Origin of the sequence: Modestobacter sp. Leaf380 (assembly GCF_001424485.1) — a bacterium.
In the GTDB taxonomy this organism is placed as follows: Bacteria; Actinomycetota; Actinomycetes; order Mycobacteriales; family Geodermatophilaceae; genus Klenkia.
In genome coordinates this window covers 114,983-172,080 of record NZ_LMQC01000023.1, presented here as the reverse complement: position 1 = coordinate 172,080, position 57,098 = coordinate 114,983, and the positions used below count along the sequence as shown (strand labels likewise).

At 72.2% G+C, this 57,098-nt stretch carries 55 protein-coding genes, 1 tRNA gene, 1 rRNA gene and 1 pseudogene (1 of these 58 cut by a window edge); 44 read left to right on the top strand and 14 right to left on the bottom strand.

The window, feature by feature from the left end; translation table 11 throughout:
- From rrf to ASG41_RS21195, 3 genes are all read left to right on the top strand, one after another.
- Positions 1-95, top strand: a 5S ribosomal RNA gene (gene rrf, locus ASG41_RS21215); the annotation flags it as partial.
- A gap of 1,631 nt (positions 96-1,726) precedes the next feature.
- Positions 1,727-2,887 carry a hypothetical protein gene (locus ASG41_RS21200; protein WP_056300211.1) on the top strand — a complete coding sequence of 387 codons (1,161 nt, stop codon included), beginning with the start codon at positions 1,727-1,729 and terminating at the stop codon, positions 2,885-2,887.
- 84 nt (positions 2,888-2,971) lie between these two features.
- Positions 2,972-3,337, top strand: coding sequence for a single-stranded DNA-binding protein (locus ASG41_RS21195; RefSeq protein WP_056300208.1), 366 nt, complete (start codon positions 2,972-2,974; stop codon positions 3,335-3,337).
- A gap of 28 nt (positions 3,338-3,365) precedes the next feature.
- Here the strand turns inward: ASG41_RS21195 and ASG41_RS21190 are convergent, their stop codons facing one another.
- Entirely contained in the window at positions 3,366-4,661 is a 1,296-nt protein-coding gene (locus ASG41_RS21190; protein WP_056300204.1) for a DUF1015 family protein, read from the bottom strand.
- 161 nt (positions 4,662-4,822) lie between these two features.
- Between ASG41_RS21190 and ASG41_RS21185 the strand changes: the two genes are divergently transcribed.
- Entirely contained in the window at positions 4,823-5,920 is a 1,098-nt protein-coding gene (locus tag ASG41_RS21185) for an HAD-IIA family hydrolase (RefSeq protein WP_235564982.1), read from the top strand.
- Between the two features lie 30 nt (positions 5,921-5,950).
- On the opposite strand, the gene ASG41_RS21180 is transcribed toward ASG41_RS21185, so the two are convergent.
- Complete coding sequence (locus tag ASG41_RS21180) at positions 5,951-6,268, bottom strand: alkyl sulfatase C-terminal domain-containing protein (protein ID WP_235564981.1); 318 nt, start codon at positions 6,266-6,268, stop codon at positions 5,951-5,953.
- A gap of 287 nt (positions 6,269-6,555) precedes the next feature.
- Here ASG41_RS21180 and ASG41_RS21175 point away from each other — a divergent pair, with 287 nt between their 5' ends.
- The 4 genes from ASG41_RS21175 to recN are packed head-to-tail and all read left to right on the top strand — an operon-like array spanning position 6,556 to position 10,534.
- The gene (locus ASG41_RS21175) at positions 6,556-6,822 is read left to right on the top strand and encodes a hypothetical protein (RefSeq protein WP_056300198.1); all 267 of its coding nucleotides are present in this window, start codon (positions 6,556-6,558) and stop codon (positions 6,820-6,822) included.
- A 43-nt stretch (positions 6,823-6,865) separates the two neighbouring features.
- Positions 6,866-7,663: a TlyA family RNA methyltransferase gene (locus ASG41_RS21170; RefSeq protein ID WP_056300325.1), complete on the top strand. Its 798-nt coding sequence runs from the start codon at positions 6,866-6,868 to the stop codon at positions 7,661-7,663.
- Entirely contained in the window at positions 7,660-8,739 is a 1,080-nt protein-coding gene (locus ASG41_RS21165; protein ID WP_082557195.1) for an NAD kinase, read from the top strand. Before ASG41_RS21170 ends, ASG41_RS21165 begins: the two co-directional genes overlap by 4 nt.
- Positions 8,726-10,534: a DNA repair protein RecN gene (recN, locus tag ASG41_RS21160; protein WP_082557205.1), complete on the top strand. Its 1,809-nt coding sequence runs from the start codon at positions 8,726-8,728 to the stop codon at positions 10,532-10,534. The genes ASG41_RS21165 and recN overlap by 14 nt, the downstream gene beginning before the upstream one ends.
- Before the next feature lie 59 nt (positions 10,535-10,593).
- Here the strand turns inward: recN and ASG41_RS23320 are convergent, their stop codons facing one another.
- Positions 10,594-11,802, bottom strand: a complete 1,209-nt coding sequence (locus tag ASG41_RS23320) for a TetR/AcrR family transcriptional regulator (RefSeq protein ID WP_235564980.1) — start codon at positions 11,800-11,802, stop codon at positions 10,594-10,596.
- Between the two features lie 294 nt (positions 11,803-12,096).
- On the opposite strand from ASG41_RS23320, the gene steA reads away from it, so the two are divergent.
- The 8 genes from steA to ASG41_RS21115 are packed head-to-tail and all read left to right on the top strand — an operon-like array spanning position 12,097 to position 22,494.
- Positions 12,097-13,230: a putative cytokinetic ring protein SteA gene (steA, locus tag ASG41_RS21150; protein ID WP_235564979.1), complete on the top strand. Its 1,134-nt coding sequence runs from the start codon at positions 12,097-12,099 to the stop codon at positions 13,228-13,230.
- Complete coding sequence (locus ASG41_RS21145) at positions 13,227-14,204, top strand: copper transporter (protein WP_056300193.1); 978 nt, start codon at positions 13,227-13,229, stop codon at positions 14,202-14,204. The genes steA and ASG41_RS21145 overlap by 4 nt, the downstream gene beginning before the upstream one ends.
- Positions 14,204-15,034 (top strand): hypothetical protein, encoded by an 831-nt coding sequence (locus ASG41_RS21140; protein WP_056300190.1) that lies wholly within the window; start codon positions 14,204-14,206, stop codon positions 15,032-15,034. Before ASG41_RS21145 ends, ASG41_RS21140 begins: the two co-directional genes overlap by 1 nt.
- 1 nt (position 15,035) lies before the next feature.
- On the top strand, positions 15,036-16,718 hold the full coding sequence (murJ, locus tag ASG41_RS21135; protein WP_056300186.1) for a murein biosynthesis integral membrane protein MurJ: 1,683 nt from the start codon (positions 15,036-15,038) through the stop codon (positions 16,716-16,718).
- Positions 16,715-17,836: a glycosyltransferase family 4 protein gene (locus tag ASG41_RS21130; protein ID WP_056300183.1), complete on the top strand. Its 1,122-nt coding sequence runs from the start codon at positions 16,715-16,717 to the stop codon at positions 17,834-17,836. The genes murJ and ASG41_RS21130 overlap by 4 nt, the downstream gene beginning before the upstream one ends.
- Positions 17,833-20,220 carry a hypothetical protein gene (locus ASG41_RS21125; RefSeq protein ID WP_056300179.1) on the top strand — a complete coding sequence of 796 codons (2,388 nt, stop codon included), beginning with the start codon at positions 17,833-17,835 and terminating at the stop codon, positions 20,218-20,220. The genes ASG41_RS21130 and ASG41_RS21125 overlap by 4 nt, the downstream gene beginning before the upstream one ends.
- 10 nt (positions 20,221-20,230) lie before the next feature.
- The gene (locus tag ASG41_RS21120; protein WP_056300317.1) at positions 20,231-21,916 is read left to right on the top strand and encodes a CTP synthase; all 1,686 of its coding nucleotides are present in this window, start codon (positions 20,231-20,233) and stop codon (positions 21,914-21,916) included.
- On the top strand, positions 21,916-22,494 hold the full coding sequence (locus ASG41_RS21115) for an NUDIX hydrolase (RefSeq protein WP_056300176.1): 579 nt from the start codon (positions 21,916-21,918) through the stop codon (positions 22,492-22,494). Before ASG41_RS21120 ends, ASG41_RS21115 begins: the two co-directional genes overlap by 1 nt.
- On the opposite strand, the gene ASG41_RS21110 is transcribed toward ASG41_RS21115, so the two are convergent.
- A complete protein-coding gene (locus ASG41_RS21110; protein ID WP_056300313.1) occupies positions 22,459-23,079 on the bottom strand; it encodes a hypothetical protein in 621 nt (206 codons plus the stop codon). The genes ASG41_RS21115 and ASG41_RS21110 overlap by 36 nt on opposite strands.
- A 117-nt stretch (positions 23,080-23,196) precedes the next feature.
- On the opposite strand from ASG41_RS21110, the gene xerD reads away from it, so the two are divergent.
- From xerD to ASG41_RS21060, 10 genes are all read left to right on the top strand, one after another.
- The gene (gene xerD, locus ASG41_RS21105; protein ID WP_235564978.1) at positions 23,197-24,132 is read left to right on the top strand and encodes a site-specific tyrosine recombinase XerD; all 936 of its coding nucleotides are present in this window, start codon (positions 23,197-23,199) and stop codon (positions 24,130-24,132) included.
- A 253-nt stretch (positions 24,133-24,385) separates the two neighbouring features.
- Entirely contained in the window at positions 24,386-25,237 is an 852-nt protein-coding gene (locus ASG41_RS21100) for a ParA family protein (protein WP_200939171.1), read from the top strand.
- Positions 25,234-25,752, top strand: a complete 519-nt coding sequence (locus ASG41_RS21095; RefSeq protein WP_056300167.1) for a hypothetical protein — start codon at positions 25,234-25,236, stop codon at positions 25,750-25,752. Before ASG41_RS21100 ends, ASG41_RS21095 begins: the two co-directional genes overlap by 4 nt.
- Positions 25,753-25,837: 85 nt before the next feature.
- Complete coding sequence (locus ASG41_RS21090) at positions 25,838-26,644, top strand: ScpA family protein (RefSeq protein ID WP_056300164.1); 807 nt, start codon at positions 25,838-25,840, stop codon at positions 26,642-26,644.
- Entirely contained in the window at positions 26,641-27,504 is an 864-nt protein-coding gene (gene scpB / locus ASG41_RS21085) for an SMC-Scp complex subunit ScpB (RefSeq protein ID WP_082557194.1), read from the top strand. Before ASG41_RS21090 ends, scpB begins: the two co-directional genes overlap by 4 nt.
- Positions 27,505-27,512: 8 nt before the next feature.
- Complete coding sequence (locus tag ASG41_RS21080; RefSeq protein WP_082557193.1) at positions 27,513-28,370, top strand: pseudouridine synthase; 858 nt, start codon at positions 27,513-27,515, stop codon at positions 28,368-28,370.
- Between the two features lie 100 nt (positions 28,371-28,470).
- Complete coding sequence (gene aroH / locus ASG41_RS21075; RefSeq protein WP_056300160.1) at positions 28,471-28,833, top strand: chorismate mutase; 363 nt, start codon at positions 28,471-28,473, stop codon at positions 28,831-28,833.
- Complete coding sequence (gene cmk / locus ASG41_RS21070) at positions 28,830-29,525, top strand: (d)CMP kinase (RefSeq protein ID WP_056300157.1); 696 nt, start codon at positions 28,830-28,832, stop codon at positions 29,523-29,525. Before aroH ends, cmk begins: the two co-directional genes overlap by 4 nt.
- A complete protein-coding gene (gene der, locus ASG41_RS21065) occupies positions 29,522-30,859 on the top strand; it encodes a ribosome biogenesis GTPase Der (RefSeq protein WP_056300154.1) in 1,338 nt (445 codons plus the stop codon). Before cmk ends, der begins: the two co-directional genes overlap by 4 nt.
- Positions 30,860-30,933: 74 nt before the next feature.
- Positions 30,934-31,007 (top strand) — tRNA-Pro (locus ASG41_RS21060).
- Between the two features lie 295 nt (positions 31,008-31,302).
- Here the strand turns inward: ASG41_RS21060 and ASG41_RS21055 are convergent.
- From ASG41_RS21055 to ASG41_RS21045, 3 genes are all read right to left on the bottom strand, one after another.
- Positions 31,303-32,436: a tyrosine-type recombinase/integrase gene (locus tag ASG41_RS21055; RefSeq protein WP_056300152.1), complete on the bottom strand. Its 1,134-nt coding sequence runs from the start codon at positions 32,434-32,436 to the stop codon at positions 31,303-31,305.
- Between the two features lie 30 nt (positions 32,437-32,466).
- The gene (locus ASG41_RS21050; RefSeq protein ID WP_056300149.1) at positions 32,467-32,679 is read right to left on the bottom strand and encodes a helix-turn-helix domain-containing protein; all 213 of its coding nucleotides are present in this window, start codon (positions 32,677-32,679) and stop codon (positions 32,467-32,469) included.
- A gap of 134 nt (positions 32,680-32,813) precedes the next feature.
- Positions 32,814-33,452 (bottom strand): hypothetical protein, encoded by a 639-nt coding sequence (locus ASG41_RS21045; protein ID WP_056300145.1) that lies wholly within the window; start codon positions 33,450-33,452, stop codon positions 32,814-32,816.
- Between the two features lie 359 nt (positions 33,453-33,811).
- Between ASG41_RS21045 and ASG41_RS21040 the strand changes: the two genes are divergently transcribed.
- From ASG41_RS21040 to ASG41_RS20985, 12 genes are all read left to right on the top strand, one after another.
- Entirely contained in the window at positions 33,812-34,318 is a 507-nt protein-coding gene (locus ASG41_RS21040) for a hypothetical protein (protein ID WP_235564977.1), read from the top strand.
- A 284-nt stretch (positions 34,319-34,602) separates the two neighbouring features.
- The gene (locus ASG41_RS21035; RefSeq protein WP_235564976.1) at positions 34,603-35,262 is read left to right on the top strand and encodes a hypothetical protein; all 660 of its coding nucleotides are present in this window, start codon (positions 34,603-34,605) and stop codon (positions 35,260-35,262) included.
- On the top strand, positions 35,259-35,960 hold the full coding sequence (locus ASG41_RS21030; RefSeq protein WP_235564975.1) for an SAF domain-containing protein: 702 nt from the start codon (positions 35,259-35,261) through the stop codon (positions 35,958-35,960). Before ASG41_RS21035 ends, ASG41_RS21030 begins: the two co-directional genes overlap by 4 nt.
- A 4-nt stretch (positions 35,961-35,964) precedes the next feature.
- On the top strand, positions 35,965-36,747 hold the full coding sequence (locus tag ASG41_RS21025; protein WP_056300141.1) for a hypothetical protein: 783 nt from the start codon (positions 35,965-35,967) through the stop codon (positions 36,745-36,747).
- Positions 36,744-38,207: a CpaF family protein gene (locus tag ASG41_RS21020; RefSeq protein ID WP_235564974.1), complete on the top strand. Its 1,464-nt coding sequence runs from the start codon at positions 36,744-36,746 to the stop codon at positions 38,205-38,207. The genes ASG41_RS21025 and ASG41_RS21020 overlap by 4 nt, the downstream gene beginning before the upstream one ends.
- A 146-nt stretch (positions 38,208-38,353) precedes the next feature.
- The gene (locus ASG41_RS21015; protein ID WP_235564973.1) at positions 38,354-39,067 is read left to right on the top strand and encodes a type II secretion system F family protein; all 714 of its coding nucleotides are present in this window, start codon (positions 38,354-38,356) and stop codon (positions 39,065-39,067) included.
- Positions 39,064-39,969, top strand: coding sequence for a type II secretion system F family protein (locus ASG41_RS21010; protein WP_056300133.1), 906 nt, complete (start codon positions 39,064-39,066; stop codon positions 39,967-39,969). Before ASG41_RS21015 ends, ASG41_RS21010 begins: the two co-directional genes overlap by 4 nt.
- Positions 39,970-40,049: 80 nt before the next feature.
- Positions 40,050-40,220 (top strand): hypothetical protein, encoded by a 171-nt coding sequence (locus tag ASG41_RS21005; protein ID WP_235564972.1) that lies wholly within the window; start codon positions 40,050-40,052, stop codon positions 40,218-40,220.
- A 110-nt stretch (positions 40,221-40,330) separates the two neighbouring features.
- Complete coding sequence (locus tag ASG41_RS21000; protein WP_056300130.1) at positions 40,331-40,690, top strand: TadE/TadG family type IV pilus assembly protein; 360 nt, start codon at positions 40,331-40,333, stop codon at positions 40,688-40,690.
- A gap of 98 nt (positions 40,691-40,788) precedes the next feature.
- Positions 40,789-41,151 carry a pilus assembly protein TadE gene (locus ASG41_RS20995; RefSeq protein WP_235564987.1) on the top strand — a complete coding sequence of 121 codons (363 nt, stop codon included), beginning with the start codon at positions 40,789-40,791 and terminating at the stop codon, positions 41,149-41,151.
- 50 nt (positions 41,152-41,201) lie between these two features.
- A complete protein-coding gene (locus ASG41_RS20990; protein WP_157519609.1) occupies positions 41,202-41,576 on the top strand; it encodes a hypothetical protein in 375 nt (124 codons plus the stop codon).
- Positions 41,573-44,863: a LysM peptidoglycan-binding domain-containing protein gene (locus ASG41_RS20985; protein WP_056300119.1), complete on the top strand. Its 3,291-nt coding sequence runs from the start codon at positions 41,573-41,575 to the stop codon at positions 44,861-44,863. The genes ASG41_RS20990 and ASG41_RS20985 overlap by 4 nt, the downstream gene beginning before the upstream one ends.
- A gap of 568 nt (positions 44,864-45,431) precedes the next feature.
- Here ASG41_RS20985 and ASG41_RS23835 read toward each other — a convergent pair.
- From ASG41_RS23835 to ASG41_RS20965, 7 genes and pseudogenes are all read right to left on the bottom strand, one after another.
- Positions 45,432-46,199 (bottom strand): hypothetical protein, encoded by a 768-nt coding sequence (locus ASG41_RS23835; protein WP_157519607.1) that lies wholly within the window; start codon positions 46,197-46,199, stop codon positions 45,432-45,434.
- On the bottom strand, positions 46,196-47,473 hold the full coding sequence (locus ASG41_RS23830; RefSeq protein ID WP_157519605.1) for a hypothetical protein: 1,278 nt from the start codon (positions 47,471-47,473) through the stop codon (positions 46,196-46,198). Before ASG41_RS23830 ends, ASG41_RS23835 begins: the two co-directional genes overlap by 4 nt.
- The gene (locus ASG41_RS24375) at positions 47,473-48,759 is read right to left on the bottom strand and encodes a hypothetical protein (protein ID WP_200939166.1); all 1,287 of its coding nucleotides are present in this window, start codon (positions 48,757-48,759) and stop codon (positions 47,473-47,475) included. The genes ASG41_RS23830 and ASG41_RS24375 overlap by 1 nt, the downstream gene beginning before the upstream one ends.
- 837 nt (positions 48,760-49,596) lie before the next feature.
- A complete protein-coding gene (locus ASG41_RS20975; RefSeq protein WP_082557201.1) occupies positions 49,597-50,688 on the bottom strand; it encodes an XRE family transcriptional regulator in 1,092 nt (363 codons plus the stop codon).
- On the bottom strand, positions 50,685-51,326 hold the full coding sequence (locus ASG41_RS20970) for a hypothetical protein (protein ID WP_157519603.1): 642 nt from the start codon (positions 51,324-51,326) through the stop codon (positions 50,685-50,687). The genes ASG41_RS20975 and ASG41_RS20970 overlap by 4 nt, the downstream gene beginning before the upstream one ends.
- Positions 51,327-51,384: 58 nt before the next feature.
- Positions 51,385-51,840: pseudogene (locus ASG41_RS25560) on the bottom strand (DUF6308 family protein); the annotation flags it as partial.
- A 327-nt stretch (positions 51,841-52,167) separates the two neighbouring features.
- Positions 52,168-52,425 (bottom strand): hypothetical protein, encoded by a 258-nt coding sequence (locus ASG41_RS20965; protein ID WP_056300113.1) that lies wholly within the window; start codon positions 52,423-52,425, stop codon positions 52,168-52,170.
- Between the two features lie 383 nt (positions 52,426-52,808).
- On the opposite strand from ASG41_RS20965, the gene ASG41_RS20960 reads away from it, so the two are divergent.
- The 6 genes from ASG41_RS20960 to ASG41_RS20935 form a co-directional block, all read left to right on the top strand.
- A complete protein-coding gene (locus tag ASG41_RS20960) occupies positions 52,809-53,375 on the top strand; it encodes a hypothetical protein (protein ID WP_235564971.1) in 567 nt (188 codons plus the stop codon).
- Positions 53,376-53,662: 287 nt separating this feature from the next.
- The gene (locus tag ASG41_RS20955) at positions 53,663-54,292 is read left to right on the top strand and encodes a hypothetical protein (protein WP_157519601.1); all 630 of its coding nucleotides are present in this window, start codon (positions 53,663-53,665) and stop codon (positions 54,290-54,292) included.
- Positions 54,289-54,579 carry a hypothetical protein gene (locus ASG41_RS20950; RefSeq protein ID WP_056300100.1) on the top strand — a complete coding sequence of 97 codons (291 nt, stop codon included), beginning with the start codon at positions 54,289-54,291 and terminating at the stop codon, positions 54,577-54,579. The genes ASG41_RS20955 and ASG41_RS20950 overlap by 4 nt, the downstream gene beginning before the upstream one ends.
- A 56-nt stretch (positions 54,580-54,635) precedes the next feature.
- Complete coding sequence (locus ASG41_RS20945) at positions 54,636-55,415, top strand: hypothetical protein (RefSeq protein ID WP_235564970.1); 780 nt, start codon at positions 54,636-54,638, stop codon at positions 55,413-55,415.
- The gene (locus ASG41_RS20940) at positions 55,408-56,838 is read left to right on the top strand and encodes a type IV secretion system protein (protein ID WP_056300094.1); all 1,431 of its coding nucleotides are present in this window, start codon (positions 55,408-55,410) and stop codon (positions 56,836-56,838) included. The genes ASG41_RS20945 and ASG41_RS20940 overlap by 8 nt, the downstream gene beginning before the upstream one ends.
- A protein-coding gene (locus tag ASG41_RS20935; RefSeq protein ID WP_056300280.1) for an SCO6880 family protein crosses the window boundary here: on the top strand, positions 56,835-57,098 show its beginning. 1,242 nt of this gene lie beyond the right edge of the window; the window shows 264 of its 1,506 coding nt (coding positions 1-264); its start codon is at positions 56,835-56,837; the stop codon falls past the right edge of the window. Before ASG41_RS20940 ends, ASG41_RS20935 begins: the two co-directional genes overlap by 4 nt.

Below are 57,098 nucleotides of genomic sequence, written 5' to 3'. Positions count from 1 at the left end.
TAACGCCCGGTCTCATTCCGAACCCGGAAGCTAAGCCTCTCAGCGCCGATGGTACTGCCCGGGGGACTGGGTGGGAGAGTAGGACGCCGCCGGACATCATTCCGAAAAGGGGGTCAGAGCACATGCTCTGGCCCCCTTTTCGCTGTTTGTCGTCCGAGTACGACCGCCTGGAGACTCCACGGCGTTGCCCCACGAACGAAGAGGTACCTGGCTCATGACTTCACCCCGACGTGGCGCCGGCGGCGCCGACCGCGGCCGCAGCTCCGGCGGCAACCGTGGGCAGGCCGGTCGTCCGCAGGGCCGTGATGGTGCCCGTCCGGCTCGGCCGGCGGGACACCGCGGCCAGTCCGGCGGTACCGGGGGCGGCGGAAGCGGGTACCGCGGAGCTGCGTCACGTGACGATCGTGGCGGTCAGGGTGCTGGGCGCCCTTCGGGCGACCGCCCGCAGTGGCAGGACCGTCGCCCCGCCGGCGGCGGTGGCGCTGGTGGTGGCGGCGATCGATCCCGGGGGGACTGGCAGGAGCGTCGTCCCTCGGGCGGTGGCGAGCGTCCCCGTGGCGACTGGCAGGACCGGCGCCCCAGCGGTGGGCAGCGCCCCGCCGGCGGCAGTGGGGGTCGACCCCAGGGCGGGCAGCGGCCGGACCGTGGTGGTCGCCCGACGGGTGACCGGCCGGCGTGGCAGGACCGTCGCCCCGCCGGTGGTGACGGCGGCCGCGATGCCCAGGACCGCGGGACGGGATCTTCCCAGCGCCCGCCGGGTGCACGCGAGCGTGAGCGTCTGAGCGGCGACTGGCAGCCCAGGTACGGTGCGGGCCGGCCGCAGCGCGGAGGTGACGAGCGTGGCCGACCGGGTGGTGACCGCCCCGACCGTGGCGCGCGCCCGTCGGGTGACCGCCCGGCCTGGCAGGACCGCCGCCCCTCGGGTGACCGCCCCCAGCGTCCCTCGGGCGACCGCCCCGATCGTGGCGGTCGTCCCTCCGGCGACCGTCCGGCGTGGCAGGACCGTCGCCCCTCGGGCGACCGTCCCGACCGTGGTGGGCGGCCGGCGGGTGACCGTCCGGCGTGGCAGGACCGTCGTCCCTCGGGCGACCGTCCCGACCGTGGTGGGCGGCCGGCGGGTGACCGTCCGGCGTGGCAGGACCGCAACGGTTCCGACGACCGTCCTGACCGGGTGAACCCGGCGTACGGGCGCAGCGAGCGGCCGGGTGGCGATCGTCCCGACCGTGGCGCGCGCCCGTCGGGCGACCGTCCCGCCTGGCAGGACCGTCGTCCCTCCGGCGACCGGCCGCAGCGTCCCTCCGGCGACCGGCCCGCGTGGCAGGACCGTCGTCCCTCCGGAGACCGTCCCGAGCGTGGCGCCCGTCCGTCCGGGGACCGGCCCGCGTGGCAGGACCGGGGCCCTGCGAGCGACCGTCCGCAGCGTCCCTCGGGCGACCGCCCCGACCGTGGCGGCCGGCCGTCGGGCGACCGTCCGGCGTGGCAGGACCGCCGTCCCTCCGGGGAACGGCCGGCCGGCGCGGGGCGTCCCTCCGGCGACCGTCCCGCGTGGCAGGACCGTCGCCCCTCCGGCGACCGTCCCGACCGTGGTGGTCGCCCCTCGGGTGACCGTCCGGCGTGGCAGGACCGCCGCCCCTCCGGGGGTGAGCGGACCGGGGGGTTCGCCGAGCGCAGGCCCGCCGGCCCGCCGATCCCCGAGTGGGCCGACCCCCGCCAGCTGGACTCGTCGGTGCGCCAGGCCCTCCGGGGTCTGGACTCCCGCAACGCCGAGGTCGTCGGCCAGCACCTGGTCGCCGCCGGTGGCCTCGTCGACGAGGACCCCGAGACCGCCCTGGCCCACGCTCGTGCAGCCCGGGACCGCGCGTCCCGGATCGCCGCCGTGCGGGAGGCCGTGGGGGTTGCCGCGTACCACGCCGGTGACTACGCCGAGGCTGCCAGCGAACTGCGGGCGTACCGCCGGATGAGCGGCGACCAGGGCTACCGGGCCGTCCTCGCCGACTGCGAGCGCGCCCTGGGCAAGCCCGAGGTGGCCCTGCGCCTGGTGTCGGAGGCCCTCGCGGCGCGGCCAGAGCCCGAGGAGATCGTCGAGCTCCAGCTCGTCGAGTCCGGGGCACGACAGGACCTCGACGAGCTGCCTGCCGCGGCGCTCGTCCTGGAGAGTGCCCTGGGCGGGCGACCGGATCCGGAGTCGCTGCAGGCCGGCGACCTGGGCCGCCTCCGGTTGGCCACGGCCTACGCCGACCTGCTCGTGGTCCGGGGGGACGCCGAGCTCGCCGACCAGTGGTTCAGCGCCATCATGGCCGCCGACCCCGAGGACGAGACCGGCGTGTCCGAGCGGTTCTCCGGCATCGAGTTCGACGAGGACGACGACGACCTCGAGGACGGCGACGACCTCCAGGACGACCTCGACGACGACCTCGACGACGACCAGGCCGACGACGAGGTGGGTGACGAGCCGACTGCAGTCCCCGAGGCCGTCGACTCCTCGGATGCCGGCGACACGGGTGACTCCGACCTCGACACCTCCGTGGACACCGCCGGTGGTGCGATGGTCGAGCCACAGGCGGCCTCCGGGTCTGAGGCGGTGGCAGAGGCGGCCGCAGACGGTGCCGGGGACAGCTCCGAGGAGACCGACGACGACGAAGACCTCGTCGACGGCGAGGACGTCGGGCCGGGCTACGACCCGGACGAGGACGACGTCGAGGCCGAGGTCGCCGAGCTGCTGGGAGAGATCCCGGCCCCCGGGTTCTCCGACGAGCAGGCACCCAGCACCACGAGCGTCCCCCGGTCGGGTGCCGCCGGGCACACCGGGCTGTTCCAGGCCGCCGAGATCGCCGAGGACACCCACGGTGACGACGACGGCGACGAGCAGGTCCCGACCCGCAGCTGACGGTCGCCGTCCACATGCACCGGGCCCGTCCACAGATCGTGGGCGGGCCCGTCGTGTGTCCACCTGGGGGGTGAGGCTCCTGCCATGAGCCTGGCCCTGATCGACCGCAACGACGTCGTCCTCCGCGGACGCCTGTCAGCACCCGTCGAGCTGCGTCCCCTGCCCAGCGGGGACACGCTGCTCCTGTTCAAGCTCGTCGTCCGCCGCGAGTCACCACGCCCGCGGGGTCCCAAGAGCGACGTCCTCACGTGTGTCAGCACCGCCAAGGGCCTGATCACCAGGGCGCAGGCATGGCACCCCGACGACGTCATCGAGGTCGACGGCGCACTGCAGCGCCGCTTCTGGCGGACGCCGAACGGCACGGCGGTCGCCTACGAGGTCTCGGTCCGTGGGGCTCGCAAGGCCACCCGGTCCCACGCCTGGCGCGAGACCGCGGTGGACGGTGCGTGAAGGTGTGAGCCGCGCGGAGACGCCTGCCTCAGTGGGGCCGCAGCACCAGGCCCGTGCGCGGTTTGGGCACGAAGAGCGTGGACTTGCGGGGCATCCGGGCGCCGGACCGCGCCACCGCAGCCACGTCGTCCGGCGTGGGGGAACGCAGGAGCAGCGCCACCCCGGCGGTCTCCTGGGCGGACCGCAGGGCCTCGTCGGGGTCGTGGGCGACGAGCACGTGCGCCGGGTCGTCGGGGAGCCCCCAGAGCGCGCCGACCAGGCCGTGGTGGGCGAGGACCACGTCGAGTGCCCGCCAGCTCGCGGGCTGGTCGGTCGGCACCCGGTCCCGCACCGCCGTTGTCGGGTCGCTGAGCTCCAGCAGGTCGTGGCCGTCACTGAGCAGCATCCGGCCCCGGTCGCTCCCGCGGGTCCACTCGTGGACGGCTGCGACCACCCCCTCGGCGGGCACGGGCAGCCTCGTCACGGTGAACCCGGTGGCGGCCGCGCCTCCTGCCGCGGTCAGCTCGAGCCCCGGCACGACGCGGTGGATGGCGCGCAGCCGCAGCCCGCCGGGTCCCATGGGCGTCAGCAGGGCGAGGACGGAGCCCGACCCGGGTGCCCCCGAGGCGGCGTGCGCGCGGGCGGCGGCGAAGCGGTGGTGGCCGTCGGCGATCACGGCACCGGTCCGTCCCAGGCCGGAGACGACGCGGTCCAGCAGGTCGGCGTCCTCGACCCGCCAGAGCGTGTGCCGTACGCCGTCCGGGTCGGCCACCGTCATCGTCGGTCGACCGGTGGCCACCCGGTCGGCCACCGCCGCCACGTCGGCGTCGGGGTCGTGGGCGAGCACGATCGGCTCCAGGTCGGTGCGGGTCGCGGCCAGCAGCAGGCGTCGGCCCTCCACCGCGGGCGCGTACGTGTCCTCGTGCGGCAGCACCGCACGCGACCCGTTCTCCGGGACGGCCACCGCAGCCAGCCAGCCGGTGGTCTCGGAGCCGTCGGCCGAGAGCATCCAGTACAGCCACAGCGCTGGGCCGGCGTCCTCGGTGAGCACTCCCGAGGCGCGCCAGGCAGTCAGCGTCCCGGCCGCCGACGCCGCTGTCGCGGCGGGGTCCGCGGCGGTGGGCCGGTCGTCGTCCACACCGGGCAGGATCAGCCGCACCACGTTGTGCGGGTCGGCGGCTGCCAGACCCGCCCGCCCCTGCGCGGTGACCAGGTCGTAGGCCGGCGAGCTGACCCGGGACAGGTGGGCCGGGTCGTGCTGCGCGTAGACCAGGGCCCCGAACGCCGCGACCCGCAGGGTGTCCGACCGTGACGACGGCGGGGGACCGGGGGGTGGCGTGGGCATCCCGTGATCGTAGGAGCGGCTCCCGGACGGACGCCCGCCCCACCGACCGCCGGCCCCGGCAGCCGCGGGACGGACGGGCCACAGCGTGCGACCCGGGGGGTTGTGGTGCGATCAACCGGCAGACCGACCCGGTCACCGCCACCACCACCCCGGAGGACCCCGTGACCGTCGAGCACCCCGAGGTGCCCCTGCTGGCCGCAGGCAGCGCCCAGCCGCCGACCGCCGTCCACGACGTTGCGCTGCTGGACCTGGACGGCGTGGTCTACGTGGGCCCCGACGCGGTCCCGGGTGCCGCCGAGGCCCTGCGGGCAGCCCGTGACACCGGCATGCGCCTGGGCTTCGTCACCAACAACGCCGCGCGTACCCCCGAGGAGGTCGCCCGGCACCTGACCGAGCTCGACGTGCCGGCCGAGGCCGCCGACGTCATCACCAGCTCCCAGGCCGGTGCCACCGTCGTCGCCGAGCGGTTCGGCGACGGCGCCGTGGTGCTCGCCGTGGGTGGTCCCGGCGTCGCCGCTGCGCTGCGGGCCGCGGGTCTCCAGGTGGTCGACAGCGCCGAGGACGGCCCGGTGGCCGTGCTGCAGGGCTACGGCCGGGACGTCGGGTGGGTCCAGCTGTCCGAGGCCGTCGTGGCGGTGCGCGGGGGAGCGGTGCACGTGGCCACCAACACCGATGCCACCATCCCCTCGCCGCGCGGGGTCCTGCCCGGCAACGGCGCGTTGGTGGGTGTGGTCAGCGCCGTCACCGGGCAACGGCCGGTCGTGACCGGCAAGCCCGACCCGGCCATGCACGCCGAGTGCGTGCGACGCACCGGGGCCCGCACCCCGCTGGTGGTCGGCGACCGGCTGGACACCGACGTCGAGGGAGCCCAGCGGGCCGGTGCGCCCAGCCTGCTGGTGTTCTCCGGCGTCACCACCCCCGACGTCCTGCTGGCCGCCGGCCCCGAGCACCGGCCCGACCTGATCGCCGACGACGTCGCCGGCCTGACGCGCAGCCACCCCGAGGTGGTCCGCGAGGGTGCCGACTGGGTGTGCGGCGGGTGGCGGGCCACGTCGGACGGGGAGGGCGGCCTGCTGCTGGCGGGCCCGGACGGCGGCGCAGCGGGCACGGACGACGGCCTGGACGGCCTGCGCGCGCTGTGCGTCGCGCACTGGGCCGACCACCGTGCCGACGCGGCCCCGGCCCGGGTCAGCGCCGCCGACGGGAGCGGCGACGAGGCGGCGGCGGCGTTGCGGCGCTGGCAGCTGACGGAGGGCTGAACCCTGGACCGCCGGCGGGCGCCCGGGACCTCAGAGCAGGGAGCGCAGGCGCAGCATGTCTCGGAGGCCGGCCTCCAGCTTGACCCGACCGCTGGCCCAGGCCGAGCCGAACGACAGCTGCCCGGCGGTGAGCTCGAGCAGGTCGTCGCTGGTCATGGTGAACCGGATGTCGGCCTTGGGCACCGACGGGCTCTCGGGCACGGCGGTCACGTCGTGCGCGGAGCCGCTGGCGAGGCGGCCCTGGACCACCTGCTGGAGGTCGGTCAGGCGGCAGGAGACGGTCCGGTCCAGGCCCTGCGCGGCCGGGTTGGCGGCCAGCTTGCCGACGAACCCCTCCAGGGCGCTCATGCACTGCTCGAGGGTCGCCACGCTCGGGTGCCTCCACGGTCGGCGGGTCGGCAACGCGTCTGCGGCGCCCCGGGCACGCTACCCCGGGGGTCCCGCGGCCCCGGTCCTGTCGGTGCCGGGCAGTAGCCTCGGGGATGAGCGGTGCCGGTCGTCGCGGTTGTCGCGGCACGCCCTGGCCCACCGGTGCAGGCCGGGGGAGAGGACGGTCCGTGGGTCCCCCGTGGACCTGCCGCCGGGACCCAGGCACCTGTACACCGACACGGCCACGACGGCAGGGAGGGGCACACGTGACGCAGACCGGTCGCCCGCTGCCCGGACCCCCGCGGCCGGTGCCCGGGTCCCCGAGCCCGACTGCCCGTCCCGGTCCGGCACCCGCCGCGGTCTCGGAGGGCGACGGTCCCGATCCCGCGGCCGCCCCCTCCGGCTCCCCGGCCGACCCGGTGGACACCCTCGCCGAACGACTGCAGGCGGTGCCGGTCGCAGGCCACGCGGCCGTGCTGGAGGCCGAGCACGAGCGGCTGCAGCGCCGCCTCGCCACCATCGACCAGCTGTGACCGCACCCCGACCCACCCCGTGCGCGACGACGGTGGGCTCCTGATGGCCCGCCGTGCCCGGCTGGACGCCGAACTCGTCCGGCGCAAGCTGGCGCGCTCCCGGGAGCACGCCCAGACCCTCATCACCGAGGGCAGGGTCACCGTCGGCGGGCAGCTGGCCACCAAGGCGGCCACCGGGGTCGAGGCCGGCACGCCGGTCGTGGTCCGCACCGACCCGGACGCGCCCAGCTGGGTGTCCCGGGGGGCGCACAAGCTCATCGGTGCGCTGGACGCGTTCGGTGTCGACGTCACCGGCCGGCGGGTGCTCGACGCCGGCGCCTCCACCGGGGGCTTCACGGAGGTGTCGCTGGACCGTGGCGCCCGGGAGGTCGTGGCCGTCGACGTCGGCTACGGCGAGCTGGCCTGGTCGCTGCGCACCGACGAGCGGGTCGCCGTCCACGAGCGGACCAACGTGCGCACCCTGACACCCGAGGACATCGGCGGCACCGTCGACCTCGTCGTCGCCGACCTGTCCTTCATCTCCCTGCGCCTGGTGCTGCCCGCCCTCACCGGGTGCACCCGGCCCGACGGGGAGCTGCTCCCCATGGTCAAGCCCCAGTTCGAGGTCGGCCGGGAACGGCTGGGCACCGGTGGCGTGGTCCGCGACCCCGCACACCGGGCCGACGCCGTCCTCACCGTGGCCGGGGCAGCCGCCGACCTGGGCTGGGGCACCGCCGGGGTGGTCGCCAGCCCGCTGCCCGGCCCCGCCGGCAACGTCGAGTTCTTCCTCCGGCTGCGGCGGGACGCCGCACCCCCCGACCCCGAAGCCGTCCACCGAGCCGTCCAGGAGGGCCCCCAGTGAACCTCGAGAACAGCGTCACGCCGGACACCGACCAGGCCTGCGCGCCCGCCTCCGACGGGGTCCGCCGGGTCCTGCTGGCCGCGCACACCGGGCGCGCCGACATCATCGCGCTGGCCCGCACCGCAGCGGCCCGGCTGACCGCGGCCGGGATCGTCGTCCGGCTGCTGGACGACGAGGCCGTCGACCTGCAGATCGAGGGCGCCGAGGTCGTCGCGTTCGGGCCCGAGGCCGCGCAGGGCGCCGAGATCGTGCTCGTCATGGGCGGGGACGGCACGTTCCTGCGTGCCGCCGAACTCGCGCGCTCCACCGACGCCGCACTGATCGGGGTCAACCTGGGACGGGTCGGGTTCCTCGCCGAGACCGAGCCCGAGGCCGTCGAGGAGACCCTCGCCGCCATCGAGCGCTGCGAGTACTCCGTGGAGGAGCGGCTCACCCTCGAGGCGCACGTCTTCGACGCCGACGGGGAGCGGGTGGGCGGCACCTGGGCGCTGAACGAGGCCTCCGTGGAGAAGGTCGAGCGGTCCCGGGTGCTGGACGTGGTGCTGGCCATCGACGGACGGCCGCTGACCAGCTTCGGCTGCGACGGCGTGCTGGCCGCGACCCCGACCGGCTCCACCGCCTACGCCTTCTCCGCGGGTGGCCCCGTCGTGTGGCCCGACGTCGACGCGATCCTGCTGGTCCCCACCAACGCGCACGCGTTGTTCTCCCGGCCGCTGGTCACCTCGCCCAACGCGGTGCTGACCATCGCCATCCCGCCGGACGGGACCCGGGCCCGGGTGTCCGCCGACGGGCGCCGGGTGGTCGACATCCCGGCCGGCGGCCGGGTCGACGTGCGCCGCTCGGACCGGTCGGTGCGCATCGCCCGGGTGCACCCCACGACCTTCGGCGACCGGCTGGTGGCCAAGTTCGGGCTGCCCGTCCGGGGGTTCCGGGACGCCCGGTCCGCGCACGCCGGCCCCGGCCGGGAGCTGGCCCCGACGCGGCGCAACGTGCTGCTGCGCGACGACACCGCGGAGCCGGCCTCGACCCCCGGCACCGGTGAGCAGCACGGAGGGGCACCGCATGGCACCGCGTGAGCGGAAGAAGGCCACCCCGGCGACCGCGCCAGCGCCCGCGACCGCGCCCGTGCCGTCGGCGCGGCACGGGGCGCTGAGCGAGGTCCGCATCCACGGCCTGGGTGCCATCGACGACGTGACCCTCGACCTCAACCCGGGGTTGACGGTCGTGACGGGGGAGACCGGTGCCGGCAAGACCATGGTGGTCACCGGGCTCACCCTGCTCTTCGGCGGGCGAGCGGACCCGGGCCGCGTCCGGGCGCAGGGTCGAGCCGGGGTCGAGGGTCGGCTCGTGCTGCCGCCGGACAGCCCGGTGTGGGCGCGGGCCGCCGAGGCCGGCGCCGAGGCCGACGAGGACGGCAGCCTCATCCTCGCGCGCACGGTCAGCGCCGAGGGGCGGTCCCGGGCCTACCTGGGGGGACGCAGCGTCCCCGTCGGCGTCGTCGCCGAGATCGCCGAGGACCTCCTGGCCGTGCACGGCCAGACCGACCAGCTCCGGCTGACCCGTCCGGCCGAGCAGCGCCGGGCCCTGGACAGGTACGCCGGTCCGGCGCACCTCGAGCTGGTCGAGGCCCACCGGGCCGCGCACGCCCGCTGGCGTCAGCTCGCCGAGGACCTCGAGCGCCGACGGACCCAGACCCGCGAGCTCGCGCAGACCGCCGAGGTGCTCCGGCGCGGTCTGGAGGAGATCGCCGCCGTGGCACCCCAGCCCGACGAGGACACGGCACTGGACGCCCAGGCCACCCGGCTGGGCGACGCCGACGCCCTGCGTGGCGCCGCCGACGAGGCCCGGCTCGCGCTGGTCGGTGACACCACCGGCGACCTGGGCGGTGGCGAGGACCTCCCGCAGGACGCGACGACCGCGCTGGCAGCCGCCCAGCGGGCGTTGGCGGCCTCCGGCGACCCGGCCCTCGTCGCCCTGGCCGAGCGGCTGGGTGACGTCGGGGCGGTCGTCGCCGACGTCGGGGTGGAGCTGGCCGGGTACGTCGCCGACCTGGACGCCGACCCCGCCCGCCTGGCCGAGGTGCTGGACCGCCGAGCCGCCATCACCACGCTCGTGCGCACCTACGCCGACCACGGCGCCGGGGTGGGTGGGGTGCTGGCCTGGGCGGAGGACGCCACCGACCGGCTGTCCCAGCTCGACGTCTCCGACGAGGCCCTGGAGGCGCTGACGGCGTCCCGGGACGCGGCCCGTGCCGAGCTGCGGGAGCTGTCCGAGCGGGTCTCGGCCGGCCGGACCGCCGCCGCCGAGGGGTTCGCCGCCGACGTGGGCCGCGAGCTGGCCGGCCTGGCGATGAAGACCGCCCGGGTGTCCTTCGCCGTCACCACCGACCTGGAGTCGCCCGGTCCGGAGGGGGCCGACGAGGTCGCGCTGCTGCTGGCCGCGCACCCCGGCGCCCCCGCCCGCCCGGTGCACAAGGGCGCGTCCGGCGGCGAGCTCTCCCGCGTCATGCTGGCCATCGAGGTGGTCTTCGCCGGTGCCGACCCGGTGCCGGTGATGGTCTTCGACGAGGTCGACGCCGGGGTCGGGGGTCAGGCCGCCGGGGAGATCGGCCGAAGGCTGGCCCGGTTGGCGGGGGAACACCAGGTCGTCGTCGTCACCCACCTGGCGCAGGTCGCGGCGTTCGCCGACACGCACCTGGTGGTCGACAAGGCGCCGGACTCCGGGGCCGGGGTGACCGCCACCGACATCCGCGCGGTCGCCGGCGAGGACCGGGTGCGCGAGCTCGCCCGCATGCTGTCCGGGCTCAGCGACAGCGACACGGGGCAGGCGCACGCCCGCGAACTCCTGGCGGTCGCCGGGCAGCCCCAGTGACCTGAGCGGAGGGCCGGGACCGGCCGGCCGAGCTGCCCAGCGCACGCCGGTCGGTGCGGTCAGGCCCTCCGCTTGACGTAGCCGGCCAGCCCGAACTGCAGCAGCGCGAGGCCGCGTTCCCCGCGGGCCCGCAGCTCCTCCACGAGGTCGTCGGTGCCGTCGGGGCCGAGCACCCGGTCGCGCGCGAGCTCCAGCAGCGCCTGGTAGAGCCCGAGGACGGCGTTCGCGGTCAGCCAGGGCTCCAGTTCGCCGGGCTCGGCGCGGGTCTCCAGGGTGATCTGCTCGGCCAGGGCGTCGGTGAGCTGCCCGAGGATCTCCCGCTCCCGCACCTGCAGGGTCCGGGAGCCGCGGATGACGCGTGCCATCTCCGCCACGGTGCCCGCGGCGCGCGGGTCCCCGAGCCGGCTGCACGCCGCGACGATGAACGTGCCGGCCGCGGCGGCGACGGACTCCCCGGCGCGCCGACGCCGCACGGCGTCCAGCAGGGCGGCCTGCATCGGCGGGTCGGCCTCGAAGACCAGGCCCTCCTTGACCGGGAAGTGGTTGAAGACCGTCTTCTCGACCACCCCGGCCCGCTGGGCGATCTCCAGCACACTGACGTGGTCGAAGCCGCGCTCCACGAACAGCGCGGACGCCGCGTCCACGATGGTCTCCCGGGTCTGCTGCCGCCGGACCTCACGCAGGTTCTGCCCGCCGCGGCGGCGCTTGGGCGCGGGCGCACCGGAGGCGGTGCTGCCGGTCGGCGGCGTGTCCGCCGGGGTCGCGGCGGCCCGGGCAGCGGTCGCCGCAGCGCCCTTCGCGGCAGCGCCTCTCACCGCAGCGCCCTTCGGCACGGCGCGCTTGGTCGCAGCGCTCTTGACCCCAGGGGCCTTCACCACAGCGCCTTTCACCGCAGCGCCCTTCGGCACGGCGGTCTCCGGCACGGCGCGTTCGGCCACCGCACGCTCGGTACGGTCGTCGTCACGCAGTGACGTGTCGTCCACCACGGGGTCGGCGTCCGGCTGTGGACCGGCGTCGGTGGACGACCCGGCGGGGGAGCCGTCAGCGCCGGCAGCGGGGGCGGCGTCCACGTCGGGACCGGGGTCCGGGACGACCGTGGGGCCCGCGTCCAGGACTGCGTCCACGGTCGGCACCGCGGGTTCGGCGACGGCGAGCTCGTCCTCCTCCGGGGAGGCGGCGCGAGCGGCCTCGCGGGCGTCGGCGCGCGCCTGGGCTGCGACGACGTCCTCCGCGCGGACCTCGGCTGCCGTCGCTGTAGCGACCGGCACCTCGATCCCGGTCGCCTCGGACAGGACAGTCGCTGCAGCTCGCCTCGTCCGGGCCCCACCAGTCACCCGAGCCACGCTAGACACCCCGCCGACCGGCCCTCCACGCCGCTCCGGGCGGCGGCCGGGCGAGTCGCCCGGGGGGTGGTGTCGTTCACCCTCCGTGAGCGGACGAGTGCGTCTCAGCCGGCCGCGGGAGCGCGTCGGGCGGGAGCGTGATCAGCCCCGCGTGCGACCATCGCGGCCATGCGCATCGGCACCATCCGGCGGAAGAGCGCCGCTGACACGGCCCCTGGGGTGACCGGGACCGTGCGACTGGACCGCCGCACCAAGAACCTGACCAAGCGGCTGCGCCCGGGCGACATCGCGGTCATCGACCACGTGGACATCGACCGCGTCAGCGCGGACTCCCTCGTCTCCTGCAAGGTCGCCGGCGTCGTCAACGCCGCGGCCAGCACCTCGGGCCGCTACCCGAACCTGGGTCCCGGGATCCTCGCTGCGGCCGGCATCCCGCTGCTGGACAACGTCGGCAAGGAGGTCTTCGCCGACCTCAAGGAGGGCACCACCGTCCGCCTGGACGGCGACACCCTCTACGTGGACGACACCGCCGTCGTCACCGGCACGGAGCAGACCGACGAGACCATCGCCGAGGCGATGACCGAGGCCCGCGCGGGTCTGTCCACGCAGTTGGAGGCCTTCGCCGCCAACACGATGGAGTACATGAAGACCGAGCGGGCCCTCCTGCTCGACGGCGTCGGCGTCCCGGACGTGGCGACCCAGATCGACGGCCGGCACGTGCTGATCGTCGTCCGTGGGTACGACTACAAGGAGGACCTCGGGGCGCTGAGGTCCTACGTCCGGGACTACCGCCCGGTGCTGATCGGGGTCGACGGCGGGGCCGACGCGCTCATCGAGGCCGGCTACCAGCCGGACATGATCATCGGGGACATGGACTCGGTCTCGGACTCCGTGCTGCGCTGCGGGGCCGAGGTGGTCGTGCACGCCTACGCCGACGGCCGCGCCCCCGGTCTGCAGCGCGTCCTGGACCTCGGTGTCGAGGCGATCACCTTCCCGGCCGCGGCGACCAGCGAGGACATCGCGATGCTGCTGGCCGACGAGAAGGGCGCCACGCTCATCGTCGCGGTGGGCACGCACGCCACGCTCGTCGAGTTCCTCGACAAGGGCCGCGGTGGCATGGCCTCCACGTTCCTCACCCGCCTGCGGCTGGGGGGCAAGCTGGTCGACGCCAAGGGCGTCTCCCGGCTCTACCGCAGCCGCATCTCGACCCTCGCCCTCGTCCTGCTGGTGCTGGCCGCCTTCGTGTCGATCGGGGCCGCGCTCGCCGTCTCGACCACCGGTCAGATCTACCTCGACCTGCTGGTCGACCAGTGGGACAGCCTCGTGTTCTGGTTGGAGAACCTCTTCTCGTGATCGACTTCCGCTACCACCTCGTCTCGCTGATCGCGGTCTTCCTGGCGATCGCGCTGGGCATCGTCATCGGGACCACCGCCCTCAACGGCCAGCTGACCGACAACCTGCGCACCCAGGTCACCGGCCTGCAGGAGGACAAGCGGGCCCTGGAGGACGAGACCCAGGGGCTGCAGGCGCAGCTGGACGCCACCGGCGGGTTCGCCGAGGAGGTCGGCCCCGCGCTGGTCGCCGGCACCCTCACCGGTCGCTCGGTCGTGCTGGTCGTGGGCAACGAGGACGTCGACAGCGACGTGGTCGACGAGATCAGCTCGCTGATCACCGACGCCGGCGCGACCGTCACCGGGACCGTGGAGCTGTCGCCGGCCTACAGCGACCCGGCCACCGCGCAGAGCCTGCAGACCTACGTCACCGGCCCCGGCGGCCTGCCCCCGGGCATCACCGCCCCGGAGACCAGCGACACCGCCGAGCTGGTCGCCAGCCTGCTGGCCCAGGTGCTGGTGATCGCCCCCAGCGGTGCGGTCGCCGAGGACGGCAGCGTCGTCCCCGGCACGGCACCGGACAGCACCGCCACCTCCCAGGTGCTCGCCGGCCTGGCCGCCCTGGAGGTGCTCAGCGTGGGCAGCGACTCGGTGAGCGCGGCGGACTACGCGGTGTTCCTCACCGCCGGCGCCGTCACCGGGGACGACGCCGAGGCGCGCAACGCCGCCCTGCTGGACCTGGTCAGCGCGCTGGACGCGCAGGGCTCGGGCGCCGTGGTCAGCGGCAACGCCGCATCCGCCGGCGACGGTGGGCTGGTCGGGGTCATCCGGGCCGACACCGAGGCCTCCACGACCATCTCCACGGTCGACAACGCGAACGCCCCCGAGGGCCGGATCAGCACCGTGCTGGCTCTGTCGAGCGAGGGCCAGGGGACGTCGGGCCGGTACGGCACGGGCGAGGACGCGCAGCCCGTCCCGCCGGTCCCCGCCCGCTGATGGCCTCCCGGCTGGTCCTCGCCGCCCTCGGCGCGGGCGTCGTCCGGGCCGGGCTCGCCGGGGCGCTCGAGGCCGCCGAGCGGCCCGCGGCCGCCCGCTGGCGGCGCACCAACTACGCCCGCCGGCCGCTGACCCTGCTCGGCGGCCCGGTGCTGGCCGCGGCCGCCACCGGGTCGGCGGTGCTGGGCGCCCCGGCGGGGACCCGTGCGGCGGCCGCCCTGGTGGGGACGGTGGGTGCGGTCGTCGGGGGCTACGACGACCTGGCGGGTGCACGTCCTGAGCAGGCCCGGGACAAGGGCCTGGCCGGCCACCTGGCCGCGCTGCGGGCCGGCCGGGTGTCGGCCGGCGCGGTCAAGGTCGCCGGACTCGGTGCGGCGGCGGCCGTCGCGGCCGTGCTGACCCGCCGGGGGACCGGCGCCGGCGCATGGGTGGACGGCGTGCTGACCACCGGCCTGGTGGCGGGCACCGCGAACCTGGTCAACCTGCTGGACCTGCGCCCGGGCCGGGCCGCCAAGGCCGGCGCGTTGCTTGCCGCCGGCACGCTGGCCGGTCCCGTCGGCGGTCTGGTCGCCGGCCCCCTGGGTGCCGCGCTGGCGGTGCTGCCCGAGGACCTGGGCGAGCAGGTCATGCTCGGTGACTGCGGAGCGAACTCCCTGGGTGCGCTGCTGGGTCTCCGGTTGGCGGGTGCGGAGTCCCGGGCGGCCCGCGTGGGCGCACTGGCACTGGTCACCGGGCTCACGCTGGCGAGCGAGAAGGTGAGCTTCACCGCCGTCATCGAGTCCACCCCGGGCCTGCGCGAGCTGGACCGTCTCGGCCGGCGCCCCGCCTGAGGTGACCCGCCAGCAGGCCGTGCGCGGCGTCGCCGGGGCTGCCGCGCTCATCGCGGTGCTCACCGTCGTCGCCCGGCTCGCCGGGTTCGGGCGCAGCGTGGTGTTCACCAACACCGTCGGTGCCGCCAGCACCGGTGACACCTACCTGGCCGCCAACAACGTCCCCAACATCGTCTTCGAGGTCGTCGCCGGCGGGGCGCTGGCCAGCCTGGTGGTCCCGATGCTGGCCGGCGGGATCGCCGCCGGGGACCGGGAGCAGGTGCGCCAGACCGCCTCGGCGCTGCTGGGCTGGGCGCTGCTGGTGCTCACCCCGTTGGCCGTCGCGCTGGCGCTGCTGGCCCGCCCGATCGCCGTCGGTCTCCTCGGGGACGACGCCGCCGACCCGGCCAAGGTGGACCTGGCCGCCCGCTTCCTGGTCGTCTTCGCCCCGCAGGTCGTGCTCTACGGCATCGGGATCGTGCTGACCGGGGTGCTGCAGGCGCACCGTCGTTTCGCCGGACCCGCGCTGGCCCCGCTGCTGTCCTCGGTCGTCGTCGCCGGGGCCTACCTGACCTTTGCCGGCATCGGCGGCGCACGGGCGGCGGAGGACCTGTCCCGGCCCGCCGAGCTCGTCCTGGGCGTCGGGACGACGCTCGGGGTGGTCGCGCTGGCCGGCTGCCTGCTGCTGCCGCTGCGCGGTCTGCGCCTGGGGCTGCGGCCCCGGCTGCGGTTCCCGGTGGGGGCGGCGCCGAGGGTGCGCCGGCTGGCCGTGGCCGGGGTGCTGACCCTGGCCGGGCAGCAGCTGGTCGCCGTCGTCGCGATCCGGCTGGCCAACGCCGGGGGCGTGCCCGACGGCACCCAGGTCGTGTACTTCGCCGGCATGACGCTCTTCCTGCTGCCCTGGGCGGCGCTCGCGGTCCCGCTGGCCACGTCGGCCTACCCCGGGCTGTCCGAGCGCGCTGCCCGCGGTGACGACGAGGGCTTCCGCCGGGTGCTGGCCCCGGTGGTGGTCCTGGTGGTGGCGCTGTCGGCGCTCGCCGCAGCGGGACTGGTCGCGGTGTCCGGGCCGATGGCGCGGGTGTTCCTCGCCTCCGACCGGGACGCCGCATCGGCGGCCGCCCTGGCCCCGACCATCGTGGCGTTCGTGCCCGGCCTGCTCGGTTACGGGCTGGTCGCGGTGCTGACCCGGGCCCTCTACGCCCGCGGGCTCTGGAAGGCGCCCACCGTGTGCGTCGGCGGGGGATGGCTGGTCGCCGTGGCCGCGGACCTGGTGCTGGCCGGTGTGCTGCCGGGCGACCAGCGGGCCGTCGCGCTGGCCACCGGCCACACGATCGGGGTGACCGTCGCCGGGCTGGGCCTGCTGATGGTGGTCCACCGGGTGGTCGGGGTGCAGGGGCTGGCCGGACTGCCGCGCACCGGCTCCGTCGCCGTCCTGGCCGGGGTGCTGGGCGGTGCGGCGGGGCTGGCCGTCTCCCGCGCGCTGGGTTCGGACCCCGTGCCCGGTGGCGGGGTGCTCGCCGCGGTCGGCATCGGCGTCCTGGCCGGGGGCACGGTGCTGGTGGTCGCGGCGGTGGTCATGATGGGACTGGCCCGGCGACCGCTCACGGCCGCCGTGCGCGGGCTCCGGTCCGGCGGGGACGCGGACACCGGGACGGACCGGGCACCGACCGAGGGCACGGACCGAGCAGACAGGGGTGACCGGTGACCGAGCAGGAGCAGCAGGTGCTCGCCGGGCGCCGGGTCGCGCAGGTGCTGGCCACCAGCACCGGCGGGGTCGGCACGCACGTCCGGTCGGTGCTGGCCGCGCTGGGCCGCGCCGGGGCGCAGGTCCGGGTCTGCGGGCCGGCTGCCACGGACGCACTCTTCGGCTTCGCCGCGCTCGCGGCCTTCCGGCCGGTGGGCATCTCGGCCGGGCTGGACCCGGTCGCCGACCTGCGGGCCGTGCGCGCGCTCGCCCGGGCCACCGCCGACGTCGACCTGGTGCACGCCCACGGACTGCGCGCCGGCCTGGTCGCGGCTGCCGCCCGCCGCGCCGGCCGGGCCACCCACCCGCTCGTGGTGACCCTGCACAACGAGCTGCCCCCCGGCGGGGGGCTCAAGCGCGCCGTGCTCTCCCGCGCGGAGGCCGCCACCGTCCGGGCCGCCGACGTGGTGCTGGCCGCGTCGGGGGACCTGGCCGAGAACGCCACCCGGCTCGGCGCCCGCGACGTCCGGGTCGCCCCGGTGTCCGCCCCGCCGCTGCCCGCCCCGCAGCGGGACCGGGCGCAGGTCCGCGCCGACCTCGACCTGGACGGCGACCGGCCGCTGGTGGTCGCCGTGGGCCGGTTGCACCCGCAGAAGGGCTACGACACCCTGCTGGACGCCGCACGCAGCTGGACCGACGCCCTCGTCGTCGTCGCCGGTGACGGACCGCTCGAGCAGCCCCTGCAGTCCCGCATCGACGCCGAGGGCCTGCCGGTGCGGTTGCTGGGGCGGCGCACCGACGTCGCCGACCTGCTCGCCGCCGCCGACGTGTGCGTGCTGCCCTCGGTCTGGGAGGCCCGCTCGCTCACCGCCCAGGAGGCGCTGCGCTCGGGCACCCCGCTGGTCGCGACCCGGGTCGGCGGCATCCCCGAGCTGGTCGGTGACGCCGCGGTGCTGGTGCCCGCCGGTGACGCCGGTGCACTCGCCGACGCGGTCACCGCCGTGCTCACCGACCCGCCGCTGCGCGACCGGCTGACCGCGGCAGGGCCCGCCCAGGCGGCCCGCTGGCCCGACGAGGCGGGCACCGCCCGCCAGCTCGTCGCCCTCTACCGCGAGCTGCTCGGCCCGGCGGACCGGTGACGGCCGCCCGCCGGGCCCTGGCGGTCCTGCTGGCGTCGGTGGCCGTGCTCCTCGGCCTGGGGGCGCCGGCCGGTGCCGCCGAGGAGACCTCCTACGCCGCGGACCGGGTCGTCGTCCTCGGCGTCCCCGGGCTGGTCTGGTCCGACGTGGACCCCGACGTCATGCCGCAGACGTGGACGCTCGCGCAGGAGTCCGCGATCGGCGCGCTCAGCGTCCGGGCCGCGCGCTCCACCACGTGCGTCCTGGACGGCTGGGCCACCCTCGGGGCGGGCAACCGCGCGCGCTGGGCCCAGGCCGTCGAGCCGATCCCGCCCGTGCCGCTGCCGCCCGACCCCGGCGCGGAGGCCCAGGACGACCTGCCGGCCGCCGTCCCGGACATCTTCGGACCCGACACCCCCGAGGACACCTCGCTGTCCTACTGCGGGCTCCAGGAGCAGGTCGCCAACGTCGGGATCGCCGACCCGGCGGTCGCCGTCGCCCGGGTCGCCGAGGACGAGGCCACCGCGCGCTTCGGCGCCGAACCCGGCGCCCTCGGGGACGCCGTCCCCTGCGTCAGCACCGTCGGCCGGGCGGCGTCCGTGGCCGCCGCCGGCCCGCAGGCGACGCTGACCCAGGTGGGGGAGCTGCCCGCCGACGCGGCCGGCATCGCCGGGATGGTCGCCGGGTGCCCGCTGACGCTGGTCTCGCTGGGCGACCTCACCGACGCCGGCGCGCCCAGTGCCGACGAGACCGACACCGGCACCCAGCCGCTGCCCCGCGGTGCCGCCCTGGGCCAGGTCGACCAGGCCGTCGGCGCCGTGCGCGCCGCACTCACCACGCTGCCCGGGGACACCCTGCTGCTCGTCCAGGGTGTGTCCGAGGTCAACGACGGCCGCCCCCAGCTGCACGTCGCGATCGCGAACGGCCCCGGCTACGACGGCGGCTGGCTCACCTCCGCCAGCACCGGGCGGGCGCCGTTCGTGCAGCTGATCGACACCGCGCCCACCGCGCTGCGCGCCCTGGGACTGGACGAGCCGACCTCGATGAACGGCCAGCCGATGAGCGCCACGGGGGAGCGGCCGGCACTCGCCCGGGCCGTGGCCGACCTCGACGAGGCCAACACCCGGGCGATCGTGCACAACCGCACGACCGGGGACTTCTTCTGGATCCTGGTGCTGGTGTCGGCGGTCGTCGTCGGACTGGGGCTGCTCACCCTCGGCGGCTGGCGGGCCCCGCGGTACACCCCGCAGCGGCTGCGCGACTGGTGGGCCCGCCGGCAGCCCAGCATCGCCACCCGCAACCGGCTGCGCCGCTTCGTCCGGCCGGTCTGCCTGGCCGCCGCGTCACTGCCGGTGGCCACCTACCTGGCCAGTGCCGTGCCCTGGCAGGACGGCGGCGCCCCCCGGACGGCGCTGGCCGGCTCCGTCGCCGTCCTCACCGCGCTGGTCACCCTCGTCGCCTCCCTCGGCCCGTGGCGGCGCCGGCGGCTGGGCCCCGCGGTCGCCGTCCTCGTGGTCACCCTGGTCACCCTCCTCGGGGACGTCGTCACCGGCTCGCACCTGGAGCTGGACGGCCTGCTGGGCTACGACGCGATCGTCGCCGGCCGGTTCACCGGCTACGGCAACCTCACCTTCGGCCTGCTCGCGGTCAGCGGGCTGCCGCTGACCGCGGGCCTGGCCGTGGCCCTGGCCCGACGCTCGGCGGGTGGGGGACGGCGGCAGGTGCTGCTGGTGACCCTCGTCGTGGGTGTCGTCGTCACCGGGCTGATCGGCGCGCCCTCGCTGGGCCGGGACTTCGGCGGCGTGCTGGCCGCGGTGCCGGGGTTCCTGCTGCTGGCCATGCTGCTGGCCGGCATCCGGGTCACCGTCGTCCGGCTGGTGGCCGTGCTGGGCGTGGCCGTGCTCGCCGTGGGCACCGTCGCGGTGCTGGACTGGCGTCAGCCCCCCGCGGAGCGCAGCCACCTGGGCCGGTTCGTCGCCCAGCTGGTCGACGGGCAGGCCTGGACGGTGGTCAGCCGCAAGGCCGAGGCCAACCTGGGCATCCTGGTCGGCAGCCCGCTGTCCTGGACCCTGGCCGTCGCCCTCGTCGCGGCGCTGTGGCTGCTGCGCCCGGGTGGACTGCTGCGCAGCCGGCCGGTCGGCAGCCCCGGGGACCTGCCCGCGGCCGACGTCCTGGTGCTGCGGGCCGCCCTGGTCGCCACCGCGCTGAGCCTGACGATCGCCGCCGCGGTCAACGACTCCGGCGTCGCCGTCCCGGCCACCGCGGCGACCCTGCTGGTGCCGCTGCTGGTGTGGTTGGCCGCCGCCCCGCGGCGCCTGCCGGACGGTGACGCAGCAGCCGCGGCGGACGACGGTGGAGCGGCCGGGGACCGTGTTAGCGTGAGCGCCCGTGGGTCGACTGGCTGAAACGCGGAATCTGCTCCCCAACTCGCAACCGACGAAGTTCGTCTTCGTGACCGGTGGCGTCGTCAGCTCCCTGGGCAAGGGACTGACCGCGAGCTCGCTGGGGGCCCTGCTCTCGGCCCGCGGTCTGCGGGTGACGATGCAGAAGCTGGACCCCTACCTCAACGTGGACCCGGGCACGATGAACCCGTTCCAGCACGGCGAGGTCTTCGTCACCGAGGACGGCGCCGAGACCGACCTGGACATCGGGCACTACGAGCGCTTCCTGGACGCCGACCTCACCGGGCGGGCCAACGTGACGACCGGGCAGGTCTACTCCGACGTCATCGCCAAGGAGCGGCGCGGGGAGTACCTGGGCGACACCGTGCAGGTCATCCCGCACATCACCAACGAGATCAAGGCCCGGATGCTGGCCGGCGCGGACTCCGCCGAGCGGGTCGACGTCGTCATCACCGAGATCGGCGGCACCGTCGGCGACATCGAGTCGCTGCCCTTCCTGGAGGCCGCGCGCCAGGTCCGGCACGAGCTGGGCCGGGACAACTGCTTCTTCCTGCACATCTCCCTGGTGCCCTACATCGCGCCGTCCGGTGAGCTGAAGACCAAGCCGACCCAGCACTCGGTCGCCTCGCTGCGCAGCATCGGCATCCAGCCCGACGCGCTGGTCTGCCGTTCCGACCGGGAGATCGGCGAGGGCCTCAAGCGCAAGATCAGCCTGATGTGCGACGTCGAGGCCGAGGGCGTCATCTCCTGCGCCGACGCCCCCTCGATCTACGACATCCCCAAGGTGCTGCACACCGAGGGCCTGGACGCCTACGTCGTCCGCCGGCTGGGGCTGCCCTTCCGGGACGTCGACTGGACCGTCTGGGGCGACCTGCTGGACCGGGTGCACAACCCCCAGCGCACGGTCACCGTCGGCCTGGTCGGCAAGTACATCGACCTGCCCGACGCCTACCTGTCGGTCACCGAGGCGCTGCGTGCCGGCGGGTTCGCCAACCACACCCGGGTGCAGATCCGCTGGGTGCCCAGCGACGAGTGCCAGACGCCGGAGGGCGCGGCCACCGCGCTGCACGGCGTCGACGCGGTCTGCATCCCCGGCGGGTTCGGCGTCCGCGGCATCGAGGGCAAGCTCGGCGCGATCCGGCACACCCGGGTCAACGGCATCCCGACGTTGGGGCTGTGCCTGGGGCTGCAGTGCATGGTCATCGAGACCGCCCGCGACCTGGCCGGCATCCCCGACGCCAACTCCGCGGAGTTCGACCCGGACACCGAGCACGCCGTCATCTCCACGATGGCCGAGCAGCTCGACGTCGTGGCCGGCGACCGGGACATGGGCGGCACGATGCGGCTGGGCTCCTACCCGGCCGCGCTGGTCAAGGGCTCGGTCACCGCCGCCGCCTACGGCTCCACCGAGATCACCGAGCGGCACCGGCACCGCTACGAGGTCGCCAACGCCTACCGAGACCAGCTGTCCTCGGCCGGCCTGGTCTTCTCCGGCACCTCACCCGACGGCACGCTGGTCGAGTTCGTCGAGCTGCCCGCCGACGTGCACCCCTTCTTCGTCGGCACCCAGGCGCACCCCGAGCTCAAGAGCCGTCCGACCCGGCCGCACCCGCTGTTCGCGGCGTTCGTCAAGGCCGCGGTGGGCTTCCAGGAGTCCGCCCGGCTGCCGGTGCCCGAGGCCGCCGAGATGGGCATCTGATGTACGAGGTCCTCGCCTCCGAGGAGGTCTACTCGGGGCGGGTCATCTCGCTGCGGCGGGACACGGTGGCGATGCCCGAGGGCGGCACGTCGGTCCGTGAGGTCGTCGCACACCCGGGTGCGGTCGGTGTCGTCGCGCTGGACGAGGACGGCGCGGTGGTGATGCTCAAGCAGTACCGGCACCCGATCGGTGAGCACCTGTGGGAGCTGCCGGCGGGCCTGCGGGACGCCGAGGGCGAGCCGCCGCTGGAGACGGCGAAGCGCGAGCTGGCCGAGGAGGTCGGGCTCGCCGCGGAGCGCTGGCAGCTGCTCACCACCTCCTACTCGACGCCGGGCTTCTGCGACGAGCAGGTCGGGCTCTACCTGGCCGAGGGCCTGTCGACCGTGGACCGGCCCGAGGGCTTCACGGTGGAGCACGAGGAGCTGGACATGACCGTCGAGCGCGTGCCGCTGGACACCGCGGTGCAGATGGTCTTCGACGGCACGGTGCGCAACGCGCTGGCCGTCATCGGGCTGCTCGCCGCGGCCCGCGCCCGCACGTCCTCACCGCAGCTGCGCCCGGTCGACACCGGCTTCTGAGCCCAGGCGCAGGCCCAGCCGGCGCAGTTCCAGCTCGGCGAGGGCCTGCGTCGCGGCCGGGTCCCGGTCCCGCCAGGCGGCACCGGTCCCGGCCGGCAGCGCGGCCAGCGCGGTGAGCGGGGCGGTCGCGACGGCGCGGGCGGCCAGCAGCTCGAGGTCCAGCCGGGTGGTCGCGGCCGCCTGCCGGGCCCAGCCCAGCCGCCACGGCAGCCAGCGCACCAGCGCCCAGCCGACGGGGACCACCACCAGCGCGACGGCGAGCACCAGCGCCAGCGTGGCGACGGCGTCCTGCAGTCCCTGCCCGGCCCCGGCCACCCCGCTGCCGGAGTCGCCCAGTGCCTGGAAGGGCACCGCCAGGTCGTCGCCGACCAGCGGCACGTCCTCGGCGACCCCGGCGGCGTCGCCCATGGTGTCGCTGATCGAGCGACCCAGGTCCTCGACCGCGACGCCGGGCTCGGCCAGCACCAGCACCGCACGGTGCACCACCCGGGCCAGCCACACCCACAGCGCCGCCCAGGCGAGCAGGCCGACGTCGGCGGCGAGCTGGCGGCTCCGCAGGGCGGGTCGTTCGGCGTAGAGCAGCATCGCGGGGCCCCCGGTCTCCGTCGGGGCCGGCGGACCCCGTGCCCGGCCATTCTCGCGGTGCCGGTGCCCCGGCGTGTCCCGGGGCGGGAGCGGCGGGCGTCCGGTGGAGTGGGGGGCGTGGCCGACGTCGCGGTGGAGCGGGTGGTGACCGGGTACCTGGACCACCTGACCGTCGAACGCGGGCTGTCGGCCAACACGACCAGCTCCTACCGGCGGGACCTGCGCCGGTACTGCGCCTTCCTGGACGCCGCCGGGGTCCGGGGGCTGGGCGAGGTCGCCGAGTCCGACGTGACCGGGTTCCTCACCGCCCTGCGCACCGGGGACGACGAGCACCCGCCGCTGTCGGCCACCTCGGCGGCCCGGGCGGTGGTCGCCGTCCGCGGGCTGCACCGGTTCGCCCTGCTCGACGGTCTGGTGCCCGACGACGTCGCCGCCCAGGTCAGGCCGCCCGCGCCGGCCCGGCGGCTGCCCAAGGCGGTCACCGTCGAGCAGGTCGAGGCGCTGCTGGAGGCCGCCGGCCTGGACGAGGGCCCGCGCGGGCTGCGGGACCGGGCGCTGCTGGAGCTGCTGTACGGCACGGGGGCGCGGATCTCCGAGGCCGTCGGGCTGGCGGTGGACGACCTGGACCTGACCCACGGGTCGGTCCGGCTGGCCGGCAAGGGCGGCAAGCAGCGGGTGGTGCCGGTGGGCAGCTACGCGATCCGGGCGGTGGAGGCCTACCTGGTCCGCGGCCGGCCGGCGCTGGCCACCGGGTCCGGCGTGCGGGGTGCGCTGTTCCTCAACGCCCGGGGCGGTCGGCTGTCCCGCCAGTCGGCCTGGGCGGTGCTGCGCACGGCGGCGGAGCGGGCCGGGCTGGCCGAGGTCGCGGACCTGTCGCCGCACACCCTGCGGCACTCCTTCGCCACGCACCTGCTCGACGGCGGGGCCGACGTCCGGGTGGTCCAGGAGCTGCTCGGGCACGCCTCGGTGACGACGACGCAGGTCTACACGCTGGTGACCGTGGACCGGCTGCGTGAGGTGTACGCCACATCCCACCCGCGCGCCCTGCACTGACCTCGGGAAGCGCGCCTTCCTGCGCTACGGCGTTGCTCTGGGTCGATGTCTGCTCACCACGGGTGGTCACACACCGGTGCAGCACTGCCGATGACGGTGTCGGAGGGCGACAAGTCGACACGGCGACAGCCGGGACGACCCGCCACCGGGGACTGCACCAGCTGCACCGAGGGAAGAGGCACCGAGGATGGCGACACCCGTCGTGACGAGCTCCGCCGTCGCGCACCCGCACGTGGGGGCGCCGGAGGTGGAGATGGGCGTGCCCGCCGGCCGCCAGGACCCCGCGCGTGCGCGGCAGCGTCCGCTGCCCACGCCCAAGCCCATCGACCGGCACGGACCGGCCCGCATCGTGGCGATGTGCAACCAGAAGGGCGGCGTCGGCAAGACCACGTCGACCATCAACCTGGGTGCCGCCCTCGTCGAGCAGGGCCGCCGCGTGCTGCTCGTCGACCTGGACCCGCAGGGCGCGCTCTCGGTGGGCCTGGGCATCCAGTCCCAGCAGCTGGAGCGCACCGTCTACAACGCGCTCATGGAGCGGCACACCACGCTGCGCGACGTCATCGTCCGCGACGTCGGCAACGTCCGGGGCCTGGACCTGGCGCCCTCCAACATCGACCTGTCCGCCGCCGAGGTGCAGCTGGTCTCCGAGGTCGCCCGCGAGCAGTCGCTGCTGCGGATCCTGGCCGAGGTGCGCCAGGAGTACGACTACGTCCTCATCGACTGCCAGCCGTCCCTGGGCCTGCTGACCGTCAACGCGCTGACCGCCGCGCAGGGCGTGATCATCCCGCTGGAGTGCGAGTTCTTCTCCCTCCGCGGCGTCGCCCTGCTGGTGGACACCATCGACAAGGTCAAGGAGCGCCTCAACCCCTCCCTGGAGGTCGACGGCATCCTGGCCACCATGTACGACTCGCGGACCGTGCACGCCCGCGAGGTCTTCAGCCGGGTCGTCGAGGCCTTCGGCGACACCGTCTTCCAGACCGTCATCACCCGCACCGTCCGCTTCCCCGAGACCACCGTGGCCGGTCAGCCGATCACCACCTGGGCCTCCACGTCCATCGGCGCCCAGGCCTACCGCGACCTGGCCAAGGAGGTCCTCGCACTGTGACCCGTCGCCCCGTCCTCCCCGGCGCGAGCGAGCTCTTCTTCCGTCGCACGGACGCCCCCTCCGTCGGCCCGGCCCCCGCGCCGGTGTCCGAGCTGCCCTCCCTCGCCGCCGCCGCGTCCTCCCCGGCGCTGCGCGGCAACGCCTCCCGCCGTCCCGAGGACGACGACGCCCCCGTCGTCACGGACGACGTCGCCCCCGGCGCCACCCCGCTGCAGCTGGTCCGGGACACCCCCGACGAGCTGTCCTCGGTGCGCAGTGCCCTGCCTGCCGCCGGGCCGGCGGTCCGGGCCCGGCGGAGCGCCCGGGAGCGCACCAAGCACGAGGAGAAGATCACCGTCTACTGCTCCGCGGAGGAGCTGCTGGCCATCGAGAGCGCCCGGCTGGTCCTGCGCGGCCAGCACGGCGTGGTGGCCGACCGCGGGCGGATCGTCCGCGAGGCGGTCGCGGTGCTGCTGGCCGACCTGGAGTCCCACGGCGAGGACTCGGTCCTGGTGCGGCGGCTGCGGCAGGGCTGACCGGAGGGGCGGGTGGGGGACCGGGCGGTGCTCGGTCCCCGGTCCTGTCGGTGGGTCGCCCTAGGCTCGGCCCCGTGATCACGCCGTGACCGCGCTCGCCGAGCGCCCCGACGTCGCCCCGGGCGACGCCGGGCGGTTCACCGTGCGGCTGGTCAACTTCGAGGGCCCCTTCGACCTGCTGCTGCAGCTGATCGGCCGGCACCAGCTCGACGTCACCCAGATCGCGCTGTCCCGGGTCACCGACGACTTCATAGCCCACCTGCGGGCCCTGGGCGACGAGCTCGACCTGGACCAGGCCTCGGAGTTCCTGCTGGTCGCGGCCACCCTGCTCGACCTCAAGGCCGCGCGGCTGCTGCCGGCCGCCGACGTCGAGGACGAGGAGGACCTGGCCGCCCTGGAGGCCCGGGACCTGCTCTTCGCCCGGTTGCTGCAGTACCAGGCCTACAAGCGGGTCACCGGGTTCCTGCGCGAGCGGGAGGCCGAGGCCGCCCAGCGCTTCCCCCGCGACGTGGCGCTGGAGCCCCGGTTCGCCGCCCTGCTGCCCGAGGTGCTGCTCGGGGTCACCCCCGAGCAGTTCGCCGCGCTGGCCGCCCAGACGCTGACCCCCAAGCCGCCGCCGACGGTCAGCGTCACCCACCTGCACGCCCCCGCCGTCAGCGTGTCCGAGCAGCTGCTGCTGGTCCGCGGCCGCGTCGCCGACGCCGGGCGCATCGACTTCGCCACCCTCGCGGGCGACTGTGTGCACACCCTGGAGAAGGTGGCCCGGTTCCTGGTGCTGCTGGAGCTGTACCGGCAACGACTGGTCGACTTCGAGCAGGAGACGCCGCTGGGCGAGCTCACCGTGCTCTGGACCGGGCCGGTACCGGGGGAGGACCCGGGGGCGGTGTCGTGACAGGCCCCGACCCGACCGGCCCCGACGACGGGTTCTCCTGGGACCGGGTCGCCGCGGAGCTGGCCGCCGCCGAGGCCGCCGACGAGCAGGCCGAGGCCGACGACTGGGACCAGGCCGCCACCGCGCTGGCCGCCTCGCTGGGCATCCCGGTGCGCGAGGCGCCGGAGCTGCCGCCGGCCGTCCCCGAGCCGGCCGCGGCACCACCACGGCCCCGGGTCGAGCTGGAGGACCTGCCGCTGCGGCCGCTGGACGAGGTGTCGGTGGAGGAGGCGTCGGTCGGGGAGAGGGCGCCCGACGTCCCCGACGACGCCGACCCGCACGCACTGCTCGGCGCCCTGGAGGCGCTGCTGTTCGTCGTCGACACCCCGGTGGACGAGGGCACGCTGGCTGCGACCCTGCGCTGCCCGGTCGGCACGCTGCGCCGGGCGCTGGCCGAGCTGGGGGGGTCCTACGACGCCCGGGACGCCGGGATGGTGCTCCGCCGGGTCGGCGAGGGGTGGCGGCTCTACACCCGGGAGGCGCACGCCGGGGTCGTCGAGCGGTACCTCCTGGAGGGTCAGCGCAGCCGGCTGACCCAGGCCGCGCTGGAGACCCTCGCGGTCATCGCCTACCGGCAACCGGTCACCCGTGCGCGGGTCTCGGCCATCCGTGGCGTGGGCGTGGACGCGGTGGTGCGTACCCTGGTCAGCCGGGGTCTGGTCTACGAGTGCGGTACCGACCCCGACAGCGGTGGGGGGCTCTACGCCACGACCCCGCTGTTCCTCGAACGGCTGGGTCTGACCGGCCTCGACGAGCTCCCCGAGCTCGCCCCGCTGCTGCCCGAGGCCCAGACCGTGCTCGACGAACACCCAGGATCTTGAGGACCACCATGAGCGAGAACACCACCCCCACCGACGAGCCCACCCCTGAGCAGGGTGACGAGCAGGGCGTCTGGTCCGAGGACATGGAGCTCGCCCCGGCCCACCCCGGCGACCGCGAGGACGCCCCGGAGCCGGAGGAGAAGCACGCCGAGCGGCTGCAGAAGGTCCTCGCCCGCGCCGGTGTCGGCTCCCGCCGGGTCTCCGAGGAGATGATCGACGAGGGCCGCATCGCGGTGAACGGCAAGACCGTCCTCGTGCAGGGCATGCGGGTGGACCCCCGCACCGTGCAGATCGCCGTGGACGGCGTGCGCATCGAGGTCCGCAACGACCGGGTCACCTACGCGCTCAACAAGCCCTTCGGCGTCATCACCGCGATGAGCGACGACCGCGGCCGGCCCACCGTCGGGGACATGGTGGGCGACCTGCAGAAGGGCATCGTGCACGTCGGGCGGCTGGACCAGGACACCGAGGGCCTGCTCATCCTCACCACCGACGGCGAGCTCGCCCACCGGCTGGCGCACCCCTCCTACGAGGTCAAGAAGACCTACATGGCGCAGGTCTCCGGCAGCGTGCCGCGCGACCTGGGCCGGCGCCTCAAGGACGGCATCACCCTCGAGGACGGGCCGGTCTCCGTCGACGGCTTCGAGCTGATGGACACCCACGCCGGGCAGTCCGTCGTGGAGATCGTGCTGCACGAGGGCCGCAAGCACATCGTGCGCCGGCTGCTGGCCGAGGTGGGCCTGCCGGTCTCCCGGCTGACCCGCACCGCCGTGGGCCCGGTCCAGCTGGCCCGGATGCGCACCGGCGTCATCCGCAAGCTGTCGCGCGCCGAGGTCGGCTCGCTGCAGGAGCTCGTCGGGCTCTGAGCGCCCCGCGCAGCGCAGGGGGCGGGTGGCAGCCGCTCTCTAGACTCGATCGAGGTGCCCGGCGACCCGGGCACCGGTTCCACGATGTCAGGAGAGTGCAGTGGCCGTCCGAGCCATCCGGGGTGCGACCCAGGTCGACGCCGACGACCGCGACGAGGTCCTCGAAGCGACCCGCGAACTCGTCGCCACCGTGCTCGAGCGCAACGAGCTCACCGGCGAGGACCTGATCAGCATCCTGTTCACCGCCACCCCCGACCTGGTCAGCGAGTTCCCGGCGCTGGCCGCCCGGGAGCTGGGGCTGGGCGACGTGCCGCTGATGTGCGCCACCGAGATCGCCGTCCCGCACGCCCTGCCGCGGGTGCTGCGGCTGATGGCGCACGTGGACACCCCCCGGCCCCGCGCCGAGGTCCAGCACGTGTACCTGCGTGGCGCCGTCGCCCTCCGCCGGGACATCGCCCAGTGACCGCCCCCTTCCAGGGTCAGGTCACCCTCGACGGCCCCTCGGGCACCGGCAAGTCCAGTGTCGCCCGCATGGTCGCCACCCGGCTCGGTGCGGCCTACCTGGACACCGGCGCCATGTACCGGGCGGCCACCGTCGCCGTCCTGGACGCCGGCGTCGAGCTGGAGGACGCCGGCGCCGTCGAGCGGACGGTGGCGGCCGCCGACATCCGGGTCGGCACGTCCGCCGACACCGAGACGGTGACCGTCGACGGCGTCGACGTCGCCACCCGGATCCGCGGGGGAGAGGTGACCCGGGCCGTCTCGCCGGTGTCCGCCGTCCCCGCCGTGCGGCGGTTGCTGGTGGACCGACAGCGGTCCTTGGTCGCCGACGCGCACGCCGTCGTCGTCGAGGGGCGGGACATCGGCACCGTCGTCCTGCCCGACGCGACGGTGAAGGTCTACCTGACCGCCGCCCCGGAGGCCCGGGCGCAGCGGCGGGCCGGACAGCTCGGCGTCACCGACGCCGGCGAGGTGGCGGCCCTGGCCGCCGACCTGCGCCGCCGGGACGAGTACGACAGCAGCCGCGCGGACAGTCCGCTGCGGCCGGCCCAGGACGCGATCGTCGTCGACAGCACCGACCTGGACCGCGATGCGGTCGTCGAGGCCGTCGTCGAGCTCGCGCTGCAGGCCGCACGAGCAGGAGAACGCACATGAGCAAGACCCCGAACCCCGTCGTCGCCGTCGTCGGACGGCCCAACGTGGGCAAGTCGACCCTGGTCAACCGGTTCATCGGCCGCCGCGCCGCCGTCGTGCAGGACATCCCGGGCGTCACCCGCGACCGGATCAGCTACGAGGCGCTGTGGAACGGCAAGACGTTCACCGTCGTGGACACCGGCGGCTGGGAGCCCAAGGCGTCCGGCATGGCCGCCTCGATCGCCCGGCAGGCCGAGTACGCGATGAAGACCGCCGACGTGATCGTGCTGGTCGTCGACGCCTCGGTCGGCGTCACCGAGACCGACCTGTCGGCCGCGCGCGTGCTGCGCCGGTCCACGACCCCGGTGATCCTGGTCGCCAACAAGGTCGACGACGAGCGCGGTGAGGCCAACGCCGCCGAGCTGTGGTCCCTGGGCCTGGGCGAGCCGTTCAGCGTCAGCGCGCTGCACGGCCGCGGCGCCGGTGACCTGCTCGACCTGGTCCTGGACGCGATGCCCGAGGCGCCCCGCGAGTCCCTCGAGGAGGGTGGCCCGCGCCGGGTGGCCCTGGTCGGTCGGCCCAACGTGGGCAAGTCCAGCCTGATCAACCGGCTCTCGAAGTCCGAGCGCTCGGTCGTGGACTCCGTCGCCGGCACCACCGTCGACCCGGTGGACTCCCTGGTCACCCTGGGCGGGGAGCAGTGGCGCTTCGTGGACACCGCGGGCCTGCGCCGCAAGGTGGGGACGGCGAGCGGCACGGAGTACTACGCGAGCCTGCGCACCGAGGCCGCCATCGAGGCCTCGGAGGTGGCGATCGTGCTGCTGGCCGCCGACGAGGTCATCAGCGAGCAGGACCAGCGGGTCATCACCCAGGTCATCGAGTCCGGCCGCGCGCTGGTCATCGCGATCAACAAGTGGGACACCCTGGACGAGGACCGGCACGCCCAGCTGGAGAAGGAGATCGAGCGCGACCTGTCCCGGGTGAAGTGGGCGCACCGGGTCAACATCTCCGCGCTCAAGGGCCGTGGCGTGAACAAGCTCGCCGACCACCTGCGGGACGCCCTCGCCTCGTGGGAGTACCGCATCCCGACGGCAGAGCTGAACAACTTCATCCGCGCGCTGGTCCAGGAGACCCCGCCCCCGCCCCGAGGTGGCAAGGTCCCCAAGATCAAGTACGTGACGCAGGCCGACGTCCGCCCGCCGCGGTTCGTGGTCTTCTCCACGGGGTTCCTGGAGGCCGGCTACCGGCGCTTCCTGGAGCGCAAGCTGCGGGAGAAGTGGGGCTTCGAGGGCACCCCGATCGACGTGTCGATCAAGGTCCGGGAGACCAAGGCGCGGGACGCCCGCAAGCGCTGACCCGCTCCCCGGGGCCTCCAGGGCGTCGGGTAGTCTCTTCCACGCAGCTCACCGGCGCCACGGCGTCGCGAGCTCGGGCTGTAGCGCAGCTTGGTAGCGCACTTGACTGGGGGTCAAGGGGTCGCAGGTTCAAATCCTGTCAGCCCGACAGAGAAGATGCAGGTCAGAGGCGGGTCGTCCCACTGGGGCGGCTCGCCTTTTGCTATTTGACAGCAACCGTGACAGCAACGGGCTTCGAACGACCCGGCGTCGAGCTGCCGGATTGAAGCTTGGCCGGCCCTGCAGGCAACTCGCAGCCCCACTTCAAGGACTGGACGGCTGGCGTCCAGAGGGCCCCGGGCGGATCGCGGTCTTGCAGTCACACGAGAACGGTGGCGGAACCCGACGGGGCTTTGGCGGCCCGCGCCCTCCGTCGCAGAGGACGGGAGGGGGCACCTACCGAGTCACCAGTCGAGGCTGTCCTCGATGCGGTCGGCCGCCTCGCGACGCTGCTCAGGAGCCACATGGCTGTATGTGTCCGCCGTGATCGCGTAACTGGCATGTCCGAGGAGTTCCTGCACGACCTTGATGTGCACCCCAGCGGCGAGCAGAAAGCTGGCGGTGGAGTGTCTCAGCGTGTGGAGGTGGACATCGTCGAGGCCCGCGCGGCGGGAGATGGTCACGAACCGGCGAAGTACGTTCCTCGGCTCGAGGAAGGTCCCGACCTCCGTGGCGAAGACGAGGTCCTCGTTCTGCCAGGCGCTGCCGATCGCCACTGCTTCCGACTTCTGCTGCTCGCTGTGGGCCTCGAGGACGTTCACCAGAGACTGGGGAAGGGGCACCACTCTGCGGGAGAGCTTCGTCTTCGGTTCGCCCAGCTGCAGTCCAGCAGTGGTGCGTGTCAGGGTCCACCTGACTCTCAGCTGGCGGCGGTCGAGGTCAACGTCCTCCCAGTGCAGCCCGAGTGCCTCGCCGCGTCGCAGACCAGTGCTGAGCATCAGCCGGAACAACGGCTCGAGCCGCTCACCAGCCAGGGCCTCGAGGAGGCGTTGAGCGTCGTCGACGGACAAGAATGCGGCGTCTCGTCGCCGCACTGGCGGCCGACGAATGGCTGCCGTGGGGTTCGTCGTCAAAAGCCCATCGCGTACAGCTGTGTCCAAGGCGGCCCGAAGGACCGTGTAAATGGTTCTCACGGTGGACTGGGCCAGTCCCTCTTGTCGCTTCATCACGACGAGCATCTCGACGTCCGTCGGACGGATCTTGTCGATGCGCTTGCTACCCAGCGTCGGTAGCAGGTGTCGCCGCGCGATGTGGCTGTACAGGTCGACAGTGGCTTGGCGCCGGTCGCTGGCGGGGAGACTGCCGGTCATCCAGGTGTCCAGCCACGCGGCGAGCGTGAGGGTCGAGTCCTTGACGGGGACGCCGGCCTCGATTCGAGCGCGGAGCTCCCGCAACTTGATGCGTGCCTCCGCCTGGGTGGCCCCGTAGACCATCCGGCGCCTCATGGCGCCGGATGCGTCTTGGTAGCTCAGGGCCGCACCCCAGCGACCGTCAGCTCGCTTGTAGACCGAGCCCTCGCCGTTCGCCCGTTTGCCCATGGCCTACTTCCACCTCGCCTGCGCTTCGTGTCAGCTGGCAGCCTGGAGCGCTTGGACGAATCGCTGGAGCTCCGCTCGGGACAACCGACAACTCCGTCCGATGTGCACAGGTGTGATGGCGCCGTCGCGGATGAGGGTGTAAACGGTCGATCGGCTGATGCCGAGGACCCGTGCGGCCTCTACAGCCGTCAGCAGCAGCGGATCCTCGGTCAGCACGTCGCGCAGCAGCTGCGGGTCACTCATGGACGACACCTCGAGTTCTGCATTCGGCCCCGCCCCGGTGGCGCGCCCTCCGACCTTGAGGAGGCGTCCGCAACCCAGCCCGGCTGCCAATGGGCCGAGAACACCGCTGCCGCTCGCCAGCAGGACTTGGGTCGTCAGGCTGCGGCTGCCACCAGGAAGCCCACCGCGAGGGCCGGTCCGAGAGGCATCAGGGTCCTTCGATCACCGCCGCGCGACACCACGAGTGCCGTCTGGACCATCGTGACCACGACCATCGCGGCCAGGCCGAGGACCACACCACTGGCGGTCACCTGGCCGAGTCCAAGTCCGCCGAGAGCCGCGAGCCGGACGTCACCGAAGCCCGCACCCGCGAATCGCCAGCAGGCGAGCAGGGTCAGCGTTGCTGCTGCTGTCGCGATCGCCGTGATGGCCACGGCACGCACGTCACCATGAAGCAGGAGCGCAGCCGCGATGGCGGTGCCAGCGCCCAGGAAGCTCGTCCTCACGAGCGAGGTGGGAACACGCTGAGTGACTGCGTCGCAGGCAGCAGCCGCGATCAGAGCAGCACCCCAGGCCACAAGCGCCAGCCGGAGCGGCCATTCGGCTGCCCCACTGGAGATGCTCCCGGTTGTAAATCCCCACAGGCATCCGAGCACCAGGCAGGCGACCTGCAGTCGTACGCGCGTCCGCGCCGGCCCGTGCAGTTGACGCATGCCCACCGCGACAAAGAGGGGGCACAGAACCGTTCCCACCGTCGCCATCGCCAACGGCAGGACGAGGCTGGTGACCGTCATGGGGACGTCGCTTCTTCCCAACGACAGCACGTGGGGAACGGACTCAGAGGGCTCACACGACGACCGAAGCGCTAGTCGGCAGTACGGCGCGGCCCATGTGCTCAGCTACACCCTGAGGTACCGAAATGGAAAGAATCTGCCCATTGTGTGTCACCCGACCGAGTGACATGGCACCTGTTCTTGTTGTGGTTCATCGGCGGGAAGGCAGTCTCGCCACTCACGCGACGGACAAGGGAGGGTGGCTCGGCATGACGGGGAATCGGGCTGTCTCGGCAGGTGCAGCTGTCGTTGCCGGCTTCCTGATCGCCAGCTGCTCGACATCGGGAGCCGATCCGTCGGAGCCACCCACGTCCTCCACGGTGGCGAGCTCGCCCACCACCACGAGCGCTGAGGTCACGACTGATCCGGCGGAGCTGGCCGCGGAGCAGGCGGTCGCACTCGTCCCGACCTACGTCCAAACGATCGACGAGCTCTACGAGGACCCGGCTCGGCCTCTGGACGACGTCTACGCAGTGGCCATCGCCGCGGAAGCAACGGCCGAGGCCACCGCAATCCAGGCCTTCCGCGCTCAGGGCTACCAGCAGGCAGGAAGGTCACAGGTCGTGACGGCCACGGCAGGCCCGGTCGACCTGACCAACGACCCGAACGCGGCTCCTGAGCCTCTGCTGCCGACAGTCGCGGTGACCGCCTGCATCGACGTCAGTCAGGTCCAGGCCACCGATGCTGGCGGGTCGTCCGTCGTGGCACCAGACCGCCCGCCGTACCTGATCCAGCAGCTCACGATCGTCAACATCGACTACCCCGACGCTGGGTCGTGGCGGGTCACCGAGGCACCCAACAGACAGGCGCAGTCGTGCGACGTCTGACTCGCCTGGCGGCGGTCATCGGGCTGGCGGTTGGCACGCTGCTAGTAGCGACCGACGCGGTGTCCGCGGCTCCGGCTGCGTGCCAGCAATACGACTCGCATGGCGTCTGCATCGTGCAGGCCGAGTCGCCGGGCACGAGCTCGAGCCCTCAGCAGCCCGGGACGGCGGCCCCCGCGAGCAGTTCAGCGGTGCCCGTGTGCACGGACTCGGCTTCCGGGACCACCGTCCCGTGCCAGGGCGACGCGGGCTGGTGGGTTCAGCAACTCCAGTGCTACGCGCAGGTGATGACCGTGCAGCCCCCGCTCGAGTCCCCTGTCTGGGGCGGTCACACCGATGGCGCCATCTACCTGTGCACCTTCTACACCGGGGGCGGAGCGTTCCCCGGGACGAGCGGGTTCTCGTTCTGGTCGGCCGACCCACCGGTTGGACCGCCCGCGGTCGATCCTGCGGTGTTAGCGGCACAGGCGTTGCAGGCGCTGACCATCCCCATCCCGACCACGGGGATGTATCCAGCCGGTGAGCTGGACAACGGCGCGCCGTACACCGTGGTCAACGCCTACACCTGGTTCTGGACTGATACCTCGTCCTTCCAGCCCTTGAGCTCAAGGGCCGACGCAGGCGGCGTGTGGGCTCAGGTCGAGGTCGTTCCCACGGGTCTGAGCTTCACCCCAGGGGACGGGGGTGCAGTCGCAACGTGTGCTGGTCCAGGCACCGCTTGGCAACCGGCCGACGGTGTCTGGGCACCCTCCCCATCAGGCTGCGACTACCGCTACCCGCACTCCTCCATCCGCCAGCCCGATGGTCAGGTCACCGCCACGTACGCCATCCAGTGGTCTGTCTCTTGGACTGCCTCGACGGGCGCCACCGGGACTCTGCCCCAGGTGACGACGTCGTCGAACGCCACCTTCGCCGTGGCAGAAGCGCAATCCGTGGTGACCAGGTGACGTCGTCCGTGACAGCCAGCCCGCGTTCCGAGGATCGAGTGGCCGCTTCCTCCGCTCCGCCCATCCGAAGCGCCGCCGCGCGCCGGCGGGTCAGCCGGCGGTCGCTGGTCCTGAGCGTCCTCGTCGTCCTCCTGGGTGGGCTCGCGGCCTACTCCGCAGGCCAGATGCTGACGTCGCACACCGACGTCCTGGCCGTGGCTCGGAACGTGCCGGTCGGCGAGACCATCACCGCCGCCGACCTTTCAGTGGCAAGTGTGCCGGCGGACCCGAACCTGTCACCGATCCCGGCCGCCGATCAGGCCGAGGTCATCGGGATGGTCGCGCAGGTGCCGCTCGTCCCGGGGCAGCTGCTCACTCGAGCTCAGATCGGTGTGGACACGGGGCTGCCCGCTGGGGAGGTGCTCGTGGCGCTGCCGTTGCAGGAAGGCCAGTTCCCGGCCAGTGGGCTGAGCCCGGGCCAGCAGGTCCTGGTCGTTGCGACGCCGGGAACAGCCGCGTCGGTCATCCAGGACGGCACGTCGGGGGAGGGGCCGCAAGACGTGCCCGTAGAGGCAACCGTCGCTGAGGTCGGACCGGTCAACCCGTCCACCCAGGTGACCGTGATCGACGTCCGGCTGGATCAGGAGGACGGGCCGTCGATGGCAGCCCTCGCCTCGACGGGACGCCTGGCGCTGATCCTCCTGCCGGCGGGGGGCTGACCCCGTGCTCACCGTCCTGACCTCAGGCAAAGCCGCACCCGGGGTGACCACCACGACCTGGGCGCTGGCCCTGAGCTGGCCCCGGCCGGTGACTGTCGTCGATTGCGACATCGCCGGCGGTGACATGGGGCCGGGGATGCTCGCCGGACGGGTGGGCACCGACCGGGGCCTCCTGTCGTGGTCCGCGGCCGCCCGCCACGACTTGCCGGTGGCTGCATCCGCGGCACTGTTGGCCGAGCACGCGGTCCAGCTCCCGGAGCGGCCCGGCGTCTCGCTCATCCCCGGCTTCGGGACGGCGACGCAGGGCCAGTCCTTCAGCGGTGGTGCATGGGAGCGGATGGCCGGCGCCCTGGGGCAGACCGCGGTTCGCCACGGTCGGGACGCACTGGTCGACACCGGGCGTCTCCTCACCACGCGGGGCTGCTGGCCGGTGGTGCGAGCCGCCGACCGCGTTCTGCTGACGGTGCGGCCGACCGTGCGATCCGTGCACGCAGCGCAGGAGACGGTCGGTCGTCTGCGCGACGAGCTCGGTGACCTGGCCGCGGTGTCCGCCATCGTCGTGGGGCGAGGCCCTTACCCGGCAGGCGAGGTGGCCGTCGCGTTGGGACTGCCCCTCATCGGAGAGCTGCCCGACGACCGGGCAACGGCAGCAGCGCTGTCCGATGGGGAGCCGATGAGCCTCCGGGCCATGCGCCGGTCGCCGTTGATGCGGGCCGCCTCCTCTCTCGTTCGTGAGCTGGCAGCGACGACGGGGCCGTCACTCTCGTCTGCGGGATGGGCGTCGTGACCCTCACGACCAGCTCCCTCTCGTCATCCGCTCCGTCAACGGGTCCTTCCGAGGTGGGCCGGCGCAACGACGGCACTGCACCGTCTCGGCAGCTGACCGAGGCCGAGTACCGGGTGGTGGCTGAGCTCCGTGACCGGGTGTCGACCCGGTTGACGACCGAGGACAAGGACTACGCCCCCGGGCCGCGCCGAGAGCTCACCAAGCAGCTGATCGGCGACGAGTACGAACAGTGGCTGGTTCACGAGGCCAACCGGGGTCGACCTGCGCCGGAAGTGACGACCGAGGACACCATCTTCGCCGCCGTCCTGGCCGAGCTCGACGGGCTGGGGCGGCTCGCGCCCCTGCTCGCCAGGGACGACGTGGAGGACATCCACTTCGAGGGTTGCGACCCGACCATGTTGCGCAAAGTCGACGGGCGGCTCGAGCCGGGGCCGCCGGTCGCCGCCAGCGACGCCGAGCTCGAGCAGCTGCTGCGGTCCATTGCGTCGCGTTCCGAGGGTGGTCAGTCCAGCCGCGAGTTCTCTTCTGCAAGTCCTGTCCTCAACCTCCGTCTCCAGGGCGTCACCGAGCTGGGTGCCCGGCTGCAGGCAGCGATGGACGTCTTGCCCCGGCCGGCCGGTGTCATCCGCGTCCACAGGTACAGCGACCCGAGCCTCGACGACCTGCACGCGATGGGCATGATCGATTCGCCGCTCCGTGAGTTCCTGCGGGCAGCGGTGGCTTCCGGGGTCTCACCGCTGATCAGCGGCGCTCCCGGGGTTGGCAAGACCACTCTGCTGCGGGCGCTGGGCAACGCCATCCCGTGGGACAACGTGGTGGTCACCGTCGAGGACGAGCGCGAGCTGGGCCTGCACCTGCCACGGTGGGACCCGGCTCAGCGACAGATGGTCAAGCGGCATGCCGTCTGCCGGCCCTTCGAGTCCCGTCTGCCCAACGCCGAAGGCCGCGGGGGCTTCGACATGGGCGACGCCTTGCACCTGGCCTTGCGCGCGTCCCCGACATGGGTGTTGGTCGGTGAGGTGCGTGGTGCCTACGTCATCTCGCTTCTCGAGGCCGCGACCAGCGGCATCTCGTCGGTGATGTGCACGATCCACTCTCCGTCCGCCGAGGGTGTGTTCGACAAGGTCCTGATCAACGCGCTGAAGGCGCACCCGCCACCGTCGTCGGACCTGGTGCTCCGCTCCCTGGCGGCATTGGGCCTCGTCGTCCACGTCCAGCGGGATCGCGGCTACGCCCGGTTCGTCTCCGGTGTCTACGAGCTCGGTGCCATGGGAGATGCGGGGCGGCCCGATCTCACGCCGGTCTTCGCCCCTCGAGCCGGCGACGGGCGTGCCCAGGCCACTGGCGCAGGCATGATGAGCGACGGCCTGGCGCAGCGGCTCCGCGACGTCGGGTTCGACCCGGACTGGCTGCATCCAGACCAGAGCGACTGGCCAGCCCTCCCCGGTGCTGGGTCATGACGGCCGGTCTCGCCTTGCTGACGTCGGCTGGTCTCGCCGTCTCCGTGGGGCTCGTTTGCCTCGTGGCTGTCCTCCGAGGCGTCGAGGTGCTCCCCAGAACGCGGCGCCGTCGTGCGCGGACCAAGCCCCGCGTCACGCTCCTCCACGTGGGCGCGCTGGTCGCCGGCATCCTGGTGCTGCTCGTGACCGGCTGGCCGGTCGCCGCTGTGGGCACAGCTGCGGGTGTCGTGTTCATTCCCCAGGTGTTGGGCGGGGGCAAGGCGTCGAGGCAGCTGATCGCCAGATCGGATGCCCTGGCTGACTGGACGCGACGTCTCGCGGACCTGATCGGCTCTGGCGCTGTGGGGTCGACCCGGGAAGCACTGCGCCGTTCGCTGCTCTCCGCACCGTCCTCGATCAGCCCAGCGGTCACTAACCTCGTCAACCGCATGGGGCCTCAGGGCGTCGAGTCGGCGCTGCGGCAGTTCGCTGACGAGGTGGCCGACCCGGCTGCCGACAAGATCGCCATGGTCCTGATCCTCCGGGAACGCAACGGCGGCCCGGGTCTCGCAGAGGTCCTGACTGCCCTGGCGACGGATCTCGATGAGCGCTCACGCATGGTCCGCGAGGTGGAAGCGGAGCGGGCGAAGCCGCGGGCCAACATGCGCACCATCGTGCTGACGACGCTGATCCTGGTGGTCGGGATGATGCTCTTCGCCCAGACCTTCCTCTCGGGTTACTCGACCGCGTTCGGTCAGGTGGCTCTCCTGGTGGTGGCCACGGTCTTCGCCACAGCGCTTCGGTGGATGCGCACGTTGTCGGATCCGCCGCCGCCCGTGCGGGTTTTGACGCACCCCGGTCTGGCTCAGGTGCGTCCATGACGGGGCTGCAGACGGCGACCCTCGCCGGGATGGTGATGGCCCTGGGACTGGTCCTCCTGGTGCGGGCGGTGCGGCCCGCCCCGCCGTCCCTGGGGGCGGCTCTCGACCAGTTGGCTCCTGGTCCGCCCGGCCCCCGCGCGTCGTCTTCACCGTTGACAGGCGCGGCACAGAGCTGGTGGGACGTCCTGCCCCGCTCCGTGGTCGGTGCAATCGAGTCCCGGGTCGGTGTCTCCGACGCCGATCTGTCCATCCTCGGCCGCACCCGCACCCAGCTGGCGGTGCGCAAGCTGACCCTGGCGCTGACGGGGCTGATGACCCCGGTCCTGCTGGGTCTGGCTCTCGCGCTCGTCGACGTGCCGGTGCCGTTCGCGATCCCGGGTGCGGTCGGCCTGGCGCTGGCGGTCGCCGGATGGGTGCTGCCATCGGCCGAGGCGAGAGAACAGGCCACCTCGGCCCGTGCCGAGTTCCGGAGCAACCTGGAGTCGTTCCTGACGCTCGTCGCGGGGGAGCGACGGGCCCGGGGTTCGGTCGAGCAGGCTCTCGAGGAGGCTGCGGAGATCTCGGGGAGCATGCCCTTCGTCCGGATGCATCGGGCCATTCGTCGAGCTGCGCTGTCGGGGCGCAAGCCCTGGACCGACCTCCGCGATCTCGGCGACGAGCTCGACGTGGCCGAACTGCGCAGCCTGGCGGACATCGCCGCTGTAGCCGCTGACGGAGGGTCGGTCTACAACACCCTGCTGGCCAGCGCCCGGACGCTCCGGCACGCCGAGCTCTCCGACGCCAGGACAGCAGCCAACGAGGTCAGCGAGCGGATGGCTCGCCCGCTGGCCCTGCTGGTGACCGGGTTGACCCTCTTCGTCCTCGTTCCGTTCCTACTCCGCATGTTCGGCACCGCCCCGTGAACCCGTCGTCGACCAGGAGGTCGTCCATGTCCCTGCCCTCGAGTCCTGAGGTGCGGCAACGCGCTGTGATTGCTGCGGTCGTGACCGTGGCCCGTGTGGTCGGTTGGCTCCGGGCGGAGGACGTCGCCGACGACCGCGGATCGGACTCATCGGAGAAGGCGTTCATGGTCATCCTGGCCATCGCCCTGGGCGCCGCGGTCACGACGGCTGCAGTCGCCTTCGTCGCCAGCAAGACTGCGCTCTTCCAGTAGGTCGGACCGACCTCGTGCGCAGCCTCCCGACCGGCACCCGGACACCCCTGCGGTGGTCCGGCAGTCGGGTGTGCGCGGCAGGCACCGAGGTGGAGCGGGGTTCATCCAGCGTGGAGTTCGCGATCCTGTTCCCCGTCATCGTCGTCCTGCTCCTCGCCGGACCCCAACTCGGCATGTGGTACTTCGCCAGGGAAGCAGCGGAGGCGGCGGCTCAGGCCGGAGCGCGGGCCGGCAGCGTCGAGGGAGCGACGGCGGGGGAGGGGCAGCAGGCCGCGGACGCCTACCTCGCCCAGCTGGGCACGGGGTCCATGACGAGCTACTCCGTCACTCAGGACGACACGGCCACGACAGTGTCCATCCGCGTGGTTGCCTCGGTGCCGAACGTCATCCCGCTGCCCGGCTTCAGCCCCACGGTCGACGTGACGATCGAGCAAGCCAGGGAGCGCTTCACCACCCCGGACTCGCCGTGAACCGCAACCGTCGGTCCAAGAACCGCGGCGCCGGCAAACGGGTGTGGGACGACCGCGGGTCGGAGTCGGTCGAACTCGCCATCCTGCTGCCCGTGGCCATGCTGGTCCTGGCCATGCTCGTCGTGGGCGCGCGGATCGCCCTGGCGGGGGACCGGATCAGCGGCGTTGCTGGGATCGCTGCGCGGGAGGCGTCACTGGCTCGCTCTGCGGGGGCCGCAGAGCTGCTGGCTACCGCTGCGGCCACCGAGGCGCTGACCCAACGTGACCTGCACTGCTCGGACGTGCTGGTTCTCGTCGACGCGGCCGGCTTTGCCGGCCCGCCAGGTGCCGTCGGCACGGTCACCGTGGAGGTGTCGTGCACCGTCCGCTTCTCCGACGTCGGCATCGAGGGGCTGCCCGGTACGAGGACACTCCGGGACAGCGCGACGAGCCCACTCGACCCGGCGAGAGACGTGTCGTGACGGGAGCCGGACGGACGACGGTGCGGTGGTGCCGAGACGAGCGCGGGTCCGTGACCGTGCTGTTCTGCTTCGTCGTCCTGATCGCTGGGATCCTGGTGACAGCGGTCGTCGATGCCGGCACGAACATCCAGGCTGCGAACCGCGCTGAGACGGCCTCCGCTGAGGCCGCGCGCGCAGCCGTGATCGCCGTTGGCCCGGTGCCGACGGGCGGGCCAGGCGACGTCCGGCTGGCGACCGCAGCAGCCAACAGCTATCTGCAGCAGGCGGGGGCGACGGGCGCAGTCACGGTGCTCGGGCCGGGCCTGATCGCGGTCGCGGTGACGGTCACCGACACGACACCCATGCTCGGCCTCCCGGTCAGCCAGACCCGCACTCACACAGCACAGCTCCAGGTGGGCGTGACGATCGGCGAGCCCGTCTCATGAGCAGTCCGGCAGCGCGGCTCATCAAGGCACTCGGGGCCCTAGCCGTTCTCGCGGCCATCGTCGTCGGGGTGCCCGTGCTCCTGGTCACCTGGCAGCTGGTGCCCCAGGGCCTGCCCTCTGTCGAGGAGGTCGTCCGCACGCTCAGCGAGCGAGATGACGGGCAGCTGCTGAGGGTCGTTCTCGCCGCCGGCGCCTGGGTCTGCTGGGGGTTTTTCACCACCTCGACGACCATGGAACTGATCTGTCTGCTCCGCGCTCGACCAAGCGTGCAGATCCCCGGACTCCGGGTGTTCCAGCAACCCGCCGCCGCGCTGCTCGCTGTCGTCGTCGTGGGGCTGACCATCGCCCCAGCGGTGACAGCAGCCTCCTCGACAGGTGCAGGTCCCGTCATGCCGCCGCTGCCCGTCGCCGTCTTCGTAGACGCCCATCAGGCACCAGGGGCGGGCCCGGTGGCGACGGCACGACCTGCGCTCCAGATGGCCTCGGACAGCTATGACGTCCCGTCAGCCCAGACGCACGAGGTGGTCAGACGAGACACGTTGTGGGCCCTGGCCGAGCGCTACCTCGGGGACCCGCTGCGATATCCAGAGATCGTTGAGCTCAACGGGGGAGCGATCGGCCCCGACAACCAGATCGTCCCGGGGACGGTTCTGGTCATGCCGCTCGACGCGGCAGGACTCCCGAACTCCGCAGCGACCTCGTTGGCTGACTCGACGGCGGAGATCACCGTCGAGCCGGGGGACACGTTGTGGGGCATCGCTGCTGAGACCACCGGGGACGGTCGGGAGTGGGAAGCGGTCTGGACGGCGAACCAGGGGAGACCCGAGCCAGCCGGAGCCGTCTTTGACGACCCAGACCTGATCCGACCGGGCTGGACCCTGACCGTCCCATCCGCGGTGCAGGCTGCGCCGGATCAGACGCTGCCCCCGTCGAGCGAACCGCAGACCGAGCCCGCCCCTCAGCCTCCGGTTCCGGCAGAACCGACAGTCGAACCCGGACCGTCGACCTCACCGACGCTCGCGCCGGCCACCACCACGCCTGCCGTTCCGTCGAGCGCCGCTGCCGGGTCACCTGGCCCGCTCACTCCGGCGCCTGCTCCCGCCTCAGCACAGGCGGGCAACGAGGTGGCCAGCGAGGTCCCCGCCGCGGCCATCGCACTGGGCGGGGGAGGGACCCTGCTCACCGGGGTCTCACTCCTGGCGTTGCGTCGGTACCGCCGTCACCAGTCCCGTCATCGCCGTCCCGGCCGGCTGGTGAGCAGCACTCCAGCGGAGCTCGTACCCGTGGAGCGGACGCTGCTGTCGGCCGGGACGGCCGACGTGGGCTGGCTCGACAGGGCACTGCGCAGCCTCGTCCAAGGGCTCGCGACGGTCGAGGGAGGCGTTCTGCCCGACGTCGTCGCCGTCTGCATGACCGACGACGTCCTGACCCTGGTCGTTGCGGAGCCGGCACACGTTGGCCCGGAGCCGTGGACCGTGGACGACTCCGGGACGCGGTGGTCGGTACACCGCGACGACACGCTGACGTACGACCACTCCCGGCGGGGCCGCTTCCTCGCGCCGTACCCCACGCTGGTGTCGGTGGGCTACACCGACGCTGGAGAGCATTGGTTGTTGGACCTCGAGCACATCTCCGCGGTCAACCTCGTCGGGGACATCGACCGAGCCGTCGACCTCATGCGCTACCTCGCTGCTGAGCTCGCACACAACACCTGGTCGGAGATGCTCCGTGTCACCGCGGTCGGTTTTGGGGAGGAACTGGCGCAGCTCAACCCGGACCGATTCGCCTATGCCGCAGACCTCGAGAGTGCGGTCGAGGCATTGACCCAGCACCACGCGTCATCGAGTGATGCGATGCGGGCCGCGGCCACCGACGTGCTGGCCGGTCGCCTGCACGACATCTCAGCGGACGCGTGGGAACCGCACGTCCTGCTCGTGGTCCCCAGTTCAGTTCAGGAGGGGGCCGCAGTCGCACGTCTCACCACGGAGCTGGCCGGGCCGTCCGCGCGCAGCGGAGCCGTCGTGGTGAGGGCGGCTGATGGCGACGCTTCAGCCACGGCCGGGTGGACGATGAGCATCGACGCAGCAGGGCTGATCGCGATCCCCACGCTCGATTTGCGACTGCGAGCCCATCAGCTGCCGGTCGAGGAGGCAGGCGCGTTGGCCCAGATGCTGGCGCACGCCGCGGTCGCAGAGGACCGGCGCGTGCCGCCGGCACGCGGGAAGGAGCCATGGGATGCCGCAGCCGACGCCTGCGGGAACCTCCGGGTGGCGTCGGGCGGTCCGGACGACGAATCCTCGACCTCTGCATCCCCGCCGACCCAGGCCGTTGATTCCGTGCTCGCGCTAAGGGAACAGATCTACATGGATGTCGCTGCGACGACCGATCGGGATGTCCGTGTCTTGGCCCCCGTGCCGGGGGAGGGGGTCCGCGCCAAGGTCGAGCTGGCCGACCCCGACCTCGACCGCGACCTGGCCGACTGGTTCGACGACTCCTCGCCGCGACCCAAGTTGACCCTGCTCGGACCCGTGCGCGTTCGCGCCCAGGGCCAGCTGCCGGAGCGGAACCCGAGGCGGCAGTTCTACACCGAGGTCGTGGCCTACCTCGCGACCCGCAACGGGGGAGCGACCAGCGAGCAGTACGCCACCGCGATCTGGCCCAACGAGCCGGACGTCGTCGGCAAGACCAAGGTGCGGCAGGCCATCTCCGTGGTCCGCGCGTGGATGGGCTCCGACCCGGAGACCGGCGCCGACTACCTCCCGTCCGGGGTGACTGCTGCGGCCGCTGGGCGCTACCGGATCAATGACGCTCTCATCGATGCCGACCTCTTCCGCCGTCTGCGGGTCCGCGGAACCGCACGAGGGCGAGACGGCATACCTGACCTTGTAGCAGCCCTCGGGCTCGTCACGGGTCGACCTTTCGAGCTACCGGCTCCCCGCGTCTCAGGCGCCGGCGGGTACAGCTGGTTGATCGACGCGGACTTCCGCCTCGACCACGAGTTCGCCGCCATGATCGTGGACGTCGCGCATGTCGTCGCGACACACCACCTGGGTGCCGGGAATCCACGGTTGGCCGCCGACGCGGCAACGGTGGCGCTGGTGTCCGGAACGTTCGAGGACGTGCCTCTCCTCGATCTCGTCGCCGCTTGCGACGCCCTGGGAAGCCGGGCAGAAGCAGACGCTTACGTGGCTAGGATCCTCAACAATCACGATGCAGAGGTCGAAGAGGATTTGCCGCCGAGGACGGCAGCCCTCCTGCACAGGCGGCAGATGCGGAGTGGGGCGTGAGCTGGGCTGGGCCGTTTCAGGGGCAACGGTGAAGCAGCTCAGCGTCCGGACGTTGTCTTCGCCGGACGGCTCGGCGCCCGCCCGGCGGGTGCCATGCGTGCGGTGGGTTAGCCCCGGTGGTGAACTTGCCGGGTCGTCGCGAAGCTTCGCGACAACGTCGCGGGGCCGTGTGGCTCTTGCGGGGCTACAGGAAGTCCGCGGTGGACGCCGATGAAGAACTCGTCCGCCTCAGTCGCTTACTGGGTGCCGAGCGCGTGCTCGATGATCGGAACGACAGTCGCCGTCACGCAACCTGCGCCTCGTCGTGCAGCCACTGGTGTGCTGCTCCATAGAGCGGGCCAGGCTGTAGTCATCCGAGACCGACCGAGCCGGGGCCGTTCCTGCGTCGGCCACGCTCCCTCAGGTCACGCAGACAACTCGGATCTGGATGGGCGGCAGGGCGCGAGGACGTCAATCACGGTCTGCTTCTAGTTCATTAAGGGCCAGGAAGCCCGCGCTCGTCTACCAACGGTGGCCGGTCTGATCTTGGCCGCAGGAGATAGCGAGGCTGGTGGATTTCTGCCTCCAGTTAGTAGGTAGACATACGCTCCAGAGCAACCAGTCGTTCCTTCGCCTTCATCAGTTCTGCGTAAGCGAAGTTCACGCGCACTGAGTTTCGGGAATCCGCTCGCTCAAACTCACGCTGAAGAGCCTCGACACGCCTGCGCGCATCCTCGAGCTCAGATTCTTTATCAAGTGCTCCACCGCTTCGGCGGCCGACTTGCTCATCGCTCGCGACGATGATTGTTGCCTTTCCCTCATCTAATCGGACATCTACAGCATCCGGCGGTAGACCAGCGCGAGCGCGTGTGGCCCCGAGCGAGGCCGCTACCTTCAGGAGGCGCTCGAGGTTAGCAATATCGAGAGTTGACTTCGACACCGTCGCATCGCCTTTAAATGGACCGCTGGCACCCGACAGTGCAGCCCTTATCGTTGCCTCAAGATCATCGGTGGCCGCAGCCACGTCTCGCAGTTCAAGCTCAACCCCACCAGGCCCCTTCATGGTTCTTATCCGTGGGATGAGCTCAGATATTCGCGCGCGGAAGTAGAATGCAATGCTCAGCACCGTTGCCGGCCAGGCAATCGAACGAATGAGTTCCGCCGCCGCCGAAACAGCCGCCGAACCGAGGGCACCGCTGGCCACCAGGAATACAAAACCGCCTAGTGTCGCTGCCAGCGCCGCGAGAATCACCCACCGGGTATCAATCGGCGCCCCTTCCTTCGTGCCTTCGCTTTCAGTGGGCGGTGCATTACGTTTGTTCATTGACTGTCCAATCGACTTCAAAGGGTCGCTCACTGAGAGTTCGGCTCGCGGCGATCAGGCGCGATATCCGTCACTCGAGGATGCGTCAGCAACGCAATGTCCTTGACTCCGTTTACGACTTGGTCACCCGCTACAGATCGAAGACACCGAACAGCCACTAGCAGGAGTCCACGGTGCTCGACCGTAAAGAGATGAGCAAAGGCAGGCTCCATCCATGCTGGCCCACCCACCAAGGCCTCGAAACACGCCAGCTCGACGGATTGCAGCAGCGACCTCGAAACCGCAGGGTTAGCACGCAGGCGCTCAACAAAGTCTAGGTAGTCCTCGAGGTACCCAGGCACTGTTGCCACAGCGTCGCGTAAGGACGGCACAGCTACTGCCAGAGGCTCGGCGCCAGCATCAACATAAGCTCGATGTGTTCGCGTGACTACGTGATTGACCACAGCGTCTGCCCGCTCCAACAGAGCCATCAAGTAGTCATCGTCAGGGTCGCCCGTAGTGAGCGCGCGTTGCAGCCGGGTCCGCAAAGCTCGCATCCCAAGATCATCCAGACTGCCTGCATCCCGGATGGCGGCGGCTACCAGTGCCATCAGCGCATGCGATGCAAGGACCGTGGCAGCCGGTTCGGGCAGCACACCCTGCTTCTCGAATGCTGTTCCAAGTGCCTCAACAGCGGCGAGAGAAGCGTGCGAACTGGCCAGAAGCGCCTCGTTACGCAAGAACGTTGCCAATGCCGACGGGACTTCCGAAAGCCCCTTCAGTTGAGTATCTGTCCGACCTTCGGCGTGAGCACAAGCGGCACCGTCCAAATGGGCAAAGCGCTCTGGTACCCAGCGATGCGCTAGCTCGCGCTGACTTAATGTGGCTTCGTCCAGGATTGAGATATTAAGCCGCCTCGCAAGAGCGCGGCCCCGCGTGCTTATGGTGGGTCGCACAAAGACCACTCTGTCGAGATTCATCAACTGCCGGAACCCAGCCAGCCACACAAGGGTCTGAGGCTCACCACGCTGACCCGGCGCACTTTTGCACTCCAGAGAAGAAAGCGATAAGCGCAGCCGGGCGTCGACGTCGATCGATAGAATGTCTATATCGGAGAGGACATCCCTTCCGGGTTCTCCCCCTTCGGCCGTTACAGGCACACGAAGGCGACTCAAGGCTCCTTCTGCGAACTCTATTCGGCCGACGCGGCGCTCCAAGACTCCACCGACCGTCTCAGCTGGCTTAGTCCCTTTCGCAGGACGAGCTCGGTTTCGAGATCTTTCAGGCACTGCCGTATCGAACAACGCCTGCGGCTCCTGGTCGGCCATTACCTGTCACCCATCGTTCTCTGGACAGACACGTCGCGGAGTGCGGCGATCAGACGCGCCTGCTCTACTTCATCACTGTCTGCAGTCATGGCCAGACGCGCTCGGTCACGCTCGACGTGAATGTAACTGCGTTGGGCCCGGAAGGCCGCGGCGTCGGCGTCCGAGTCGACTGAGGAGGTGCCGCGACTCTCTATCAGTGACAGTGCATCTTCGGCAATCTCCGCCTGCATCAGCTCCAGTCGGAATCGGTTGCTCCTAGACCCTGGAACGACACGCACGATGCCTGCCTTCTCAAGCATTGGATAGTCAGTTCCAATTGAGGAAACATCACCAGCTACCCCATTCACGAGCAGCCGTCTCAGAAATGCCTCGGGAGAATGAAGTCTGTACTCCGCGAACGTTGCAGCGTAAATCATGCTACCCACCAGTTGCCGGACCTGTCCCGACGCATCTCCAGCCGTCCCTCCAAACGGGTCTCGCGCAAGATGGGGCGTGAATAGGAAACCCTGCTCATGGCCATCTGACGTCTGAATGACAGATCGTTGCACAAGACCCTGCGAGATTGCGAAGTGAACCCATTTCGTTTCAGTCGACTGCACGTGAGACTCAGGAAGCCCCGGCTGCTGAGCCACTTCTTGCATGAGGCCGGTTATCTCTGCAGTAGCCCGAGCGTCGGCTGCCCTCAGGGCGGCCTCGGCGACCGAGTCGCCTTGCACCCAGACGTTCGGGTTGTAAACCACGTCCCGCCCGTCCGCTGCGACCACACGCCGCGTGAGGCCGGTTGCGGTAAGCAGTCGGAGCGCCGTCTCAGCGTCTTCCTGCCCCGTGTCGTCACGAGCAAGGGCACCCACCTCGAGCGCATCTTCGACAAGAAGCGGCTGGATGCTGGTTGCCCGAAGGAGTGCCAACGCGGAGTACTCATGCAGCTCCGTACCCACGGTCGCTAGAAGTGGGCCAGCTGCCATCACAAGATCGCCCGGCGAGGGCACGGCTTCGGTGACCGAAACGGGCTTCCGTTCTGCATCCCGGAGCACACTTACCCACCCCATGGTCTCTAGCGCCGCGATCACTTCGCGTAAAGAACGTTGCGATAGACCGACATCCAGGCCGATAGCCGAGACCCTTGCTGCGGGGTTGGTGGTGCTGCCGCGAAGCCGAAAAGCTACGTCAAGAACCCATCCAGCGAATTCGAGGTTGCCGAGCGCCGCCCGCTCGGGGCCTTGAGTGTAGGCCGCCAAGTGGCGAGATAGCCCGAGCACGAGTTCTGCGTCGGTCAGGATAGTCATGCGCCCCCCGCGAGTCAGGTCGCCCCGCACCCAGCGAGCGACAGCAAGAGGATACGGAACGTGACAACCTTTACCGCTCGCTTAGGGATCTCGGGCGCGCCGGTCCCCTTGGTTGCAGCAAGAACGGACCTCAACCCAAGTAAGCGCCGGGGCTCTGAATCGTTGGCCTAGCGCGGGCGGCTCGCCGACCTTCAAGCACCAGAATGCTGGCAGCACGACCCCGTTTACCTGCCGGGTCACCGCGTTAGAGTCGGAGTCTCGTTAGCCCGACAGCTCGCTCACTAATTTGTCGATATGCTATATCATGAATGACTGATGATATCTTAGGTGCTTGTGCCTGTGGTGTGAAGCGCGGCTGGCGGTCCCTAGGCCGCGTGCGAACGGCTTGAGGGAATTTGGTATTCATCGTGCTCTGCCAGATTGACTAAGTCCCGGGTGTCAAAGTTATAAGCATTGAACCCGCGATTGCTGCCCGGGGATTCCCGCGGGGCTGACGGCGGAGACCCACCGCTGGCACGTAGGCGGGCCGGCGGAACTTTGTCGTTGGACGGACCCGTGTCCCGGATGGCCCTTCCGGTGACTTGCCGCGTGAGTGTTGTGAACGCTAGGGGGGCGACTGCCTAAGACCCCCGTGGCGGCCGGGGGCCATGTCCGATACGGGACCCTCGGACTAGCAGGCGGGCGCCCTGTTCCCTGAGCTGTGAGGGCATGTGCTCCTGGGGGAACTTGGACCCTCGTCCTACGCTCACCTGTTAAGTGACGTGACCCGCCGGGCCTCCATAGAGCGGTCGGTCTGCTGTCCGGTGCCTCTCGCGCCGGCCACCGGGTCAGCCAGGCCTAGACCACGCGCAAGTTCGGTCGGGGCCGGGTCGAGGGCTGCTGCCCACCGTCGACTGCTGTTAGTGCCAGGCCGAACATGAGCTCGCGGAGGGTGTCAGGGAGGACGTGCATGTCTCGTGCGACGTCAGCCAGGGTGACCTTGCGCTGCCGCAACGCAGCGAACGACTGTTCTAGGAGGCGCGAGGTCTCCCGAGGGGCCCCGTTGATCTCCCCGCTGCGATACCCCATCTGAGACAGACGCCTACAGGTGGATGCGTAGAGCCAGTCGGAGGTCGCACCGAGTTCGTGCAGCCGATAGGCGAGAGCAATGGCAGCCACGCCCCAGCGTCGCTTGGCGATCAGGACCTGCTCGACGCCTGCGTTCCTAAGCCCGCGCGACAGGACGTCGTCGGCGGGCATTAGAAACTCGGCCGCGAAGCGGTTGGCATCTCGTTCCTTATCGCGCCCGACGGGCTGGTCGTAGTCACCGTGCATGACCAGATGGCCGAGCTCGTGAGCCGCGTCGAACCGGCCACGCTCTGCGCTCTTGCGGGTGTTAAGAACCACGTAGGGCGCGCCCTCCCACCAGAAGCTGAAGGCATCGACGTCGGCCAACCGCTCAGGCAGTGAGAAGACGCGAACGCCACGGCCTTCAAGTAGGTGCACCACGTTCTTAAGCGGCGCATACCCCAGCCCCCATTCGGCGCGAAGTCGACGGGCCGCTCCGACGGGATCGTCGGCGCCACGCTCGTACGTGGGCACAGATGCCGCCGGCAGGCGCAGCCGCGCCTCCAGCCAGCGGTTCACCTCGATCGCCAGAGCTCCGCTGGTGAGGGCCGCGCGTTCTTGTCCGGCGCGCAGCTTGCTGACGGCCCGAAAGCTGGGGGCCCCGGCCGGCAGCGCCTCCAGTTCGTCGGCGTACAGGAATGCGCTGGGAACTCCCAGTTCCCTCGCGAGCACGTCGACGGTCGAGGACGGCGGCACGTGCTTGCCGGCCTCGTAACCTGCGAGGCTGCGTTCCGATATTCCCGCATCGCGCGAGAGTTGGACGCGGCTGATCCCGACTCGGTCACGGGCCAAGCGAAGGCGGCTGGGGTTGAAGCCGGTCAAGCCTTCCACGAGATGCCGAGGTCGTCGCCCTGGTCGTCGTCGCGCTCGTCCTCGTCGAGCTGGGCGAAGCCGCCGCCGAGCGGGGTCGCGGGCAGCAGGAGACGCTCCGTCCAGGTGTTGATGTGGCCGGCCTGGTCGATGCTCGCGGGACGAGACAGCTCCCCTCGAACTTCACCGTCCACGACGGCAAGCAGCAGGACCCACGTGTTAAACACCGATGTGTCATCGGCGGCTTCTACAGCGCCCAGGTCGAAGGCCGCCAGCTGATTGACGCTGATCTTGCGGCGGGTCTCGCTGCCTGTCGTGTGCTTAGTCCGGGGCGCCCGAGGGCCGTTGCAGCCGGTGAACTCGTCACCGGACCGGACGATGACCGAGACGCGCCGTTCGTTGTTGAAGGTGCGAGGCTGCCCGCCCGCCTCATCGAAGTCCCATCCCGGGTCGCCAACCGTCTCGCGGCGAAACTGGGCGGTGGCTTCCCCGTACATGTACCCACCGGGCGACGACTTAGGGTGCATCTCGGTGGTGCTGTTGCGGCCGCTTGCGGCCGCCTGGGTCACCCGACTCATGTGGTCGACGGAGATCCCGAGCAGCTGATGCACTCGAGACCGGACTTCCTGTTCGTCAGCACGAACCAGCACGGGCGTCCCCTGTCGTCCTGCACGGCCACTGGCGGACCGCGTTGCAGGAAACGGTACCTCACCTTAGGTCGCGAATCCTGCAACAACTTCGATCTGGCACCAGGGCAGCCCACGGGCTTGCCTCCGCCTGGCCAGCCGCAGATGTCGCCAGTGCACTGACCGCTTCGCAACGGCACGACGGGGCTACCCCACGATGCCGAGCTGGTCGAGGGCAGTACGACCTAAGGACCCTGCCATGCGGCTTCTCCTGGGCAGCGCGAGCAAGGGTGTACTGGACGGTTGCGCATCCAGAGAACAACGGGCAGGACCCCAGAGGGGTCTCATGGCCTGGCACGCGGGCGCGCCCCGCCGCGTCAACGAAGGCCGCGGGTAGGGCGCTGTCTTCTGCCGTTGTGAGGTTTTGCAACCACCTTCGAACACCCTGCGGGCAACCCAGGACGCACTGAACGACGCTGTCGTAGACCGGGATGAGCTCTGGTCGCTTGCGCGCGAGGAGCGCATCGGTTCGAGCTGACCCGAGGGTCTTGGAACCAGTCGGTGTTCGCCGAAGGCACTGCGCCTACGACGGCCCAGCCTTGGCTGGTCTCGTTGAAGATGCAGATCTACTTTGACCGGCGCCGACCTCGAGGTCACCGAAGGCCACGACGAGAGCAGACGATCCGGCAAGGACCAGCTCGTCCCCATCTGCGCGGTGATCGTTTCACCAGATCCGCTCCAGCGTGGACTGCACCCGGCCGAGTCCTTCCTGAGCCCGCACTTGTCGAGTTCGGCGAGCGACGTCACATGCTCGTCCAGCCGGTCGGGTTCGCCGAGGAGTTCGAGGACGGCATCGACGGTCGAGTCAGCCACGCTCGACGAGCTCCACGGCCAGGACGTACTTGCGCGGGTCTCGGTTGTCCTGGTGCCGGCCGTTCCGGGGACAGAAGCACCGGTGGCCGGTCATCGTCCAACGGACGATGTGCCGGGGCTCGTTCGTCCCCACACTGGCCAGTTCGCCGTCGAGGCGGACGGCGCCCTCCTCCATCAGGACGCGCGCAGCGTGCAGCCGAGGGTGCAACGTCTCCAGCGCGGTGGCGTCGAGGGCAGCTCGCGGTGGCATTGCCCCCCCGGGCCTCGAACCCAACATCCCAGAAACAACACCAGACCAAGACCAGCAACGACAGACCTCATGCGCGACGGAGCGACGAATTCTCTCGGGGGGCATGTCGATACGTCACCCCGGAGGGCTAACGGACAGGTGAACGTCTCTGCGGAGGGTCGAAGGCATCACACCGATGCCGGAGGCCACCACAGATGTTCAACGACCCCACGATCGTCGGCAGTTGGCCGGAGCTCGCCACCCGACTTGACGACGGCGCTGTCCTGGCGCGGTGGGCGAGAGCGGAACCCGCCCTCGCCGGACTGCGTTCCGCGGCCGAGCTCCACGAGGCGTGCTCGGAGGCAAGTCCGCACGAGCACAGTGACGCCGTCCTCGGTGCCCTCGTGCGTCTCGCCGCCGTCGACGGCGGCCACGACGACGACGCACTCGCCCTGGTCCTGCACCTGCTCAGCGGCATCGTCTGGACCACCGTCCGGCAGCTGAGCGACCTGACCCCAGACATCGTCGCCGTGGTGGTCGGTGAGCTCACCTGTCAGATCCGCCGCTACCCGTGGAAGCGCCGTCCCCGCTCGATCGCAGCGAACCTGCGCGCGGACACCCGGCGGGCGGTGCTCGCCGAGCTGCGACCACGGAACCGGCGTCACCCCGAGCGGGGTGAGTTCGTGACGGCTGACGGAGACGTCACCCGCCTGATGCGGGTTGAGCCCGAGGACACCGACGACCTCGATCTGCGTGACCTGCTGCAGTGGGCCCTCCGGTCGGGCCTGGACCCCGCGGAGCTCGGGCTGCTGATCGCGACCGAGCACGAGCGCGACGTGCGGACGGTGGGCGGGGACTCTCGCGTCGCTGCGGCCTACGGCATCTCCACCAGGACGCTCTACCGGCGGCGGAGCCGCACGCTGGCCGCCCTGAGGGTCGCGGCCGCCGACTACCTGGCGGCCGTCGCGTGACCGGCCTCCTCATGACCACCGACCGATCTGAGATGCCGGCAGGACGGGGCGCCGGTGACCCCGCCCCCCGTCCGCTGGCCGTCGCCGAAGTCCAGCAGGCACTGCGGGACCTCCGGGCCCGCCCCGCAAGCAAGGCCGGGCGAGCTGGGGGTGACACCGCCGTTGACACGCCTCGACAGAGGGGTGACAGAGGCCCGATGCCTCCACCAAACCGGGGTGACATCGCAGCTCCGGCCGGTGTCAGGCTCGTCGTGATCGCGGCGCACGGTGGCGCGGGAGCGACCACCGTGGCTCTGGCCATCAGCGACGCCCTGGCCTCCACCGGCCGCCCTGTCCACCTCATCGACACCGCGGCCCCCGGCCGCTCAGGCCTGATCTCGGCAGCGTCCGCCGAACTGGGGCTGGACGAGGCGGGTGAGTGGCGACGCGGCACCCGGAATGGCGTCACCCTCGACCGTCGGTCGACTGACGCGCCACCGCGGAGCTGGCCGTCCCCGCCGCCGGGTCCGCCGGGGGTGACAGTCCTCGACCTAGGGCTGGGGCAGGCCGCCGAGGCCCCTTCCGGCGAGCCGGTCGTCGTGGTCTGTCGGCCCACTGTCCCCGCAGGTCGTCTGCTCGAGCGGCAACTCCGCGAGCTGGGAGAGCGGTCGGTGGTCGTGGCCGCCATCGGCCGGGGGCGATGGCCCGGTGAGGTCGTGGCCAGTCTCGGGCCGATGACGGCGGCTTTGCGGTCGACCGGACGCATCGTCCAGGTCCCGCTGAACGACCGGCTGATGGTCACCGGGCTGGATGACCGGCCCCTGCCCAAAGCGGTCTGCGATGCAGGCCTGGCCCTGTTCGAGCTGCTGGCCTACGAGACCCGTGTTGCTGCTCCGGCCCGCCACCGCGCACCGACGTCAGGGAGGTCGGCTCGATGATCGACCAGTTCGCCGACGCCGTCCTCGCGGCCGGGGTGTGTCCGGCTGCACCTCCTGGGATGCAGGTGTACGCAGACCAGATCCAGTCCTGGGTCAAGTGGGGCGTGCTCGCCGTCCTCGGCATCTGCTTCTTCGCCAGCGTCGGGATGCTCATCTGGGGGCGGGTGACCCATCACCCACGGGGCGCCCGGCTCGGGATGGACGGGATCTTGATCTGCGTCGTCGGCGCGATCCTCTACGTCGTCGGGTACGTCATCGTGCAGTCGATCGTCGGGGACGGCTGCTGATGGCCGGCCACCGAGGTCGCCGGTCTCCACGCAGCCCGCGGTGGACCCGGCGCAGGATGCTGACCCTGCTCGTGACGGTCGGGCTCGTCTTCGTGCTCCTCGTCGGGGTCGCCGTCGTCGCAGTCGTGCACACGGTTCTCCCGACGCAGACGGGGACAGAGACCACGTCGACCCCGGAGAGCTCCGGGACCGCAGCGACCGCGTCGCCCAGCCAGTCGCTGGAGCAGGCCCAGGACATGCTGGCCGCTCGGCCCATGCCGGCCGTGCCGGAATCAGCGGCTCGTCCTGGACCGGTCTCCACCCGGGACCCGGGCCCGAGCATCGTGCTGCCTGCAGCCACCCACGCCGGGCCTGCCGGGGTGCCCACCGGCTTTCCACAGACCCCGGAGGGCGCGCTCGCCCAGCTCGCCGCCATCGACCAGGCCGCTGTGCAGTCCGCGTCCCTCGACGGGGCCCGCGAGGTGATCAGCGCCTGGGCGGCACCCGGTGGTCCGACGACCAGCAGCTGGTCGGTCGTCGCAGCGGTGGGCCGTCTCCTAGAGGCTGCCGGTCTCTCGGGGGGTGGCTCCGCGCAGCTGGCAGTCGTGCTGACTCCGCTGATGGGCCTCATCAAGGGCGTTGTCGGCTCGGACTTCGTCGTCCCGTGCATCGACTTCGAGCTCGACGTGACCCTCGAGCAGACCGCACGCGGCGCGGCCGCCGACTGCCAACGGATGGTCTGGCGGAACGACCGCTGGCTCATCGGCCCGGGCGACGAACCCGCGGTGCCACCCTCGGTGTGGCCGGGCACCGACCTCGCGATCTCCGTCGGCTACCGGGACCTGCGTCGTGGCTGACGACATCGTGGCTATCGACCTCAACCCGATGAACTGGCTCGGCGACCTCGCGTCGGCCGCGATCGCCGATGTGTGGACTGCGGCGATGGTCAGCATCTGGTCGGCGGGCCTCTGGCTGCTCACCCTGTCGTTCCAGGTGATCGACGCGTTCACCACTCCCGACGTCTCGGCCGCCGGCCCGATGGGCGCGGTGCTGCCGACGACGCTGTGGGTCGGAGCGACGGTCGCGGTGACCATGATGTTCGTCCAACTGACCGTGGCGCTCATCCGACGCGATGGCCAGTCGATGGGCCGCGTGCTCCTCGGGGTCGCCCAGTTCGGACTGGTCTGGGTGGGTTACCTCGGCGTCGCCGGGGGGCTCGTCACCGCCGCGGCAGAGCTGGCACGCGGGATCCTCCGGGCGATGCTCGACGTCGACACCCTCGCGGCCATCGACCCGAGCAGTTCGTGGCCCCGTGAGGTGGTCGACGCCACGGCAGCAACCGTGCTCGGCCTCTCCTCGCTGCTCCTCGTGATCCCGGCAGCCTTCTTCTACCTGATCATCGCGCTGGTCCGGGAGGCCGCGCTGATCATCCTGATCGCCACGGCACCCATCTCCGCCGCCGGCTTGCTCAGCGACAGCACCAAGGCGTGGTTCTGGAAGAGCCTCCGCTGGTTCTTCGCCAGCCTGCTGATCACGCCCACCGCGGCACTCATGCTCGGTGTCGGAGTGAGCCTCTCTGCCGGTGTGATCGCAGGGAACGGTGACTCGACCGCACAGGCCGCGGGGACTGCAGTCGTCGGCACCGTGCTGGTGGCCATCGGGGCGGTCTGTCCGCTGGTGCTCTTCAAGCTGCTCGCCTTCGTCGACCCCGGGACCGCATCGGGGTCAGCGCTCCGACAGTCCTGGAGTGATGCCGGGGGTGCGTCCGGGCTCCTCTCCGGTGGTCAAGGGGCGGGCAACGGGGCCGCGACGCAGAGTGCCGGCGACGGGCGCTCACAGGGGGAGACCGCGGCCGAGGCGCAGTCGTCGAGTCGGCTGGGCTCCATGCTGCAGACGGCGGGTACGACGGCGGGTGCCGGCGTGGGCGCGGCGGCTGCGGTCGCCCACCGGGCCGTCGACATCGCTTCCGACGTGCTCGGATCCAGCGGCATCGGTCACCCCGGTCACTCGATGCGGTCATCGGGCCAGGCCGGGAGCGGACCGTCGTCCGGGTCTGGGCAAGGCGGCTCGTCGCACACCGGTTCCGGTTCGAGTCCGGGCGGGGACGACGGGGCGTCCGGTGGTCCGGCGTCCGGCGGGGGGCCCGGGGTGACGCCGCTCGTCCCCACGCCACCAGGAGTGGGCGTGGGCACCTCGCCCGGGGGACTGGCCGGGTGGGCGGCGACCGGGCCGACCGGTGCGGCTGTCACCCCCGAGACCGCGGCGGCGGTGGCTCTGTGACCGGGCCGGTGCGGTACGGAGCCTGGTCCAAGGACCGGCAGGGCTGGTTCGGGGGCCTGAGCGGCTGGGCGTGGATCGGGATCGGTGCGGCCGGTATGCCCATGCTGCTGGCTGCCGGTGCCCAACGGTGGCTGCTCGCTCTCGGGTGGGCACCCGTCTGGGCAGTCCTCGTCGTCCTCGTTGCCGTCCCGTTGCGGGGGCGGACCCCGCTGCGCTGGGGCTGCGACGCCGTCGTCCGGGCGGTCGGTGCAGCCCTGGGC

Bases quoted from the DNA above. Each gene is read 5' to 3' on its own strand.
- ASG41_RS21195 (WP_056300208.1), top strand. From the start codon at position 2,972: ATGAGCCTGGCCCTGATCGACCGCAACGACGTCGTCCTCCGCGGACGC.
- ASG41_RS21080 (WP_082557193.1), top strand. From the start codon at position 27,513: ATGAGCGAGAACACCACCCCCACCGACGAGCCCACCCCTGAGCAGGGT.
- ASG41_RS23830 (WP_157519605.1), bottom strand. From the start codon at position 47,473: ATGGCCGACCAGGAGCCGCAGGCGTTGTTCGATACGGCAGTGCCTGAA.
- ASG41_RS20945 (WP_235564970.1), top strand. From the start codon at position 54,636: ATGCTGACCCTGCTCGTGACGGTCGGGCTCGTCTTCGTGCTCCTCGTC.
- ASG41_RS24375 (WP_200939166.1), bottom strand. From the start codon at position 48,759: ATGACTATCCTGACCGACGCAGAACTCGTGCTCGGGCTATCTCGCCAC.
- ASG41_RS21050 (WP_056300149.1), bottom strand. From the start codon at position 32,679: ATGAGTGACCCGCAGCTGCTGCGCGACGTGCTGACCGAGGATCCGCTG.
- ASG41_RS21010 (WP_056300133.1), top strand. From the start codon at position 39,064: ATGACGGGGCTGCAGACGGCGACCCTCGCCGGGATGGTGATGGCCCTG.
- ASG41_RS21180 (WP_235564981.1), bottom strand. From the start codon at position 6,268: ATGAGCGCCCTGGAGGGGTTCGTCGGCAAGCTGGCCGCCAACCCGGCC.
- ASG41_RS21115 (WP_056300176.1), top strand. From the start codon at position 21,916: ATGTACGAGGTCCTCGCCTCCGAGGAGGTCTACTCGGGGCGGGTCATC.
- ASG41_RS20985 (WP_056300119.1), top strand. From the start codon at position 41,573: ATGAGCAGTCCGGCAGCGCGGCTCATCAAGGCACTCGGGGCCCTAGCC.
- der (WP_056300154.1), top strand. From the start codon at position 29,522: ATGAGCAAGACCCCGAACCCCGTCGTCGCCGTCGTCGGACGGCCCAAC.
- ASG41_RS21035 (WP_235564976.1), top strand. From the start codon at position 34,603: ATGACCGTGCAGCCCCCGCTCGAGTCCCCTGTCTGGGGCGGTCACACC.
- ASG41_RS20965 (WP_056300113.1), bottom strand. From the start codon at position 52,425: ATGCCACCGCGAGCTGCCCTCGACGCCACCGCGCTGGAGACGTTGCAC.
- ASG41_RS21110 (WP_056300313.1), bottom strand. From the start codon at position 23,079: ATGCTGCTCTACGCCGAACGACCCGCCCTGCGGAGCCGCCAGCTCGCC.
- ASG41_RS21045 (WP_056300145.1), bottom strand. From the start codon at position 33,452: ATGACGGTCACCAGCCTCGTCCTGCCGTTGGCGATGGCGACGGTGGGA.
- recN (WP_082557205.1), top strand. From the start codon at position 8,726: ATGGCACCGCGTGAGCGGAAGAAGGCCACCCCGGCGACCGCGCCAGCG.
- ASG41_RS20995 (WP_235564987.1), top strand. From the start codon at position 40,789: ATGCTGGTCCTGGCCATGCTCGTCGTGGGCGCGCGGATCGCCCTGGCG.
- ASG41_RS21100 (WP_200939171.1), top strand. From the start codon at position 24,386: ATGGGCGTGCCCGCCGGCCGCCAGGACCCCGCGCGTGCGCGGCAGCGT.
- ASG41_RS21170 (WP_056300325.1), top strand. From the start codon at position 6,866: ATGGCCCGCCGTGCCCGGCTGGACGCCGAACTCGTCCGGCGCAAGCTG.
- ASG41_RS20950 (WP_056300100.1), top strand. From the start codon at position 54,289: ATGATCGACCAGTTCGCCGACGCCGTCCTCGCGGCCGGGGTGTGTCCG.
- ASG41_RS21140 (WP_056300190.1), top strand. From the start codon at position 14,204: ATGGCCTCCCGGCTGGTCCTCGCCGCCCTCGGCGCGGGCGTCGTCCGG.
- ASG41_RS21190 (WP_056300204.1), bottom strand. From the start codon at position 4,661: ATGCCCACGCCACCCCCCGGTCCCCCGCCGTCGTCACGGTCGGACACC.
- ASG41_RS21055 (WP_056300152.1), bottom strand. From the start codon at position 32,436: ATGGGCAAACGGGCGAACGGCGAGGGCTCGGTCTACAAGCGAGCTGAC.